Source organism: Pseudomonas sp. PvP027, from assembly GCF_017833005.1.
Classification (GTDB): Bacteria; Pseudomonadota; Gammaproteobacteria; order Pseudomonadales; family Pseudomonadaceae; genus Aquipseudomonas; species Aquipseudomonas congelans.
The window spans coordinates 2,713,227-2,770,897 of record NZ_JAFIBK010000001.1; the positions used below are offsets into that span (position 1 = coordinate 2,713,227).

Here is a 57,671-nt window from a genome sequence, read left to right on the forward strand (position 1 = left end):
TATCCGGCGCAGCCTGCATGGCAGGCAGTTGCAGGCAGAAATAGCCCAGTTGCACACACTGCGACTCGGGCACCCCGCCCCATCGCGCCACCGCGATACTGTCCCAGGCCCGCAAGCGGCCTTTCATGCGTGCGGCTTCGGCACGCTCCATGCCCATCTGCCGATAATGCTCGGCCTCGATCTCACCGGCGGTCAGCGTGATGATCCACGCCTCCTCGGCCTGGCTATAAAGCCCGAACGCGGCCAGCTCGGCATCATCGGCGTGCGGTGCGATGACCATGACACGCTGTTTTCGCGCATCCGGCTGGCGAAACAGCCAGAGCCGTGGCGTACCGGCAAGACGGCAGCAACGCCCGCGCAGTTTCAGCACACCTGCGGCCAGCGGCTCGGCAAGCCCGGTCAGGTTCAGATAACGCACACCGCAGACGCCGCGCTCGAATGCCTGCCGGTCGTTCATGCCCTGACCTTGCAGCTCGACCACCGGATCGAGAAAACGTCCGAGCCAGGTGCTTTTGACCGTCAGCGCCAGTATCAGCGTTTCGTCGCCGTTCAGTTGCACGGCGGGGTCGATCAGCAACGTGCCGCCGTCCAGGCGGACGCCCGGCACTTCGCTGTCGGCAGCAAAGTTGTACTGGTAGTCGTCAGACGGCGAATAGAACAGATGATCGGCGAACCAGGCCTCATGAGCGACCCATGCGCACACGGCCAGCACCGGGGCCAGCCACCAGGCCACCAGCACGCCAACAGCAATCAACAGGAGCAGCCCACCCAGCAACGCCAGCCGCTTGTTACGGCGATGGCGCTTGAGCAATTGCTGCTTGCGACTCAAATCTGGAACACCGGAACGGGGTTGCACCATCGGTCCTTGTACTCGCGGTCGGCACGACCGAAGGAAAAACGCAGTGATTTGCCCAGTGCGCGGGCGTTCTCCCAGGCGGACTGGGTATTGACGAAGCTCAGCACGCTGCCCGGACTGAAATCACGGGTTTCCGGATCAACACCGCCGTTGACGTACTCGATGCTGACCCACTGCGGCGCTTCGACGCGATACACCAGTTGAATGGCAATCGGCGCATCGTTGAGAAACACCACCGAACCGATCAGCAGATCGCGCAACAGCTCGATGACCTCGGCCTTGTGCCGGGCGCCGGTCGCTTCGAAGCCCCAGCGACGCTGAAACAGATCGCAGTACATACTCGCCAGTTCGGTGCTGCTGAACTCGCTGACAGGCCTTACCGTACCGCCGGCCTCCTCCAGCAAACGAAGCTCACGACGCTGGTTGTAACGAAACTTCTTGGACAGTTCTTCAGGCGTGCGCGCCATCGCCAGGGATTCGGTCTGTGGCTTGAAGGTACTGATGCGGCCTCCGTTGAGCGAGGACACATAGCGGGCACGATGCCGGACCGGCACCTCGATATCGTCGGCCACCGGCAGAATCAGCTCGGCATTACCCAGATCGAACAGCCCTTTCTTGCCGTGACGCTTGAGTTCGTCCTTGGACAGCGCCAGCGAGCGCCCCCAGGTGGCAATAGCGGCCTTCACTTCACCGCCCTGCTCCCAGGCCAGATAACGCACAGCGATGCCGGAAAAGGCAGACAGGCGCGCAACCACCAGCGGATGAGTGGCGACGCTGCCGCCAAACCGCTGCCAGGCCTGCTCGTAGGCAGCCGCATCGATCTGCACCCAGCCACGCTCGCGCCAGCCCTTGAATCGATTGAGCATCAGGCCCCCGCTGTCAGGCTGGAGACTTGTGGCAGACGCCAGAAGACATTACGTACCGCGTGATCGGAGAAGCGTTCGCGCAAGCGCAACAGCATGCGCTCGGCACAGTCCTGACGTTGTTCGGCATCCAGGCCAGCCATGTGCACCAGGCCATGTGCCAGGCTATGCACGTCACCGAGCGGGAACAGCAGGCCAACGTCTTCGACCACTTCCTTAGCGCCGCCGCATGAGGTTGCAACCAGCGGTACACCGGCGACCATCGCTTCCAGCAGGACCATGCCGAACGGTTCATGGTCCGAGCTCAAGGCGAACACATCGAAGGCCTTGAAGTAGCGCCGCGCGTCAGGCACTTGCCCGAGGAAAAGCACCTGCGGGCCGATGCCCAGCTCCAGCGCCAGCGCCTTGAGGTTTTCTTCCAGGCGGCCCTTGCCGAGAATCACCAGTTGGCTGTTCTCGGGAAGATCGGGCAGCGCTTCGGCAAAACCGCGCAACAGCGTGGCCTGATCCTTGTCGGGATGCAGACGTCCCACATTGGCGACGATCCAGGCCGACGCCGACAGGCCCAGCTCTGCGCGGGCGTCTTCAGCAGAAAACTGACTGCCCTGCAGTTGCTCGACATCGATCCGGTTGTACAGGGTCTGAATGCGCTCGGCCGGCCATTTGGGCAGGCTGCTGCGCATGTCGTCGCGAACCGCGTCGGAAACACCGAGCAGGCTCAGGCGCTTGCGAAACAGGTTGGCGAACAGCTTGCGACTGCGCCGGCGGTAATCGCCGAACGCATGGTGCACACCGATCACCGGCAACTTCGTCGCCAGCAGGGCGATGTACACCGGCTTGAAGCGGTGCGCGATGCAAAAGCTGAACGAGCGCGTCGCCGCGATCCTGCGCAGGTCACGGATGGCGCCCAGCTTCAGGCCACGAATGGCACTGGAGCTGTACTCCATGAACAGCACTTCGTCCGAACCGCAGTCGGCGACGACTTCCGGGTCGGCGGCGCCGGTCAGAAACACCGTCGTTACCCGGTAGCCCTTGCCGGCGAACAGGCTGGCGTATTGCCGTGCGCAGTCCAGAAACGGCCCGTCATAGCCGTGACAGAACTGCAGTACGTGACGTTCAACCGAGCGTGTCATAAGCCTCGACGCCCTCTTTTACCACCAGGATGTCTTCCATGATCAGGTACTCGAGGTCCGAGCCGAAGAACATGTTCAGCGCATCGGTCGGCGAGCAGATCATCGGTTCGCCACGGCGGTTCAGCGAGGTGTTCAGGGACACGCCATTGCCGGTCAGGTTTTCCAGCGCTTTCATCATGTCGTAATAGCGCGGGTTGTATTCGCGCTTGAGCACCTGCGCACGGGAGGTGCCGTCTTCATGGACGACTTCCGGAACGCGGGTTTTCCACTCTTCGGCCACTTCGAACGTGAAGGTCATGAACGGCGCCGGGTGATCGATCTTGATCATCTGCGGGGCGACAGTGTCGAGCATCGACGGGCAGAAAGGCCTCCAGCGCTCGCGGAACTTGATCTGATGGTTGATGCGGTCGGCCACGCCGGTCACGCTCGGGCAACCGATGATGGAGCGACCGCCCAGTGCGCGCGGACCGAACTCCATGCGCCCCTGGAACCAGGCAACGGGGTTGCCCTTGACCATGATCTCGGCAATCCGCTCCGGCGTGTTGTCGATCTGGCGCCAGACCGGCTTGCTCGGGTGACGGGCACAGGCTGCAATCACGTCTTCGTTGCTGTACGCAGGGCCGAGGTAGACGTGTTCCATCTTCTCGACCGGCACACCGCGGGCGTGCGATACATAGGCCGCAGCGCCCACCGCCGTACCGGCATCGCCGGACGCAGGCTGCACGAACAACTCTTTGACTTCAGGACGGGCGATGATGCGCTGGTTCAGTTTGACGTTCAGCGCACAGCCACCGGCGAAAGCGATCTTGCCGGTTTCCTTGAGGATGTCACCCAGGTAGTGATCCATCATCTGCAGCGCGAGCTTTTCGAACAGCGCCTGCATGCTTGCGGCGTAGTGAATGTAGGGCTCGTCGGCCACGTCGCCAACGCGTTTCGGGCCGAGCCATTCGATCAGCTTCGGCGAGAAGTAGAAGCCCTTGCCGTTCTCTTTATAGCGACGCAGGCCGATGACGTTGGCCAGCTCGGTATTGATGATCAGCTCGCCATTCTCGAAGGTCGCCAGACGCGAAAAGTCATACTTGCTGGCATCGCCGTACGGCGCCATGCCCATGACCTTGAATTCGCCGTCGAGCATCTCGAAACCGAGGAACTCGGTAATCGCGCCGTACAGGCCGCCCAACGAGTCCGGATCGAAGAATTCCTTGATCTTGTGGATCTTGCCGTTTTCGCCATAGCCGAAGAAGGTCGTGGCGTACTCACCCTTGCCGTCGATACCCATGATCGCGGTTTTCTCGGTGAAACCGGAGCAGTGGTAAGCGCTGGAAGCGTGGGCCAGGTGGTGCTCGACCGGCTCGATCTTGATCTTTTTCGGATCGAAGCCCAGTTGCTCGAGGCACCAGACGATCTTGTTGCGGTAGCGCTTGTAACGGCGATTGCCCATCAGCAGCGCATCAAGGGCGCGATCCGGCGCGTACCAGTAACGCTTGGCGTAATGCCAGCGGGCCTTGCCGAACAGGCTGATCGGGGCGAACGGAATCGCGACCACGTCGACGTCCGAAGGCTTGATGCCTGCCTGTTCCAGACAGAACTTCGCTGACTCGTAGGGCATGCGGTTCTTTGCGTGCTTGTCACGAACGAAGCGCTCTTCTTCGGCCGCTGCTATCAGCTTGCCGTCGATATAAAGCGCTGCGGAAGGATCATGGCTAAGGGCGCCGGACAGGCCAAGGATCGTCAATGCCACTAGTGTCTAGCCTCTTTAGTCTGCATGCAGGCGCAGGGCGCCCGAGAAAAGGTGTGCCCCCGCACAGCGGGCTGAGGGCAGCTAAAGGGCGGGATTATAGCGTAATGACCACGGATTGGCTCGACGCGCTGAAATGTCACTGAAGGCCGCCCGCCAGACGGTGTACGAAACGTCTTTTTCGTCACACCCCATATTTATCTATAACGTCGCGGCTGGTTGCGTCTGATTAATTGAGGCCTTTAGTCACAGCCCCCGAGGCCGTTGATCAAACCCTCAGCGCCTAACGCAATGGAAAGCCTGTCATGACGCAAACACCCCCTCTGAAATTCAACCTTTCAACCCTGACCCTTGTACCGGAGACGCCCGTCGATACCTGGCCTGGCGCGTCCGCGGCACTGAAAAGGCTCGATGAACTGCGCACCCTTCTGGCCAGGGAACTGGACGCGTTACCCCGACCTGGCGAAGCCTTGCTGAGCGCCCTCGAAGGCACCGACGTGTCCGAGCGAGAACTGGAAATCTTCAGCCTGTTGCAACAGATCGACGACTACTGGAGCGCCCCGGGCGAAACCGGTGAAAGCCGCCGGGATCGACTCGTAGCGGCGTTACAACGGGCCCTGCACGACGAAGCCCGCGTCAGGATTCACGAGCGCGATCTCGACAGTGGCTACCTGGCCTGTCTGCCCGAGTCACCCGATCAGGCACAAGACTCCGCGCTTGCCTGCTCTACGGTACGGGTGCAACTGCACGACGACGAACAGATTGAAATGGCCGGTGTGCTGGTGATTTCCGAGGGTCAGGGGCGCACGTTATTGATGCTGCCGGGGCTCGGAATCACCGGTTTTGCCACACAGGCCATCATGATCACAAGCCTTGCGCAGTGGCTCAACACACCCGGGCTGCGCGATGCGCTGCTCAGCAACGCGGAACGACAGCATCAGGACCGGCTCGCCGAGATACTGCAGGACGCCGACCTGTATCTGGAACCCTTCACGGCTGCCGACGTGCACTTGCAGCCCGTCACCACGGCACCGTTCATTCACGCGTTCGACCGGTTGCTGAACAAACAGCGCAACGACATCCGTTACGCCTGCGAACAGCCCGGCATGGCGGATCGGCTCAAGCGTCAGTCGCTGATCCAGCAAGCCATCGACATGCCTGGCCTGCTGGGCCCGGCCGCCATGCTCGAGCTGCGTGAACTGATCAATAGACAACGTCAGTATCAGCGGGACTTGCCCGAATGGATGAAGATCGCCAGCGCGGCTGACCTGCAGACCTATGCCCTGCACCTGCGACACTACGACGCGGCGCATGCAGCAATGCTCAGCGTACTGGGCAGCGCGGCGTCGCCGGAGCGGTTTGCCGACATGCAGTTGCGCACGCGCCTGGCCAATGACCTGGGCCACGATCTGGACCCTCGGGCCTTGATCATCGACACCCGGCGCACGCTGCCATCGACGAGCGAGACCTATCGCGTGACGCTGCCGCTGACCGAACTGGCACTCTATGGCCTGCATCCAGGTGACGAGACAGCGGGCTCGGACTTCCTCGAGCAGACGCTCATCACCCTCGATGGCCAGCCGCTGGATGCAGCCTATTCGGCCTTGAACCCGGCCTACCTTGCCCGTGTGATTGACGAACTCGATCTGCGCGCGGTGTTTGGCACGTTTCAGCGCGACGCCTACCAGCAGGAACACAACCAACAGATGCTGCGCGCACTGGCGCGAACCCGACTGACCACGCTCGGCTGGGCGGCGAAGATGCAGGGGCATATCCAGCCCGATGATTTTGCCATTGTCGCAGCGCTGACCAGCACGGCGGCAGGTGCGCCTGATCCCACGTTGCGTGTGCAGCAGATCAAACTGAATGACCGCAACGTGATGGCCAGATTGCTGGTGTTTCGCAAGCAGGACGCTCAAGGCCGGGCGCAGCGGCTGGTCATGGTCGCCGTCGAGGCGCCTGGGCAGCAGTATTTCAAGGCCTTCGACACCGAGACCCACCTGCTGCATGAGCTGATCGGCTGGACCGCATCGCCCGTAATGACGGCCTGGCTGCTCGATCAGGTAGAGGTCGCTGCCCGCCCGGAACTGGCCGCGCAACTGGCGGCCCTGCGCGAGAAACCGCAGCCCGCAAAGAACTTTCTGCAATTCATCGATCACCCCGACTGCGAGACGGCATTGCGCAGCTTTACCGACGAGCAGACCCGCGTCTTGCTCTCCGAGCAGGCGCGCCATACTCCGGACTGGTACCTGCGCGCCAGCCGCGCCCAACGCCGGGAACTAATGGCCCTTGAACACGCCATCGATGGCGCGCTGGGCAACTATAAGGCCCAACCGCACACCGGCGTTCAATCGTTCAAGGACTACCTGCACCAGCGTGCCAGCCAGCAGATAGGCAAACTGCTGGGCGTGCCTGCAGGTACGGTAGACCCCGATCTGATCGTGATCACCAGCGAACGCGAAACGCTGACCTACACCGACATGCTGCTCAAAGGCTACGACGACAGTATCGATCCCTTGCGGACTTCAGCAGCCACCGACGCCACGTTCAGCGGCCCGCCGGGTATCGACCTGAGCGCATTGTCACCTGCTGCCGTCGCTGGCTCGGTGCGCGGCCAGTGGCTGGCGGACGAGTACATTGCGCTGATCAGAAACACCCTGCTGAACAGCGAAAACGATGGCTACGCCTACCGTCGCCAGTGCAGCGTGATGATCACCCAACTGCAGATGAAGGCAGCTGCACTGCGCAGTCTTCTGAAAGGTCATGTCGAAGCCGCGCAGTATGTCTGGCTCAAGCAATCACTGGATAACGCGCACCTGAGCGATTTGGCTTCACGCGAGCAATATCCCCTTTACCCCCTGCAAGTACATGTGGACAAACCCCTGATCGCCTCGGGACTGACCGATGTCGATCAACTGGTTATCCCCAGTACGCTGTTGACTCACATCGAAACCGTTCAGGGCTGCCTGATCATTTTGCCGACACAGATCCGTCACGCCGCGCTGCTTTATACGCCGCAGGCACCTGACGGTATCGAATTCCGTCTATTCAGCGACTTAATAAACTCGCTGAACAGCGAAGGGATGATCGATTACTACAAGGATCGCTGCCGCATCAAGGCCCGCCGGACCCTGTCGTTCTTCTTGCGGGACATGCAGAGGGGCAACGCCAACAAGCCTCCGGTCATCCCCAGGGCATTCATTTCAGACTTTGCCGATACCTGTTTCAACCGGCCACTGGAGCGCCGGTTGCGTGATGTGGAAGAAACCACCACCGGCCGCCACGACATGCTGGCCAAGCTGATCTGGGTCAGTGTCGAAATCATTGCCACGGCCCTGACCCTGCCCTTCCCGCCGGCAAGCTTTGCGGTGGGCAGCCTGATTTCATTGCATGACAGCAGTCAGGCACTGGCCGCGCTGAGCGCGGGCGACCGGGAGCGCGCCACGAGCTACATGCTGTCGGCACTGCTCAACGGCCTCGGTGCAGGCAGCGATTTGCTGGTGGGTCTGAAAGGACTGGGCGTTTTGCATCAGCTTGAGAACAGTCAGCATTCGACCCCGGTGCTGCGCTCGCTCCAGCGCCAGCCTTCGCTGCCACGTTACGAGGATCTGTACCCGGTAGAGCTGCAAGAGCAGGTATTCCTGCTCGGCAAGCCCAATGTCCACGGGCATGCTGCGGTTTTCCAGGCGTCCCATGTCGCCTCGGCACCACCGCTGGCAACCGGTCAGTTCGCTGCACGAGAGACAGGTGGCGCCTGGCAGCCGCTTTTCCCGCTGCCACCGGCCGCGAAGCGCGTGCCATCGGGTTTGCGCATCGATCTGGCCGTCGACATTTCGCTGGATAACGTGCCACGCATCGCCGATGGTCACGCAAAAGGCGTGCAGGCGATCAATGGAAAACACTACATCCAGCTGTCAGACCGGGCCTTTGAAGTTCAGTACGACGCACACTTGCGTTACTGGCAGATCATCGACCCGGCCAATCCGTTCGCCTTCTTCGGCAAACAGCCGGTTCGCCTGAATGATCAGGACCAGTGGCTGCTCGTCGAACGGCAGCGCCTTCACGGCGGCGGGCTTGACGCTCCGGGCACTTATCGACCGCTGCCTGAGGAAGCCAGCGCCAGCTCGCTGAACACCTTGGGCGACTACGAGATGCCGGGCGACATGCGTGCGCATCTGGACATCGTCATCAACAAGGAAGTCTTCGATCCGACCGGCGCAGGCCTGGAAGTCTATTTCGAAACGTATTTCACCGAGGTGCGCCAGACCTTCACCGCGCGCCGGGAAAAACTCTATCAAGACGCCCTGGCCTTTTTTGCCGGTTTCACGCCGCCGCCCAGGCCGAGCCTGCCCGCCTATGGCCTGCCTGGCAGCGTCGACACACTCATCAAGCACATCTTCAGTCACAGTAACGGGCTGGTGTTCAGCGAGGCCCCGAAGTCAGTGGCCAGCAAACGTCTGCTACTGCTCAACATGCCCTTGCTCGCAGAGCAGCGTGTCGAGGTGCTGTACATCGAGCACCTGCTGACCGACAAACACCTTCGCAAGCTGGCCAGGTATCGCCAACTGGGCAAAAAGAGTCGCTCAGGCTCTCGTGAGCTCAAGTACTACCTGCAAGAGACCAATCGTGGCGCCCTGAATAACGCCAGCAGCGAATACGATTACTATCACCTGATCAAGACAGCCCACCGTTACGGTATCGAGGTTCGCCCGTTCAGTTCCTCGATCAGCTATCCGTTTATCGGCCATACGGTTCTGGCGGCTGCCGATGACCCGACCTCGGCCATGAAAATGAGCAATTTCTTCGGCCACAACGTTATGAATCACGACATCGAGCCGGCCTCCGCCAGGCGCTGGGTGGCACTGCTCGACCAGAAGCTTGCCACCACACACGATCAAGTGCCCGGCATCGCTGAAATGCAGGGCGCAGTCAGTGTGCATGTTCAGGACATCCCCGCCGGACGACCGACCCGCATCAGGCAAGGCGCGACTGGTGCGCCTGAAAACACGCCGACCCACTGCGACTTCACCATAGCGTTTGCCGATCCGGCGCTGCCCGCCGGGCCGCTGCCCCCTGCCACTGCTCTGGATAACCTGTTGATTCGCGAGCTGGGCGACCCGGCCGCGATTACCGAGGGAGAGCGCTGGGCGGGCGAGTACGGGTTTATCCTTGACGAAAACGATACCTGGCTGCGCGTGGAACCTGATGACTGGAGCGCTGACAGAGCAATGACGGCCATCCAGCAATCGCTGACCGATGCCACCTACGAAATGCCGCTGGACACCAGAACAACGCTGCATCGTCTGGCGCACTTCGAAAAGAAGGGACTCGATATGGAGTATTTTTTTGACGACATCGAACTCGATACCGTGCGCAATACATTCGACCTGCGGCGCAAGAATCTGCAACAGGACGCCGCCAGGATCAGTGCAACTCAACTGCCGCCTCGCCCGACGTTACCCGCCATCGAACCTCAGACAAGCACCGCCGGATTGCTTGAGACCCTGTATCGCCATACTGAAGGCCTGGTTATTGGCGAGTCACACTCTTCGATCGCCAGCAAAAAACTGATTATCGACAACCTGCCGTTGCTGTCGCAGCAGAACGTCAAAACGCTGTACATGGAGCACCTGTTGAGCGATCTGCATCAGGCAGACCTGGATCGTTTCCTCGAAACAGGGCAGATGAGCAAAACCCTGCTGCATGACCTGAAAACCCTGGACCGCGGGCATCACACCGATCCGGACGGGGTCTACACCTTCGAACGGCTGATCATCAGCGCGCGGCAGCAGGGTCTGGAGATTCGCGCCATCGATTGCGCAAGCAGTTACCACCTCAAAGGCCTCGCCGAGGAAGAGCCCCTTACCCGCCAGCAAATGATGAATTACTTTGCCTCGCGCACAATCCGCAGGCATCAGGACGTAATGGGGTCACACAAGTGGATAGCGCTGGTCGGCAACAGCCATTCCAATACCTACCAGGGCGTCGTGCCCGGTATTGCCGAACTGGAAGGCGGGATCGGCCTGCGGGTCGTCGATGTGGCTCCGGGGCATTCGAAGGGCATAACGCTGGATCCGGGGGAGCTCGTCTCGGGTCGCATAGCGACTAAAAAGGTCTACATCAAAGCTGATTATCGGGTGGAGATGGAAGTGCTGCGTGCACAGTCAGCCAAGCTGCCGAGCATCGAGAAACGCCTCTCCAGGCCGGGAATGTTTTTGTTACAGGAGGGTGAAGGCGACCTGCAAACCATCGTCCATCGCGCACGCGACACCTGGATTCACCACACACCGGTGCTGCGCAATGCCGAAGGCAAGCTGTACATCGAACGTCTGCGCTGGCCGAGTATCCACCTCAAGCCCTTCGACGACATTGATGCACTGGTGGCGGCACTCGAAGCGATGAACCTCAAACGCGCTACCTGAGGATGCGGACGCTCTGCGTCACACAGAGAACGCGGAGCGTCCAGAACCGCATGCCAACGCGGAGCATTGCCACGAGAGTCTGCACCTTCCGGTGAGCGCTCCGCGCTGGCAAGAGAGTCAGCTGGGCTCAGTCTGTCGCAAGCTTCGGCAAGCGCTGTTCCAGCAACTGGTGCAGCGCGCTCTGCGCGGGCCAGTTGCGCATGAAGCGGGCCCGGTCTCGGGCGTAGGCCGCCGCGAATGACGATTGGGAGCTGTGCTGCTGCATGGCGTCCAGGTCGATCATCGCCCAGCGATCCACATGCCAGAACAGGTTATGCCCCTTGAAATCACCGTGGCTGATGCGCGCCTGGATAAGCTGCGCGAAAAGCCGATCCAGCGCCAGCAGTTCGACCTCTGGCGCATCACCGCTTTCCACATACGCAGCGAAGCGTTCGATGATGTCCGGTCCGTCGATGAATTCGGTGACCAGCCAGGCCTTGCTGCGCAAACCGAGAAAGCGCTTTTCCTGCACTGCCAGCGGTTTGGGTGTCGCGATGCCGAGGAACATCAACCGGTTGCCTTCACGCCACGAATGCCAGGCCCTGCTGGGGCGCCAGAAACGCTTGAGCCAGTGGCTGAAGTTCTTGATGTTGTAGCGCTTGATGACCAGCGTACGACCGCTGACTTCGACACGACCGACACTCGCAGCGCCCCCGGTCTTGTACAGGTGGGCCTTGTCGAGCAAGGCATCCGCCTGACTCAGCACCGGCAGCATCGCAGGCTCTTCTTCACGACGGATGGCGCGGAATACCGAAGCGCTGTCCTCGACGCTGAACAGACTGCAGTCGCGCACGGTCTTGCTCATGAAATCCTTTAACCGCCAGCTGCGAACCTTGTCGATCTGCTTTTGCAGTGCCTCCATCGGCAAACCATGTTCGGCATTGCTCAACAGGTAATAAACCAGCAGCTCTTCAGTGAAAGGTTCGAAAGACCTGGGCAACTGGGCAAAGAACACGCCGAGGTTTTCCAGCACCTTTTGCCGGGACAACGGCGTACCAGCCTGCTCAGCGCGAATGCCGGCGCCATCGATCAGGTACAGCTGCCCGTTGTGGCGCAGCAGGTTGTCCAGGTGCAGGTCTTCCTGCCACAGGCCTTTTGCGTGCTGCCGGGCAATAGCCGATAGCGCCTCGCCGAGCACCGCTTGCTGCTCGTCTGCCAGCGGTGGCAGGTGCTGAACGGCGTTCCAGGCATCGCCCAGGCTTGAGGCCTGCTCCAGAAACTCGAACAACAGCCAGCCCCCCTCGCCGTCCTGCAGACCGTCGGCCAGCAGCAGCGGTGTGGTCAGACCTTGCTCGGCAAGCAGCTTTACTCCGGCCAGCTCACGCTGAAAGTGCCGGGCCGCCTTGTCGCCCACCAGCAGTTTTGCCAGCACCGGCCGGCCTCGCCAGACACCGGCGCCGACATAACGCTGCCCCGGCAACACACGCAGCAGGGTCAGCAATTGCAGTTCAGCCGATCCGGCAGCGTCGGCCAGCGTCAGGCTCATCGGCAACTCGGGGGTACGTCCGGCGGTCTTGAGTTCAGACAGGCGCATCAACGGGTCTCTTTATCATCGCGGTGTTGAAGGTCTCGTTTGTGAGCGCCGCGCTTGCCCAGACGCGCACTCCAGGCGTCGACCAGCAGGCTGTTCGGCGTGGCTTGCAGATAAGCCGCCAACAGCTCTCGCCGATCCGTCTCATTCCACATCGGCGCACGGCGCAGCAGCGGTTCGAGGTCGCGGGCAAGGTCACGCTTGCCAAAGATCACAGGGCGGGTTTTTTCCAGGTCGATCAGTTGCGCCTGATACGCCGTACCGGCGGCCTGAAGAAAAATATGCTTGGGATAGAAGCAGCCATGCACCTGTCCGGCGCCGTGCAGCGTGCGCGCCAGCTGGCCGCAGGCGTGCAGTATTGCCTGACGCTGAGCGGCCTCCATGTGGTCCCACTGCTGCAACAGTTCGTCGAGATCGGTCCAGCCGTCCAGCGCACGCGTCATCAGGATCGCCCGACGCTCGCCGTCGACCTTGCGCTCACCGTAGAACACCGCCTGCAGCGCCGGAATCCTCAGCTTGCGATAGCGACTGATGTTACGAAACTCGCGCGAGAACGACGGTTCGCCAAACGGGTGATGCAACGTATGAGTCAGGTAATTGCTCTGGCGCTTGAGGTAAAACCCCTGACCGTCCAGGTCTAGGCGGAACACACTGCTCCAGCCGCCGCGTCCGGTATTGGGTTCATCGACCGCATCGAGTCTGATGTTCCAAAGCGATTCAAAATCAGCCAGGTTGTGACGCGCCAGTAAAGGCTGGTCGGCGCTGGCAATAAAAACGCTCATTCACGGCCCTCGAAAAAGCTGACGATATGTCGAATACGTTTTTTGTCGGAGGCGTTCAAATGCGTTCGCTGGCGGTATTGCAGGTAGAAGCGCAAACGCTGGGTGGCCGACAAGTGGTACTTGGCGACCTTGTCCAGGCAGGCCAGATCCTTGGTGATCCGGTAGCGCAGCATGAAACTCCACCAGAATGCGCCATTGGGGCAGTCGATGAAAAACAGCTTGCCTTCGTTATCGACCAGCAGGTTGCGCCATTTCAAATCGTTATGCGTGAAATGGTTGTCGTGCATGATCCGGGTAAAGGTAGCCAACTGGCGGCTGAGCGCATCGACCCAGTGGCGGTCAGCCAGTCGCGGGTCCTTGCGTTGCGCCAGCGCCGACAAGTCTTCAGTGTTCGGCAAGCCACGCGTGATCAGTGCGCCACGATCATACGCCGCGCCATTGCGCTCGAGCCCCCAGGCCACGACCTCTGCGGTGGGGATGCCCCATTTGGCGAAGCGCTTGAGGTTCTGCCATTCGGACTTGACCCTCGGCTTGCCCATGTAGCGACGCAGGCCCTTGCCCGCACCCACGTAGCGTTTGACGTAGTAGTAAACCCCGCCGCGCTCGACGCGGATGACGTCGGACAGCGGGTCGCGGGTCAACTGCTGCCCTTGCAGGGCGAACACGGCATCCAGGCTACCGAATTCCTGCTCCAGGAAGGCGTACTCGGGCTCGAGCTTCCAGCCCGCCATCAGAGTGCGTCTCCGTAGCGCACTTTGCGCTGGTACAACTTGTCGGCTTTTTTATCCAGCCAGGTCAGCAACGCCGCTTCCTTGAGCAGGATTTCGCGCAACGGCTTCTGGAAATAGCCCTGCAGAAAACGCAATTTGTCGCGGCGGGTCAGGCCGATGTCCAGCGCCGAAAAATACAGCGCGGCCAGGTCCTTGTTGCGCCAGCGCGGCGTGATCGCACGACGGGTCTGGGCACGGTGCAGGTCAATGACCGACAGTTTGAAATCGTCAGCGGTCACCGGCTTGTCGGTGTGCAGCAGAAAATGGCAGATGTAGCAGTCGCGATGATTGACGCCTGCGCGGTGCATTATGCCGACCAGGCGGGCGACTTCGGCAATGAAGGCTCTTTTCAGACGCGGCTCGGGCGGCTCGTTGCGCCAGTTCAGGCTTACGTCTTCGAGACTGGTGGTCGGTGCCAGTTCTTCGGTGACGATGAACGAGTGCTGTGCGGCAGGGTTGCTGCCACGTTCACCATAGGCCACGGCGGTCATGGTCGGAACACCGACTTCGTGCAGACGCTCGATGGCGTCCCATTCCTTGCCCGCGCCCAGTACCGGTAGCTTGGCGGTCGCCAGGTTCTTGGCGATCTCGCCCCAGCCGATACCGCGGTGGATCTTGACGAAGTAACCGCGCCCGTCGACCTCGGTGCGCAGCGTGCGGCGCCCTTCCAGTTCGCGGTAGACCTCACCGCTCAGGCCTTCGACCTCGACGAACGCATCGCGCCCCGCCCACAGGCTCTTGAACGGCTCAGCAAGGAACAGCTTCATCAGTAGTGCTCCGCCAGAATCACATCCGCAGCGTGTTGCGGCATGCTGTAAAGGTCTGCCTTGTCGGCAAAGGTCAGGCCATTGCTCGACCAGGCGCTGCGTGCAGCATCGTCCTGAAGCATCTCCGACAGGTAGCGATTGAGCTGCGCCTGCTCGAACGGCTCATCCAGCACCCGCCCGCAATCGGCCTCGGCAATATAGTGAGCGTAACCACAGACCGCGCTGACCAGTACCGGCAAACCCGCGACGAGCGCTTCGAGCAGCACGGTTCCGGTGTTTTCGTTGTAAGCCGGATGAATCAGCAGGTCGGCACCCAGCAGAAAACGCGGAATATCGCTGCGCCCTTTCATGAAGGTCACCTGATCACCCAGGCCGAGCGACGCGCTCTGCAATTGGAATACTTTGGGGTCGTCCTGACCGATTACAAACAGTCGCGTGCGCTTCTTCAGCTCGGCAGGCAGAGCCGCGAGCGCCTTCAGGCTGCGATCCACGCCCTTGGTCTTGAAACCGGAGCCGATCTGCACCAATAACAGATCATCGTCGGCAAGGCCGAATTCCTTGCGAAAGCCTGCACGGATCTCAGGCGCATCCGGCGGCGCGCGGCGATCCTGGGAAATCCCCGGCGGCAGCAAATGAAAGCGCGACGGCGGGGTGTCGTAATGCTTGATGAACAGCGGCTGCTGCACCTCGGAAATCATCAACACCTGGGTTTTCGAGTCCCTGGCGAACACCGCGCGCTCGTAGTCGGCAAAGTGGCGATAACGGCCCCACTTGCGATACAGCGGGCTGCGCAGGTTCTGCGCCTTGTCCTCGAAGCAGCCGTCGGCGGCGTAATACACATCCAGACCGGGCATCTTGTTGAAGCCGATCAGGCGGTCCACCGGACGTTTGGCCAGGTCCGCCTCCATCCATGCGCTGAGCTTTTCGTTGCGCCGATGATTGAAGAACGCCTTGACCGGCGCCACCAGCACCTCGAAACCGGGCGGCACATCGCCTTCCCAGATCAGGGTGTACACGCGGATCTGATGGCCGCGCTGCTGGCACTCCAGCGCGATACGCATGAAGTCGCGCTGCAAGCCGCCGAACGGGAAGTATTTGTACAGTACAAAAGCCAGTTGCATCAGCCAGGTTCCTTTGCCAGCAACAGCGCGCCCAATTGGCTCGCTACTCGCTCGGGATTCAAGCGAGTGAAGCACATCGGCCACTCGCGTTTAAGGTCGAACCGGCGCTGATCGTCGGCGGTCGGTTGGTAAGTACATTTCTTTTGCAGGCACGGCGTACAGCCCGGGTAGTCGCTAGCCAAGTGCACCTGCGATTTGCCATAAGCTCCGGTCAGGCCCGGATTGGTCGGGCCGAACAGGGAAATGGTCGGCACATCCAGTGCGGCGGCCAGGTGCCCGATGCCGGTGTCGACCGCGACACATGCCTGTGCGCTGGCCAGCACCCGCGCTACCCCTGCCAGATTCAGCTTTGGCAGCACGTGCGCATTGCTCAGACCGTCGGCAATACGCTCGGCGCGAGCCTTCTCTGCCGGATTGCCCCACGGCAACTGCACCTGCAGACCGCGCGCAGCCATCAATTCGGCGAGTTGTCGCCAGTACAGCTCGGGCCAGTGTTTGGTGTCCCAGGTCGTGCCATGCAGGAACAGCACGAACGGGGCCTGCAAACTGTCATTCAGAGCCGCCAGCGGCTTGAGACCGTAATCGCCCATGCCGGACGGCTGTGGATAACCCAGCGCCTGAGCGAACAACTGACGCAGCCGCTCGACCGCATGCTGCCCGCGCGCCACTGGAAAAGCACGATCATAAAAGCGACTGGCGACCGGCTCGCGTGCCGAATCGCGGTCCAGACCGGCCACCGGCGCATCGACATAGCGTGTCAGCCAGGCACTTTTGAACAGGCCCTGCGCATCGATCACCAGATCATAGCGCTGTTCGCGCACCTGCTGTTTGAAGCGCTGCCACTCGCCGGATTTGAAGGTCTGCCAGAGGTGTTTGCGCCAGCGGCGAATCGCCACCGGGATCACTCTGTCGACCGCAGGATGCCAGGCGGGAATTTCCGCGAAGCCTTCCTCGACCACCCAGTCGAAGCGAATGCCGGGCAGCGCACGCGCCGCATCGGTCAGCGCGGGCAAGGCATGAATCACATCACCCAGTGAAGAGGTCTTGATCAGCAGTACCCGCAAAATCAGGCAACCTCCACCGGCGTGCTACTCAGGCGGCTCAGCGCCTGAGTCACGGCGTCCGGCTCAAGCAGACGCATGCAGTTGTAATGGCCGAAGCGGCAGGTGCGCTCGAAGCACGGGCTGCACTCGAGGCCGAGTCGCACCACCTCGACTTCATCGGCCAGCGGCGGTGTGAAGCCCGGTGAGGTCGACCCGTAGACCGCCACCAGCGGACGGTTCAGCGCCGCGGCCACATGCATCAGGCCGGAGTCGTTGGACACGACGGCATCGGCGCACGACAGCAGGTCAATGGCTTCGGCCAGCGAGGTCTCGCCACTGAGGTTGACGGACTCCTCACGCAGGCCGGGAATCAGCTCCTGACGAATGCTCTCACCGACCGGGTGATCCTTTTTCGAGCCAAACAGCCAGACTTGCCAGCCTTCGCGAATGCTCGCGTCAGCAACCTGTGCGTAATGCTCGGCGGGCCAGCGTTTGGACTCGCCGAACTCCGCGCCGGGGCACAGCGCCAATACCGGACGATCCAGAGTCAGGCCGAATTTGCTCAGTGCCGCATCGCGCGTGGTCGGGTCGATGCGCAGGCTTGGCCGCGGGTAAGGACGCGGCAACTCGACGCCCTTGTCGAAGGCCAGGGCCATGAAACGCTCGATCATCAGCGGATAGCGCTGCTTGTCGAGGGTTCGCACGTCATTGAGCAGGCCGTAGCGAAACTCGCCGCGCCAGCCGGTACGTTTCGGGATACCTGCGAAAAACGGCACCAGCGCGGATTTCAGCGAGTTGGGCAGCAGGATAGCCTGATCGTATTGGCCAGCCAGGGACTTGCCGATCCGGCGACGGGTCGCCAGTTCCAGGGCTCCGTGCCCCAGCGGAAAACTGAGCGCAGCACGAACCTCCGGCATGCGCTCCAGTATCGGACGGCTCCATTCAGGGGCCAGCACGTCGATTTCGCACTCGGGATGACGCTGTTTCAGACACTGGAACAGCGTTTGTGCCATCACCATGTCACCGACCCAGCTAGGCCCAACGATCAGAATTTTCATGTTCTATCCAAAAACGACCAGAAACGATCAGGGAGGCCGATCAGACTGCGTGACGTTCCCACACAACCTGTCGCCTCCCTGTCATAGCTTTATAGAGTGTTGCAGCGGAATGTGGCGTTGCCGTGAGGCTCAGCTCAACCCCATCTGCGTCCAGATCCGCATCACTTCACGCCGCTGGGCATGAAACTGATCGCCGCTGACCACGCCTGCCTGCTTCTGCAAGGCCTGGCGATGTGCCGCCGAGCGATACGCCTTGTAGGCCTCGCGCAACAGGCCGGCATCCGTATCCGGCAGCAGTCCGGCCTCTTCAAGCCCTTCGAGAATCCGGATGTTGTCGGTGTATTGCAGCAGCGCGGGATGCTCTCTGGACCACGCCAAGGCGGCGTATTGCACCATAAATTCGATATCGACGATACCTCCGGCGTCCTGCTTGAGGTCGAATGGCACCGCCGCCTCGAAGGCATTGGCCGCCCTGCCGGCCGCTGTCACGCGGGTGCCGAGGTTGTCACGCATCTTGGCGCGCATATCGCTGACTTCGGCGCGCAGCTTGTCCAGATCGCGTTCGCGCCCCAACACATCGGCACGGACTTTCTCGAATTGCTCGCCGACATCCCGGCTGCCGGTCATGACCCGCGCCCGGACCAGCGCCTGATGCTCCCAGGTCCAGGCCTCATTGGCCTGATAACGGGCGAAAGCGCCCAGAGAGCTGACCAGCAGACCAGAGGCCCCCGAAGGCCGCAGGCGCATGTCGACGTCATACAGCTGACCGGAGTTGGTTTGGGTGGTCAGCAAATGGATCACCCGCTGCCCCAGCCGAGTGAAGAACTGCGCCGTATCGATCGGCTTGGCACCGTCGGTCTCTGCTTCCAGATCGCCATCATGAATGAACACCAGATCCAGATCGGAGCCGTGCCCCAGCTCGATGCCGCCGACCTTGCCGTAGCCGACGATCACGAAGCCCGGATCGCACAACGTGCCGTCCGGGCGTAAAGGCGTGCCGTGACGGGCCACGCTGTAGCGCCAGGCCAGCGCGAGCACCTGATCGAGAATCGCCTCGGCCAGCCAGGTCAGGTAATCACTGACTTTCATCAATGGCAGGCTGCCGGATATCTCGGACGCCGCGACCCGCAGGCTGTGCGCCAGTTTGAAATGCCGCAGGGCTTCCATCTGTTGTTCAAGGTCGTCCTCGGGGATACGGATCAGCCGCTCGCGCAACTCGGCCGCCAGTTCCGGGGCCAGCGGCGGATTGAACAGGCGCCCCTCGTTGAGCAACTCATCGAGCAGCAACGGAAAGCGCGCGATCTGTTCGGCAATCCACGGGCTGGCGGCGCACAGGGTCAGCAGTTGTCGCAGCGCGTCGGGGTTTTCCGTGAGCAGCACCAGGTACGCCGAGCGCCGCGCGACGGCCTCAACCAAGGGCAGCACGCGTTCCAGTACCAGGTCGGGCTTCTCATGTTCCACCGCCTGAGCCAGCAGACGAGGGATGAACGCGTCCAGCCGTTCACGGCTCAGACGCTGCATCGAACGCAGGTTGGGGCTGCTGCGCAGGTTGGCCAGATTTTTCAACGCCTTCTCGGCGTCGACGAAGCCGGCCTGCGACAGTTGGCGACCCGCGGCTTCTTCGTCCTGGGACTCTTCCCACAACGGCAGCCACTCGCCCCCCACCACCACTTCGTCATCTTCATCTTGCTCGTCGTCCGGGTCGGCGTCGGGGTCAGCAATGACCTGGCGAAAGTGCCAGGCCACACGGCCACGCCAGTACATCAGCCGCTCGTGAAAGGCCGCCCAGTCAGCGAAGCCCATGATCAGGGCAACACGCGCCTGATCCTGTTCGTTGTCCGGGAGCATCTGCGTCTGACGGTCGGCAATCGCCTGAATGGCGTGCTCGGTGTAACGCAGAAATTCGTAGCCCTCGCGCAACTCTTCGGTCACGGCCGAGGGCAGATAGCCCTGCCCCTCAAGGGTTTTCAGCACTTTGAACAACGGCCGCTGCTGCAGACTCAGGTCGCGGCCGCCGTGAATCAGTTGAAAGGCCTGGGCTATGAACTCCACCTCGCGAATGCCGCCAGCACCCAGCTTGATGTTCTCCGCCATGCCCTTGCGCTTCACTTCCTGCTGAATGAGCTGCTTCATGGTGCGCAGCGCTTCGATGGCCGAGAAATCCAGATAGCGGCGGTAGACGAACGGACGCAGCATCGCCAGCAGTTCGGCACCGGCAGCCTGATCGCCACCGACCACACGCGCCTTGATCATCGCGTAACGTTCCCAGTCCCGGCCTTGGTCCTGGTAATACTGCTCCAGCGCGTTGAAGCTGAGCACCAGTGCCCCGGAAGAGCCGTAGGGGCGCAGGCGCATGTCGACCCGAAACACGAAACCGTCGACGGTCACCGGGTCGAGCGCCTTGATCAGCCGCTGGCCCAGGCGAATGAAAAACTCCTGATTGTCCAGCGCACGCTTGGTGCCGACAGTCTCGCCGCCCTCCGGGTAACCGAAGATCAGGTCAATGTCCGAAGACAGGTTCAGTTCGACCGCGCCGAGCTTGCCCATGCCCAGAATGACCATATGCTGGGGCTGCCCGGAATGACGTCCGGTCGGGGTGCCGAACTGCTGGCAATGCCGGGGGTATAACCATTGGTAAGCCAGATCGATCGACGCATCGGCCATGTCCGACAGGTCACGGCAGGTTTCGATCAGGTTTGCCTGACGGGTCAGGTCACGCCAGATAATCCGTACTTGCTGGCGTGCGCGCTGTCGACGTAGATTACGCCCCAGTTCATCCTCGCTGGCGGCGCTCGACAGCGCATCGGCAAGCTGACCGCGCAATTGGCCGGCAGAGAAACTACGCTCCAGCTCGCCCGAGTCGGCCAGTTGCAGGAGCATCTGCGGATCACGGCAGACTTGTTCGGTTACAAAATCACTGGCGGCGCAGACCCGGTCGAATGCTGCCTTTCGAGCCTCGGGCCAGGCTTTGAAAGAAGCCAGCGCGTCCTCGGACAAGGCAGTCAGCGCGGCCTGAAACATCTGCCGGGCGCGGGTGATCGATGGCAGCAGAATGGCCGGAAATTCGGCCAGTAAAGGTAGGCTCATGGTCTATCCTTGATCGGCGTGCAGACGCCCGTCCGTCGTTACGGCGAGACGCGTCTGCCAGCACCGCTTGTCGAACAAAGGTTATAAATTGCTGGAAAAATCAAATTAGAAGCATAAAAATCCGCTTTTTCCCTGCAAGATATTCAATAGCGATCAACAGTAACGTTTTAAGCTACACGACAACAGGAGCGATTGAGACGCTTCTCTGTAGTTTTACTACTGGGTCCGATACTCGGAGGGCTGAAATCGTCGTCGATTTGTAGTAAAACTACACGCCGCCGGATCCCACCCTCCGGTAATCCAAGAATTTATGTCGTCTGCCCACAAGGCCAGTCGCAAACTCAGGCAACCGATTCTGGAAGCCTTTCCGCCCTGGAGCAAGCCATGCAAGACCTCGATCCCGTCGAAACCCAGGAATGGCTGGACGCCCTGGAATCGGTTCTCGACAAAGAAGGCGAAGACCGCGCTCACTACCTGATGACCCGTCTGGGCGAGCTGGCCACCCGTAGTGGCTCGCAGCTGCCGTACGCCATCACCACGCCATATCGCAACACCATTCCTGTCACCCACGAAGCACGCATGCCTGGCGACCTGTTCATGGAACGCCGCATTCGCTCGCTGGTGCGCTGGAACGCATTGGCCATGGTTGTCAAAACCAACATCGGCGACCCGGATCTGGGCGGCCACATCTCCAGCTTCGCCTCCAGCGCCACGCTGTACGACATCGGCTTCAACTATTTCTTCCAGGCCCCGACCGACGAACACGGCGGCGACCTGATCTACTTCCAGGGTCACGCATCGCCAGGCGTATATGCCCGTGCATTCATGGAAGGCCGCATCACCGAAGAGCAAATGACCAACTTCCGTCAGGAAGTCGACGGCAATGGCCTGTCGTCTTACCCACACCCGTGGCTGATGAAAGATTTCTGGCAGTTCCCGACGGTATCGATGGGCCTTGGCCCGATCCAGGCGATCTACCAGGCGCGCTTCATGAAGTACCTGGAGCACCGCGGTTACATCCCGGAAGGCAAGCAGAAAGTCTGGTGCTTCCTGGGTGACGGCGAGACCGACGAGCCGGAATCCCTGGGCGCCATCGCCCTGGCCGGTCGCGAGAAGCTCGACAACCTGATCTTCGTCGTCAACTGCAACCTGCAGCGCCTCGACGGCCCGGTTCGCGGCAACGCCAAGATCATCCAGGAACTCGAAGGCGTGTTCCGTGGTGCCCAATGGAACGTCACCAAAGTCATCTGGGGCCGTTTCTGGGACCCACTGCTGGCCAAGGACGTCGACGGTATCCTGCAACGTCGCATGGACGAAGTCATCGACGGCGAATACCAGAACTACAAGGCCAAGGACGGCGCGTTCGTCCGCGAGCACTTCTTCAACTCGCCTGAACTCAAGGCGATGGTTGCCGATCTGTCCGACGACGAGATCTGGAAACTCAACCGTGGCGGCCACGACCCGTACAAGGTCTATGCGGCCTACCACGAAGCCGTCAACCACAAGGGTCAACCGACCGTTGTTCTGGCCAAGACCATCAAGGGTTATGGCACCGGCGCCGGCGAAGCGAAAAACACTGCGCACAACACCAAGAAGGTCGATGTCGACAGCCTGCGTCACTTCCGTGACCGTTTCGACATCCCGGTCAAGGACTCCGAACTCGAAGCCCTGCCGTTCTACAAGCCGGAAGAAGGCAGCGCCGAAGCCCGTTACCTGAGCGAGCGTCGTGCTGCGCTGGGTGGCTTCGTACCGCAGCGTCGCGCGCAGAGCTTCAGCCTGCCGACCCCGCCACTCGAGACCCTCAAGGCCATCCTGGATGGCTCGGGCGATCGTGAAATTTCCACCACCATGGCTTTCGTGCGCATCCTGACGCAACTGGTCAAGGACAAGGAAATCGGTCAGCGCATCGTGCCGATCATCCCGGACGAAGCGCGTACCTTCGGTATGGAAGGCATGTTCCGCCAACTGGGCATCTACTCGTCGGTCGGCCAGCTCTACGAGCCAGTCGATAAAGAACAAGTGATGTTCTATCGCGAAGACAAGAAAGGCCAGATCCTCGAAGAAGGCATCAACGAAGCGGGCGCCATGTCCTCCTTCATCGCTGCCGGTACTTCGTATTCCAGCCACAACCAGCCGATGATTCCGTTCTACATCTTCTACTCGATGTTCGGTTTCCAGCGTATCGGCGACCTGGCCTGGGCCGCTGGCGACAGCCGCACCCGTGGCTTCCTGATTGGCGGCACCGCCGGCCGTACCACACTGAACGGTGAAGGCCTGCAGCACGAAGACGGTCACAGCCACATCCTGGCATCGACCATCCCGAACTGCCGCACCTTCGACCCGACTTACGGTTACGAACTGGCAGTGATCATCCAGGACGGCATGCGCCGGATGTTCGAAGAGCAGCAGGACGTTTTCTACTACCTGACCGTGATGAACGAGTCCTACGCCCAGCCAGCCATGCCGGCCGGTGTGGAAGAAGGCATCGTCAAGGGCATGTACCTGCTCGAAGAAGACACCAAGGAAGCGGCGCACCACGTCCAGTTGCTGGGCTCGGGCACCATCCTGCGTGAAGTTCGCGAAGCGGCGAAGATTCTCCGTGACGAGTTCAACATCGGTGCCGACGTCTGGAGCGTCACCAGCTTCAACGAGCTGCGTCGCGACGGTCTGGCTGCAGAGCGCAACAACCGCCTGCACCCTGGCCAGAAGCCGCAGCTGAGCTATGTCGAGGAATGCCTGAACGGTCGCAAGGGTCCGGTCATCGCATCCACGGATTACATGAAGCTGTTCGCTGATCAGATTCGTCAGTGGGTTCCAACCAAGGAATACAAAGTCCTGGGCACCGACGGTTTCGGCCGTAGCGACAGCCGCAAGAAGCTGCGTCACTTCTTTGAAGTCGATCGTCACTTCGTGGTGCTGGCAGCCCTGGAAGCCTTGGCTGATCGTGGCGATATCGAACCTAAAGTCGTGGCTGAAGCCATCGCCAAGTTCGGCATCGATCCTGAAAAACGCAATCCACTGGACTGCTAAGAGTCTGCTTCAAGAGCGCTGATCAGAGCGTAAACAGCCGAGGATGCGGAATTTACTTGCCGTAAATGAGCATCCAAGGCTGTTTCGTTGTAACTGAACCAGCGTATTCGTGAGTGAACAGGTTCTCCTAAGGAGAGACATAGTGAGTGAGTTAATTCGTGTACCCGACATCGGCAACGGTGAAGGCGAAGTCATTGAATTGATGGTCAAGGTCGGTGATCGCATCGAAGCCGACCAGAGCGTTCTGACGCTTGAGTCGGACAAGGCGAGCATGGAAATCCCTGCTCCCAAGGCTGGCGTCATCAAGGCCATGAAGGTCAAGCTGGGCGACCGCCTGAAAGAAGGCGACGAGCTGTTCGAACTGGAAGTGGAAGGCGAAGCGGCTGCGGCCCCGGCACCTGCTGCCGAACCTGCCCCTGCCGCTGCCGAAAAGCCGGCCGAAGCGGCACCTGCACCCGCGGCTGCCGCCGAGCCTGCCCCGGCAGCCAGCGCCAGCGTTCAGGACATCCACGTGCCGGACATCGGTTCGTCGGGCAAGGCCAAGATCATCGAACTGATGGTCAAGGTCGGTGACAGCATCCAGGCCGATCAGTCGCTGATCACCCTGGAATCCGACAAGGCCAGTATGGAGATTCCTTCTCCGGCAGCAGGCGTTGTCGAGAGCATCGAAGTCAAGCTGGACCAGGAAGTCGGTACCGGCGACCTGATCCTGAAACTGAAAGTCGAAGGCGCCGCGCCCGCCGCTGCTCCGGCGCCTGCCGCCAGCGCACCTGCTGCTGCCCCGGCCAAGGCCGAGGCCGCAGCTCCTGCAGCCCCTGCGCCCAAGGCAGAGGCTGCACCTGCTCCAGCGGCTCCGGCAAAAGACGGTGCCAAGGTTCATGCAGGCCCGGCCGTTCGTCAGCTGGCCCGCGAATTCGGCGTCGAGCTGAGCGCGGTCAGCGCCACCGGTCCGCACGGCCGTGTGCTGAAAGAAGACGTTCAGGTTTACGTCAAAACCATGATGCAGAAGGCCAAGGAAGCTCCAGCTGGCGGCGCAAGCGGTGGCTCGGGCATCCCGCCGATTCCGGAAGTCGATTTCAGCCGTTTCGGCGAGATCGAAGAAGTACCGATGACGCGCCTGATGCAACTCGGCGCTTCCGGCCTGCACCGCAGCTGGCTGAACATTCCGCACGTCACGCAATTCGACCAGGCCGACATTACCGACCTGGAAGCTTTCCGTGTCGCGCAGAAAGGCGCTGCCGAGAAGGCTGGCGTCAAGCTGACAGTTCTGCCGCTGCTGCTCAAATCCTGCGCCCACCTGCTCAAGGAGCTGCCGGACTTCAACGCTTCGCTGGCGCCTAGCGGCAAGGCCGTGATCCGCAAGAAGTACGTGCACATCGGCTTTGCCGTGGACACCCCGGACGGCCTGCTGGTCCCGGTCATCCGCGACGTCGATCAGAAGAGCCTGTTGCAACTGGCTGCCGAAGCCGCCGCACTGGCGGAAAAGGCGCGCAACAAGAAACTGACTGCAAACGACATGCAGGGCGCGTGCTTTACCATCTCCAGCCTCGGCCACATTGGCGGCACCGGCTTCACGCCGATCGTCAACGCGCCGGAAGTGGCGATCCTCGGTGTTTCCAAGGCGACCATCCAGCCAGTCTGGGACGGTAAAGCCTTCCAGCCGAAACTGATGCTGCCGCTGTCGCTGTCCTACGATCACCGCGTGATCAACGGCGCAGCTGCTGCCCGCTTCACCAAGCGCTTGAGCGAATTGCTGGCGGACATCCGCACAATCCTGCTGTAAGCCCTGCAGGCCCGTCCCCGGACGGGCCTTGCTGTACACCTTTGCGAGCTGCCACGCTCGAACCTCAACCCCGCCCTCCAGCGGGGATTTTTTTGCCCTGGATATCGCGCCCATGCTCCGCGCTCATTGCTGGATCCTGTGGGAGTGACCGGGGCGGCGATCCGCATTGCTCACGAAGACCATGGTCCAGACGCCCCATCTTCTGGAGCTGTAAGGGCCCCTTCGCGAGCAGGCTCGCTCCCACGACCTTTATCGTCGGTGCCAGGTCTGACTGGCGGGTGATACACTACGCGACATTTTTGTTTTGCAGGTCCACCGTCGTGACTAACACCGCTTTCAATTCCCTGCCTCTGTCCGCTGCCATGCTGGCTAACCTGGAGTCGCTTGGTTATGCCGAAATGACACCGATTCAAGCGCAGAGCCTGCCGGTGATCCTCAAGGGCATGGACCTGATCGCGCAAGCCAAGACCGGCAGCGGCAAGACCGCTGCGTTCGGCATCGGCCTGCTCAACCCGATCAACCCGCGTTTCTTCGGTTGCCAGGCACTGGTCATGTGCCCGACCCGCGAACTGGCGGATCAGGTCGCCAAGGAAATCCGCCGTCTGGCGCGCTCCGAGGACAACATCAAGGTCCTGACCCTGTGTGGCGGCGTGTCCTTTGGCCCGCAGATCGGCTCGCTGGAGCATGGCGCGCACATCATCGTCGGCACGCCGGGTCGCATACAGCAGCATTTGCGCAAGGGCTCGCTGGTCCTGGACGGCCTGAACACGCTGATTCTCGATGAAGCCGACCGCATGCTGGACATGGGTTTCTACGACGCCATCGCCGACATCATCGAGCAGACCCCGCAGCGCCGTCAGACCCTGCTGTTCTCCGCGACCTACCCGGTTGGCATCAAGCAGTTGTCGTCGAAGTTCATGCGTGACCCGCAGACAGTCAAGGTCGAGGCACTGCACGCCGACAGCCAGATCGAGCAGATTTTCTACGAGATCTCCCCGGAGCAGCGCCTGGAAGCAGTGGTCAAGGTACTCGGCCATTTCCGTCCTACGTCCTGCGTGGCGTTCTGCTTCACCAAGCAGCAGGTTCAGGAGGTGGTCGATCACCTCACCGCCAAGGGCATGTCTGCGGTCGGTCTGCATGGCGATCTGGAACAGCGTGACCGTGATCAGGTGCTGGCGATGTTCGCCAACCGCAGCACCTCGGTACTGGTCGCCACCGACGTGGCCGCGCGCGGTCTGGATATCGACGCGCTGGACATGGTGATCAACGTCGAGCTGGCGCGTGATTCGGAAATCCACATCCACCGCGTCGGCCGTACCGGTCGTGCAGGTGAGAAGGGTATTGCCGTGAGCCTCGTGGCGCCGTCGGAAAGCCAGCGCGCCCGTGCCATCGAAGAGTTGCAGAAAGCGCCGCTGAACTGGCAGCAATACGACAGACTGAGCATCAAGGAAGGCGGCAAGCTGCTGCCTGCCATGACCACCCTGTGCATCGGTTCGGGCCGCAAGGACAAGCTGCGTCCGGGCGACATTCTCGGCGCACTGACCGGTGAGGCAGGCATTGCTGGCACTCAGGTCGGCAAGATCGCAATTTTCGACTTCCAGGCCTACGTTGCCGTCGAGCGCAGCATGGCCAAACAGGCTCTGGAGCGTTTGAACAACGGCAAGATCAAGGGCAAGTCGCTGCGCGTGCGGATTTTGTAAAGTTTATCGTTGACCCTGATAGTCCCTACACTCCGCGCCAAGCGTCATATACAGGCACCGAAGGGCCCGAAAACGCGGTTTTCAGGCTTGTGCCCACAGTGCGCGGGAGCGAACTTGGTCGCTCCCGCGCACTGTGGCCAGAATCAAGAACAGGCTTGTGTATGGCTTAGCGCGGAGCATGGGAACGATCGTGACCTGAAGATCGAGGAACCACGCTGTGCCCGTTACTGACGTTGTAATCATTGGCGCCGGTGCCGCCGGCCTGATGTGTGCGTTCACCGCTGCCGCTCGCGGGCGCAAGGTGATGTTGATTGATCACGCCAACAAGCCCGGCAAGAAGATCCTGATGTCCGGTGGCGGGCGGTGCAACTTCACCAACATGTACACCGAGCCGGCCAACTTCCTGTCGCAGAACCCGCACTTCTGCAAATCGGCCCTGGCCCGCTACACCCAATGGGATTTCATCGCGATGGTCGCCAAACATGGCGTGCCTTATCACGAGAAGAAGCTCGGCCAGCTTTTTTGCGACAACAAGTCCAGCGACATTCTGGAAATGCTTCTGGAAGAGTGCCGACAAGCCGGTGTCAGCCTGCACATGGACACCGCTGTGCAGCAGATCGAAAAGACCGACGCCGGCTACAGCCTGCAGACCACACTGGGCACCCTGAACTGCCAGTCGCTGGTGATTGCCACGGGCGGGCTGTCGATTCCGACCCTGGGCGCGACCGGCTTTGGCTATCAGGTCGGCAAGCAGTTCGGCCACACGCTGCTGCCGACCCGCGCCGGGCTGGTGCCGTTCACCATCACCGATCAGCTCAAGGAGCTGTGCACCGAGCTGTCAGGCACCTCGGTGGATTGCCTGGTGAGCTGCAACGACACCAGCTTCCGCGAGAACATCCTGTTCACCCATCGCGGCCTCAGTGGCCCGGCGATCCTGCAGGTTTCCTCGTTCTGGCAGCCCGGTGACACGGTGGAAATCAACTTGCTGCCCGATCATGACGTACCCGCCTGGCTCAACCAACAGCAGGCAGAGCGCCCCAACAGTGAACTGAAAACCCTGCTGGGCGAGGTTTTCACCAAGAAGATGGCCAACCTGATCGCCGAACACTGGTTCGTTTCAAAACCGATGAAGCAGTACACCCACGCCGAACTGGCCGAGATCGCCGAAAAGCTGGCGAGCTGGCAGGTGGTCCCGGCGGGCACCGAGGGCTATCGCACTGCCGAAGTGACGCTGGGCGGCATTGATACCCGTGAAGTGTCGTCCAAGACCATGGAATCGCTGAAATCCCCCGGTCTTTATTTCGTGGGTGAAGTACTGGACGTGAGCGGCCATCTGGGCGGCTTCAACTTTCAGTGGGCGTGGGCGTCGGCCTATGCTGCCGCACAATACGTGTGACGTAGTCGCTGATACGCAACATCAAGACACGGCAAACCGGTATAAATTTTGCGAGGCGGATGTACAGCCAGTCATTTGGTCTGTACATATCCTCCTGCACGATCGATCAATTGTGAACAAGGCCGTCAGCTGACCCATGGCATCGAAATCTCTCCGTCATACATTCCGTCGATTGTGGGCGCTGGATAAATTCAGCTATAGCGTTCGAGTCTTTATCGCACTGACCGGCAGCATGGCGCTGTGCTGGTATCAGAACGAAATGGCGTTACTGATCCCGCTGTTTCTGGGGATTATCGCCTGCGCCCTGGCCGAGACCGATGACAGCTGGCAAGGCCGACTCAATGCCCTGGCCGTGACCCTGGTGTGTTTCAGCATCGCCGCCCTGGCTGTCGAATTGCTCTTCCCCTACCCCATTCTGTTTGTCTGTTCACTGGCGCTGGCCAGCTTCTGCCTGACCATGCTGGGCGCGCTGGGTGAACGCTATGGCGCGATTGCCTACGGCACGTTGATCCTTTCGGTCTACACCATGATCGGCGTCGATCAGCGTGGCGGTGAAGTACTGGACTTCTGGCATGAACCGATGCTGCTGGTGGCGGGCGCTGCCTGGTACGGCCTGCTGTCGGTGCTGTGGCAGATGCTGTTTTCCAACCAGCCGGTGCAACAGGCGCTGGCGCGGCTGTTTCGTGAGCTGGGCCAGTACCTGAAACTCAAGTCGACCCTGTTCGAACCGATTCGCACACTCAACGTGGAGGCTCGTCGTCTGGAACTGGCGCAGCAGAACGGCAAAGTGGTCGCCGCGCTGAACTCCACCAAGGAAATCATCCTGCACCGCGTCGGCAGCGGTCGCCCCGGATCCAAAGTCAGCCGCTACCTGAAGCTGTACTTCATCGCTCAGGACATCCACGAGCGCGCCAGCTCGTCGCATTACCCCTACAACTCACTGGCCGATGCGTTTTTCCACAGCGACGTACTGTTCCGCTGTCAGCGCCTGCTGCGTCAACAGGGGGTTGCCTGTCAGGCGCTGTCGGAATCCATCCAGCTGCGTCAGCCGTTCGTGTATGACCCAAGCTTCGCCGAAGCCATGGAAGATTTGCACGCGTCCCTCGAGCATCTGCGCATCCAGAGCAACCCTGCGTGGCGTGGCCTGCTGCGTTCGCTACGCGCGCTGGCCGCCAACCTCGGTACCCTGGACCGTCTGATCAGCGATGCCAGCAACCCGGACGCCGTGGCCGACGCCACCGACAGCAGCCTGCTGGACCGCTCGCCGCGCAACCTCAAGGATGTCTGGACACGCCTGCGCCTGCAGATGACCCCGACCTCGCTGCTGTTTCGTCACGCCCTGCGCCTGCCGCTGGCGTTGACCATCGGCTACGCAACGGTGCACCTGATTCACCCGTCACAGGGCTACTGGATCATCCTGACCACGGTGTTCGTCTGCCAGCCCAGCTACGGCGCCACCCGGCTCAAGCTCGGCCAGCGGATCATCGGCACCGCGATTGGCCTGACGGTCGGCTGGGTGCTGTTCGATCTGGTTACCAGCCCGATTCTGCAATCGATGTGCGCGGTGCTGGCCGGTGTAGTGTTCTTCGTCAATCGGACCACGCGCTACACCCTGTCGACCGCCGCCATCACAGTGATGGTGCTGTTCTGTTTCAACCAGGTGGGCGACGGTTACGGCCTGTTCCTGCCCCGGCTGTTCGATACGTTGCTGGGCAGCCTTATCGCCGGTCTCGCAGTATTCCTGTTTCTGCCCGACTGGCAGGGGCGGCGCCTGAACAAGGTGCTGGCCAATACCCTGACCTGCAACAGCATCTACCTGCGGCAGATCATGCAACAGTACGCCAAGGGCAAGAGTGACGACCTCGCCTACCGACTGGCGCGGCGCAACGCCCACAACGCCGACGCCGCACTGTCGACCACGCTGGCGAACATGCTTATGGAGCCCGGCCACTTCCGCAAGGAGGCCGACGTCGGCTTCCGCTTTCTGGTGCTGTCACACACGCTGCTCAGCTACCTCTCAGGCCTCGGCGCGCACCGTGATACGCAGTTGCCGAGTGATGTCCGCGAACACCTGATCGATAACGTCGGTGCCACACTGGCCGCCAGCATCGACGAAATCGCCGCAGGGCTTGCCGAGAAGAAACCGGTTGCGGTACAGAGCGATGCCGAGGAAGGGCTGGCCGCGCAACTTGAGCAACTGCCCGAAGACATGGATGAAAGTCAGCGGCTGGTGCAAGCCCAACTGGCACTGATCTGCCGCCAACTGGCACCGCTGCGCACCCTCGCCGCGCACTTGATCAAAGCTCCGGAGGCGCCTGCAACCCATGCAGTCTGAGCAATTCATCGTAGGTACCGTCCGCTTTCATGGCGGCAATTTCGCGATCGAAGTCAGCGACGATCTTTTCGTGGTGGGGATTTTTCAGGCTGACCAGAATATGCAGGCTGTTCTCGCTCAACGAACCCGGTAGAAACTCGACCCGGTCACGAACCTCGTCCGGTTCCATCGCCAGGTTGTAGCGGGCTACATATTCGTCTTCCAGGGTCAGGTCGACACGCTCGGCGGCAAGCATGCGTATGGCAGTGGAGAAGTTTTGCACAGGGACTTTCTGCAACAGGGTGTCGCTGTCAAATGCAGGCGAATAAGCGTAACCGCGCACCACCGCGATCATGTACTTGTGCAACTGCTCATGGGTCAGCGTGCCAATGGTCGACTCCCTGCGTTTGATGAGGCGCACCCGATTGAGCAGGTATTCCGCAGAAAACTGGCCAATTTTCGTACGATCCTCGCTGAACCAGGCATTGATCAGCACATCATGACGCCCTTGGCTCAAGCCCAGCATCGCGCGTGCCCAAGGCACTTGCTCATACAGCGTGGTGTACCCGGCACGGCGCAGCGCGGTATTGACGATATCGGTTGCCAGCCCGCCGTTGAGCAGCAGCGCGTCGGTAAAGGGTGGCCAGGGGTCGGCGACCAGACGCAGCTTCTCCGCCGCATTGGCGTGCGCCATCAGCAGAACGACCAGCAACCCCACCGCTCGAAGCAACTGCGACATGCTCAGGTTCCTGAAAGGGGCGGCGTGCCCGATTTAATCCTATCGGCAGTAAAGCGCTCGTCCGTGAGAGCGCCTGCCGTTTTTAATTGAAGACCTGAAGCAGGCAGTAGACAAGCCGGGCAGGCAACATGCTCACCCAACGCAACATTCACATCGTTGACGGCGTTTATTGGGAATGTCGCCGGATACGTTTAGACTTCGCTTCTGGTTTCCCTGCGAGTCTGCGACATGTCTATCAAATGGATCTGCAAACATCACACCGAGCTGAGCATCGAGCAACTCTATGCCGTGCTGCAACTGCGTGCCGAGGTGTTTGTGGTCGAGCAGCAATGCGTGTATCTGGACGTCGACGGACAGGACCTGACGGGCGACACCTGCCACCTGATGGCCTGGCAGGAAGACAAGCTGGTCGCCTACCTGCGTCTGCTTGACCCCATTCAGCAAGGCGGCGACGTGACCATCGGCCGGGTGGTGACAGCGCCTTCGATTCGCAGCAGGGGCATCGGCCATGAACTGATGGAACAGGCTCTGGAAAACGCCGAACGCAAATGGCCCGACCAACCCATCTATCTATCGGCACAGGCGCACCTGCAGGGCTATTACAGCCGCTACGGCTTCAATCCAGTGGGCGAGGTCTACCTGGAAGACGACATCCCGCATATCGGCATGCGTCGCGATCTGGACTGAACCCCGCTCAGGGATACTTCAGCACGGCCTTGATGCGCGGCAGATTGTCGGCAATCCAATTCTTGTCAACGGCGCCCCAGTCACGGATCCGGTAGCTGCCGGCGTGATTGCGGCCGCCTTCGAGCTGCTCGAAGTCACACACAATGTCCAGATCGGCCAGCGCACTGATCGTGTCCTGAGCGGTACGACGAGGCATGCCGGTTGCCGCCATCAGCTCAGGGACACTGCTGGCGATCTGTGAATCGATCAGATACGCCACGTACAGGCGGCGATAGAAACTGCTTTTGGTCTTGCTGACCTGCATCGTCGAATCCTTTTTCAGTGCCTGGCTCAGCATGGCGCTCATGCGGCCTGCAGATCGCGGTACGTCAGGTACACGCGCAAATCGAATTCCAGCTGGTGATAACCGGGCAACATGTGCTCGCACAACTGGTAGAACGCCTTGTTGTGGTCTGACTCACGAAAGTGCGCCAGCTCGTGCACGACGATCATTTTCAGAAACTCAGGCGGCGCTTCCTTGAACAGCGCGGCCACACGAATCTCGTTACTGGCCTTGAGCTTGCCGCCCTGTACTCTGGATATCTTGGTGTGCAGACCCAGCGCGCGATGCGTCAGGTCGAGACGATTATCGAAAAGAACCTTCTTGATGGCTGGCGCGTTGCGCAGGTGATCCTGCTTGAGCGCCAGCGCATAGGCGTACAGGGCCTTGTCGCTCTGGATCTGATGCCGCGCGGGGTAGCGCTGCTGCAGATAATCCGCCAGGCGACCCTCGGCAATCAGTTGCTGCACCTGATCCTGCAGCGCCTGCGGATAGGCCTGCAGGTATTTGAGCGGAGCATGGCGGGATGCAGTCATGGGGCCTTTGCATGAGATCGAAAGACGTCATTCTACAACAATCTGTTCTGCCTCAAGCCCGCCACGTCAAAGTGTCCGGGAAAGCGCAACGCATCTTCCGGCACCATCGGATGAGCGATCAAGAACCCCTGAATGACCTGACAGCCGTTGTCGGCCAGCCATTGATATTGCTCGGCCGTCTCGACGCCTTCGGCAATCACCAGCATATCGAGGTTGCGGCTCAGGTCGATAATACTGCTGGCCATCGCCGCCTCGCGCTTTGATCCGACGATGTTGGCCACGAAACGCCTGTCCAGCTTCAAGGTGTCGAGTTGAAGATTGCGCAGGTGCGACAGCGAGCATTCGCCCGTGCCAAAGTCATCGAGCGCAATGCGCACGCCGACGTCATGCAACAACTTCAGCTGTTTATGGCTGTGCGAAAGGTTGTTCACCAGCGCGGTTTCGGTGATTTCCACCTCGATCTGCCCCGGCTTCAGTTCGAAGCGATCCATCGCGCGTTTCAATTCCGAGGCCAGATTGGGCAGACAGAATTGTGTGGGACTGACGCAGACACTCAGCACCGTGTCGGGCGCAAAGATCCGGCTCCACGCCTGACGCTGCTCGGCGCCCTGATCAAAGATCCAGCTGCCGAGCCGGTTGATCAGCCTGGTCTCCTCCAGCAGCGGAATGAACAGCGCCGGCGGGACCTCTCCGACTGCAGGATGCTGCCAGCGCAGCAAGGCCTCAAACCCACGCAAGCGACCATCCGCCACATGGATCTGAGGCTGGTACACCACCGAAAAATCCTTGCCGTCGATGGCCGTGCGTACGCTTTCCTCAAGCATCAGTCGCGAGCGGGCGCGCCCGTTCATGTTCTGATCATAGAACCGGTATTGCTGCCGCCCCGCACGCTTGGCCTCGTACATGGCGATATCTGCCGCGCGCAGCAAACCGTCCAGATTCGAGCCGCAGTCCGGAAAAGTCGCAATGCCGACACTGGCACCCAGGGTGATATCGACACCGTCGACCTGGCGTCTGCCGGACACCCGCTCGATGAGCTTTTCGGCGATCTTGGCCGCCTGCTCAGGGTAATCCAGCCCGTCGATCACCACCGTGAACTCGTCGCCGCCGATGCGCGCCAGCACATCATAGGGGCGCATGCTGTCCTTGAACTGCTCGGCGACCCAGAGCAATACCTGATCACCCGCTTCATGGCCCAGCGCGTCGTTGATCTGCTTGAAACCATCCAGGTCCATGAACAGCACGACCAGATACTTATCAGCCCGCTCGTTGCGCAACAGCATGCTTTCAACCGCCTGATAAAGCCCCCGGCGATTGAGCAGACCTGTCAAGGCATCGGTAACGGCCTGTTTTTCAAGTTGCTGATAAAGATCACGGACCACCGACATATCGAGAACCGTCAACACCATCGCTTTCTGTTCAGCAGGCAGCGCCGCGCAGGACAGCGCAACCGGCAGCTGCGTGCCTTGCGCGGTACGCAGAATGGCGTCATGCGCCCGATAGGTATCGGCCTTGCGATAGTGCTGGTAGAAACCCGAATCCAGCCAGCTGCCCACCTTCGGTTCGATGATGTAGTCCAGCACCTGGGTGCCGCGAAGGTGATCGACGGTGGTGCTCAGTAACTGACAGATGGCCGGGTTGGCGAAGCTGATGGTACCTGTTTCATCAACGACCAGAATGCCTTCGGCGACATTTGCCAACACCGACGCGTTGAACGCACGAGCCGATTCCAGCTCCAGCGAAAGCTGTTGCAGCGCGCGGCGATTGCGCTGTTGCTCAAGCAGGGTCTGTACCTTGGGCTTGAGCACATTCGGGTCGAAGGGCTTGAACAGATAATCCGTCGCACCATTCGCATAGCCCTTCTGTACCGCGTCCTGGGTCTGCTCATTGGCGGTGAGAAAGATAATCGGCGTAAGGCGGGTGCGCTGACTGCCGCGCATCAGTCGCGCGACCTCGAAACCGTCCATGCCCGGCATTTGCACATCCAGCAAAACCAGGTCGACTTCCTGCTCGAGAAGTACCGTCAATGCTTCGATTCCGGAACTTGCCGTCACGATGTGCCAGTCCGTTCTTTGCAGAACAGCGCACATCGTCACCAGATTTTCCGGGTAATCGTCTACAACAAGTAAAACTGAAGAGCCATCATCTGGCTGGGTTGGCACGCGTTCCATGCTGCTTCTCTGTGTGGGCATGACGCCTGAGACTCAGGACGACCGTCATACTTTGGAATAACTCTAGCCTCGTCTTGCCAAAAGCAGAAGCAAGGCGCCTCTTCCCTACTGTCAAAGTTCGATCTAGCCGACTAACGGTCATTCTCTACACCCCTTGCAGGCTCTGCCCTGCAGAAGAAGTGACAGCACTTTGACGCCATCCGTTCGACATTTTTTTATTAACAAATTGTCCTACAAGCCGTATAAAAGTCGGCTGAAGTCTCGCGCCAGAGGCTTTTTCTATGAGCGATACAAAGACATTTACGGACGGAGACATAATGGTAGATCTTGGATCGTGGAATCTCAGCATCCCGGTGGGGTCACCCCCCAAGACCATCGAAACCGCTCAGTTAGTAAAAGGCTATGACGGTAAATATTTCAAATCAAAAACCGACTCCATTGTGTTCTGGTCGCCCGTTACCGGCAGTAAAACCGAGAACGCAAAATATTCCCGTAGCGAACTTCGCGAAACGTGGGCCGATGGTTCGCTGCACAATTGGGTATATCCGGATGCCGACAACTATCTGAATGCCAAACTGGAAGTCGACCAGGTGCCCTCCACAGGCAAGGTTGTCATCGGACAAATACACGCCTACGAGAGCACAGAGCCGCTTCTGAAAGTCGAGTTTCAATACAAGGAAGACACCAAGACCGGCGATATCGTTGCAAAAGTCCGCAACCGCTATGACGATGACGAAAGCAAGGTTTACACCATCGCAGAAGGGGTGAAGCTGAATGAGACATTCAATTACGTCATTCACCTGAGCAAGGGCGGAAAACTGTCCGTCAGCGCCAAGGATAAGGACTGGAGCACGCGCATCAGCGAGACCTGGCGGGACAAGCCCCTGTACTTCAAGGCGGGGGTGTATACCCAGGACAATACTGGCTACACCTCGGAAGGCGGCAAGGCGACGTTCTACAACCTGGACATCGATCACAACCAGAGCTGATTGACACGCTGCTCCCTGCCCATACACAAAACGGCCCGCACTTCACCAGGAAGAACGGGCCGTTTGTGTTTCAGTCAGACCTCTCAGCGGTTGGCTTTGAAATCCTGCTCGGCTGCCAGGAAACGCGTCTGCATGGACGCAGAAGCAGGCTTGCCGATCAGGCTGAATACCACGATGGCGATGCTGGCAAGGATGAAGCCCGGGATGATTTCATACAGTCCCATCGTACTGAACTGTTTCCAGAGCACCACGGTCGCCGCCCCGACAATCACCCCGGCCAGAGCGCCGTTGCGGGTCATGCCCTTCCACAGCACCGAAATCAGCACTACAGGGCCAAAGGCTGCACCGAAACCGGCCCAGGCGTAACTCACCAGGCCCAGCACGCGGTTTTCAGGATTGGCCGCCAGCAGAATGGCGATGATCGCGATCAGCAATACCATTGCTCGACCGACCCAGACCAGTTCGACCTGCGAAGCGCCTTTGCGCAGGTAAGCCTTGTAGAAGTCCTCGGTCAACGCACTGGAGCACACCAGCAACTGGCAGCTCAGCGTACTCATGACCGCAGCCAGAATGGCCGACAGCAACACGCCTGCAACCCAGGGATTGAACAGCAGCTTGGCCAGCTCGATGAATACCCGTTCCGGGTTTTCAGTCACCGGCCCGGCAACCTCCGGGTGCGCCGAGAAATAGGCGATGCCGAAGAAACCCACCGCCACGGTGCCGCCCAGGCAAAGGATCATCCAGGCCATGGAAATGCGTCGGGCGCTGGCAATCGACTTGACCGAATCGGCTGCCATGAAGCGCGCCAGGATATGTGGCTGACCGAAATAACCCAGGCCCCAGCCAAGCAGGGAAATGATGCCGATGAAAGTCGTGTTCTTGAACATGTCGAAGCTGGTCGGATCTTTCGCTTCAATCGCCAGGAAGGTGGTATCGACGCCGCCTGTTGCCAGTAGAACGATGATCGGCGTAAGGATCAGCGCGAAGATCATCAGCGTGGCCTGCACGGTGTCTGTCCAGCTCACCGCCAGGAAACCACCGACGAAGGTGTAGGCAATGGTCGCCGCAGCACCGGCCCACAGGGCAGTTTCGTAGGACATGCCGAAGGTGCTTTCAAACAGACGCGCCCCCGCAACGATGCCCGACGCGCAATAGATGGTGAAGAACACCAGAATCACGATGGCCGAGATGATGCGCAGCAGGCCACTGTTGTCTTCGAAACGGCTGCTGAAGTAATCCGGCAGGGTCAGTGCGTCGCCGTTGTGCTCTGTCTGCACACGCAGACGGCCGGCCACGAACAGCCAGTTCAGGTAGGCGCCGATGATAAGACCGATGGCGATCCAGCTCTCCGACAGGCCGGACATATAGATGGCACCGGGCAAACCCATCAACAGCCAGCCGCTCATGTCAGAGGCACCTGCTGAAAGAGCGGTGACCACGCTGCCGAGGCTGCGTCCGCCAAGAATGTAGTCCGAAAGGTTATTGGTAGAGCGATAGGCCATCAGGCCGATCAATACCATTGCCGCTATATAGATCACGAACGTGATCAAGGTAGGGTTGCTGACACTCATGAGTTCTGCCTTGGCATTATTTTTATGTTGGCACCCGATGCCAAAGGGAATAGCGACCGATATCCGGCCCATCCCTGCTTTTGCACCCGACACCGCGTTGACTGATCGCTCCGCAAGGATCGGCAATCAATGACTGGCGGTTGCACCGCGGGAACGAATCCTATTAAACAAAGCAAACAAGGTGCAACCCATTTCATCGCGCAAGTTGCACCTGTTACAAAAAACCCGGCGCACGTGCATTTACGCGCCATTTTAGGGCGCTTTCAGTTCAATTTACAAAAAAACGCGCACCAGCATTGAGCGCAGCGCCATTTTATCAACCACTCGCCGGGAACCTCATGAAATATTCTCCAAATCGGGTTGCACCCGGTTGCACCCTACCCCGTCGCGACGCTAATCTGCGCCAAAGCCGATGCCACCTCCGCGTGGCTATAAAGAGGACAACACATGGCCACCACCACTCTGGGCGTCAAACTTGACGACCCGACCCGCGAGCGTTTGAAAGCCGCAGCCCACTCCATCGACCGCACCCCGCACTGGTTGATCAAGCAGGCGATTTTCAATTACCTGGAAAAGCTCGAGAGTGGTGCAACCCTGTTGGAGCTCAACGGCGTTGCCGGCAAGGACAACGAAGACCGCGGCGAGCTGGTGGAAGATGCAGGACTGCAATGCTTTCTGGATTTTGCCGAGAGCATTCAACCGCAGTCCGTATTACGTGCAGCCATCACTTCGGCCTACCGTCGCCCCGAGCAGGAAGTGGTGCCGATGCTGTTGGAGCAGGCCCGCCTGAGCGCACCTGTTGCCGAAGCCACCAACAAGATGGCCGCGTCGATTGCGGAGAAACTGCGTAACCAGAAAAGTGCTGGCGGTCGCGCGGGCATCGTTCAAGGCCTGTTGCAGGAGTTTTCACTGTCCTCTCAGGAGGGCGTCGCGCTGATGTGCCTGGCCGAAGCACTGCTGCGTATTCCGGACAAGGGCACCCGCGATGCCCTGATTCGCGACAAGATCAGCAACGGCAACTGGCAGCCGCACCTGGGCAACAGCCCGTCGCTGTTCGTCAACGCCGCCACCTGGGGTTTGCTACTTACCGGCAGGCTGGTTGCCACTCACAATGAGGCGGGCCTTACGTCCTCGCTGAGCCGCATCATCGGTAAAAGCGGCGAACCGATGATCCGCAAGGGCGTCGACATGGCCATGCGCCTGATGGGCGAGCAGTTCGTCACTGGCGAAACCATCGGCGAAGCTCTGGCCAATGCCAGTCGCTTCGAAGCCAAGGGCTTCCGTTACTCCTACGATATGCTGGGTGAAGCGGCACTCACCGAACATGATGCGCAGAAGTACCTGGCGTCTTACGAGCAGGCTATTCACTCCATCGGCAAGGCCTCCCACGGTCGCGGCATCTACGAAGGTCCGGGGATTTCCATCAAGCTCTCGGCACTGCACCCACGCTACAGCCGCGCCCAGTATGAGCGGGTGATGGATGAACTGTACCCGCGCCTGCTGTCGCTGACCCTGCTCGCCAAGCAATACGACATCGGCCTGAACATCGACGCCGAAGAAGCCGATCGCCTGGAGCTGTCGCTGGATCTGCTCGAACGCTTGTGTTTCGAACCGCAGCTCACCGGCTGGAACGGCATCGGTTTCGTGATCCAGGCTTATCAGAAGCGCTGCCCTTATGTAATCGATTACGTGATCGACCTGGCGCGCCGCAGCCGTCATCGTCTGATGATCCGTCTGGTCAAGGGCGCGTACTGGGACAGTGAGATCAAGCGCGCCCAGGTCGAAGGCCTGGAAGGCTATCCGGTGTACACACGCAAGGTGTACACCGACGTGTCGTACATCGCCTGCGCCCGCAAGTTGCTGGCAGCACCGGAAGTCATCTATCCACAATTCGCCACGCACAATGCCCACACCCTGGCGGCGATCTACCAGATCGCCGGGCAGAACTATTACCCCGGCCAGTACGAGTTCCAGTGCCTGCATGGCATGGGTGAGCCGTTGTATGAGCAGGTCGTGGGCAAAGTCGCCGACGGCAAACTGAATCGTCCTTGCCGCGTGTACGCCCCGGTCGGCACTCATGAAACGCTGCTGGCCTATCTGGTGCGGCGCCTGCTGGAAAACGGCGCCAACACCTCGTTCGTCAACCGGATTGCCGACCATTCGATCTCCATTCAGGAACTGGTGGCCGATCCGGTCAGCCAGATCGAACGCATGGCGACACAGGAAGGCGGTTTCGGCCTGCCGCACCCGCGCATTCCGCTGCCGCGTGATCTGTACGGAACCGAACGCGCCAACTCCAGCGGCATCGACATGGCCAACGAGCATCGTCTGGCTTCGCTGTCTTCAGCCCTGCTGGCGACCGCGCACAACGACTGGAAAGCTGCCCCGATGCTGGGCTGCCCCTCGAGTGTAGGCACGCTGAGTGCTGCCTTGAATCCATCGGACCTGCGTGACGTGGTCGGTCATGTGCAGGAAGCCTCTCTGCAAGACGTCGATAACGCCATCCAGCGCGCCTTGAGCGCCGGTCCGATCTGGCAGGCCACTCCGCCTGTCGAACGCGCGGCGATTCTGGAGCGTGCCGCTGACTTGATGGAGGCTGAAATCCAGCCATTGATGGGCCTGCTGGTCCGTGAAGCGGGCAAAACCTTCGCCAACGCCATCGCCGAAGTGCGCGAGGCCGTGGACTTCCTGCGCTACTACGCCGTGCAGGCGCGCAACGACTTCACCAACGACGGTCACCGTCCGTTGGGCCCGGTGGTCTGCATCAGCCCGTGGAACTTCCCGCTGGCGATTTTCAGTGGTCAGGTGGCAGCTGCATTGGCGGCAGGCAACCCGGTGCTGGCCAAACCTGCCGAGCAGACACCACTGATCGCCGCACAGGCCGTGCGCCTGCTGCTTGAAGCGGGCATCCCGGAAGGCGTGGTGCAATTGCTGCCCGGACGCGGCGAAACCGTAGGTGCCGGACTAGTCGGCGACGAACGTGTCAAAGGCGTCATGTTTACCGGCTCGACCGAGGTCGCCCGCCTGCTGCAACGCAATGTAGCGGGTCGCCTGGACTCACAGGGTCGCCCCATTCCGCTGATCGCCGAAACCGGTGGCCAGAACGCGATGATTGTCGACTCGTCGGCACTGACCGAACAGGTGGTGATCGACGTAGTGTCTTCGGCATTCGACAGCGCCGGTCAACGTTGCTCGGCACTGCGCGTGCTGTGCCTGCAGGAAGACTCTGCCGACCGCGTCATCGAAATGCTCAAGGGCGCGATGGCCGAGAGCCGCCTCGGCAATCCGGAACGCCTGTCCGTGGACATCGGCCCGGTGATCGACGCAGAGGCCAAGGCGGGCATCGAAAACCACATCCAGGCCATGCGCGACAAGGGCCGCACGGTCTATCAGGTGGCCATCGCCGACAGCGCCGAACTCAAGCGTGGCACTTATGTGATGCCAACCTTGATCGAACTGGAAAGCTTCGATGAGCTGCAACGCGAAATCTTCGGTCCGGTACTGCACGTGGTGCGTTACAAGCGCAAGGAGCTTGGCCTGCTGATCGACCAGATCAATGCGTCCGGTTATGGCCTGACTCTGGGCGTGCATACCCGCATCGACGAGACGATCGCCAAGGTCATCGACAACGTCCATGCCGGCAACGTCTACGTCAACCGCAACATCGTCGGCGCAGTGGTGGGCGTACAGCCATTCGGCGGCGAAGGCCTGTCCGGCACCGGCCCCAAAGCCGGTGGCCCGCTTTACCTGTATCGCCTGCTGTCGACGCGCCCGCAGGATGCCATCGAGAAATCGTTCGTCCGCAGCGACGCGCTGTCTGCACCGGATACGCGCCTGCGTGAAGTGCTGGGCAAGCCGCTGCAGTCACTGAAGGCCTGGGCTGCCAGCCACCAGCAAACTGATCTGGACACCCTGTGCAGCCAATACGCCGAGCAATCGCAAAGCGGCATCACCCGCCAGTTGGCGGGCCCGACGGGCGAGCGCAACAGCTACGCGATCCTGCCGCGTGAACATGTACTTTGCCTGGCTGACGACGAGAACGATCTGCTGATTCAACTGGCGGCGGTCCTGGCGGTGGGCGGCTCTGCGGTGTGGCCGGAAACCGACATCAGCAAACCGCTCCGGGCCCGTCTGCCAAATGACGTGCAGGCACGTATCAAACTGATACCTGACTGGACCAAGAACGAAGTCGCCATCGACGCCGTCCTGCACCACGGCGACTCCGATCAGCTACGCGCCATCTGCCAGCAGATCGCACAACGCAGCGGTGCCATCGTCGGCGTCAACGGCCTGTCCCACGGCGAAACCAACGTGCCACTGGAACGTCTGGTGATCGAGCGGGCTTTGAGCGTCAATACTGCAGCGGCGGGTGGTAATGCGAGCCTGATGACGATCGGCTGATGCCATGCGGTAACAGCTGACGCAGAGCGTCACGAAAGGCATTCCCACGCTGGAGCGTGCGGAACGGGAGGTGTCGAAGGACACCGACCGTCCCCATGCTCTGACATGACTATCGTGCCAATGCTCCGCGTTGGCACGCAGTTCTGACCACTCTCGATACCCCCTGCACACGCTTGACCATCACCCGAATCAATCTTGCTACCCTCCCCCCTCAACCCGACCTAGACTTGAGCCATTCCAAGAACAGGTACGCCATCATGTCCGAGTCGCTGCTCAGTTCCCGAAATCTGGCTTTCGAGCTGTATGAAGTGCTGGACGCCGAAGGTCTGACACGTCGCGAGCGCTTTGCCGAGCATTCGCGGGAAACCTTTGATGCGGCGCTGGGGACGGCGCGCGCCATTGCGGAAAAACACTTCGCACCGCACAACCGCAAGGCAGACGAAAACGAACCGCGCTATGAAAATGGCGAAGCGATCCTGATACCAGAGGTCAAGCCCGCGATAGACGCGTTTCTCGAGGCAGGCTTTCTCAATGCATCACGCGATTTCGACGCAGGCGGCATGCAGTTGCCCACGCTGCTGTCGCAAGCCTGTTTTGCCCACTTTCAGGCTGCCAATGTCGGCACCACGTCGTATCCGTTTCTGACGATGGGCGCCGCCAACCTGATCGAGAGTTTTGCCGACGACGAGCAGAAGCAGCGTTTTCTGCAACCCATGCTCGAAGGACGCTTCTTCGGCACCATGGCGCTGACCGAGCCGCACGCCGGCTCGTCGCTGTCAGATATCCGTACGCGCGCCGAGCCGGCAGGCGACGGCACTTATCGACTGCGTGGCAACAAGATATTCATTTCCTGCGGCGATCACTCGCTGTCGGAAAACATCGTGCACATGGTCCTGGCAAAACTGCCGGATGCGCCAGGCGGGGTCAAAGGCATCTCGCTGTTCATCGTGCCCAAGTTTCTGGTCAACGATGACGGCAGCCTCGGCACGCGCAACGATGTGCTGCTGGCTGGCCTGTTTCACAAGATGGGCTGGAAAGGCACTACTTCCACTGCGCTGAATTTCGGCGATAACGGTGAGTGTGTCGGCTATCTGGTGGGCAAACCTCACCATGGCTTGAATTACATGTTCCAGATGATGAACGAAGCGCGTATCGGCGTCGGGCTTGGTGCGGCGATGCTGGGTTATTCCGGCTACCTTTATTCACTGGAGTACGCCCGCGAGCGGCCGCAAGGACGCTTGCCGGACAGCAAAAGCCCGGACAGCAAACCGGTATCCATCATTGAACATGCTGATGTGCGGCGCATGCTGCTGACCCAGAAAGCTTACGTGGAAGGCGCGTTTGACCTGTGCCTGTACGCCTCGCGACTGTTCGATGACACGCAGACCGGCGAAACCGAAGACGATCGCAAGCACGCACACGAACTGCTGGACCTGCTGACCCCGGTGGTCAAGTCCTGGCCGTCGGAGTTCTGCCTGAAGGCCAACGAACTGGCGATCCAGGTCCTGGGCGGCCACGGTTACACGCGCGAATACCCGGTCGAGCAGTATTACCGGGATAACCGCCTCAATCCGATTCATGAAGGCACTCACGGCATCCAGTCACTGGATCTGCTGGGCCGCAAGCTGGCCCAGAATGGCGGCACCGGTCTCAAGCAACTGCTGCGCCTGATCTCGGCGACCTGCGAACGCGCCCAGGCCCATCCATCACTCGACGAATTGCGTCAGCCCCTGCAGCAACTGGTCGCACGCGTGCAGGCGGTCACCCTCGGGCTGCTGACCGATCTGGCCCAGGGCAGAATCACCAGCACGCTGGCCAACTCGGCGCTGTACCTCAAGGCATTCGGCCACGCGGCAGTCGGTTGGCGATGGCTCGAACAGGCGATCCGCGCAGAAGAAGGTTTGAGCCGCGGCAATCAGGCCGACAACGACTTTTACCGCGGCAAGCTGCAGGCAGCCCGATACTTCCTGACGTGGGAAGTACCGGGCTGCCATCATGAACTGGCGATTCTGGAGAGCCGCGATGAAACCTGCCTGTCGATGCGCGGTGAGTGGTTTTAAGCAGACAGGACGCAGGTTCGGCATACGGTCAATCAGTGAAAGCCGAACAGGTCAGCCAATGGCTCCTGCGGGAAAAACAGGTCGACCAGTGGCTTGGCATCATTACCCAGTTTGAGTGCGTACTGCTCTCGGCTGAAGGGCTCGCCCGTGCGCATGTCGTAAAGCGCCCGTCCCGGATGAGGGCGATCGACCTCCTGCATCTGGATTTTCATGATGCGGTAAAACTCGCCGCTCACCTCTTCGATGCTATCGATCTGAAAGTAGCAGCCGGGCAAAAAGATCGATTCGGCCTCCTCGGGGGAGGCTGAAAACGGCGCAACCGGGGTGGCCCTCAGGTATCGCCCCTTGGGCAAAACGAAGACCACCGACGTGTCATCGAAGGTTACCGGCCCCTGCATGGCGTTAATCGGCGCGCCGGCCCGACTGCTGGCGAAGGCGCTGACCACATAGGGGTTTTCGCTGAACGAGGTGACATCGGTATTGACCAGCACATCACCGACCTTGATCTGCCCGCTGCGGAACACGGCCCCCGAAGTCCCTCGATCACCGCTGCCGCCTCGGTACAACTCGACATCATTGTTGTACCCCACCACATGAATGTCCTCGGCCAGTCGTTCGATGAGTCGCACCTGATTGGCCCTTTCGCTCTCGCCCGTGCGCAGGAACCGATTGAATTCAGCGTCATCCTGGGTATAGAGCATGATATTTCTGCCGTAATAGTCGTCCTCACCAAGCTTGAAGACCCGATGTTTGCCATGCCAAGGGTCTTTGTACACCTCGTCGCCGTCAGGTGATGAGTCCGACACAGGGACATTTTCAGGGTCTGGCTGCCAAATGCTCATGACGTCTTTCTGGCGGGCCAAGGCCGCTTCGGCATAGTGCTGCTCACTGAACAGATCCGTTTGCAGATACCTGTCCCAAAAGGCCGAGTGCACTGTCAAATAAGGCTTGCCCGTCGCGGCGGATGCACTGCTGGACGGCACCGGCACATCCATCGGGGCACCGCCCTGCAGACCCGGCGAGTCAAGTAACGCCCACTCCCCGCTGACACTCAGGCGCACCGGCTTGCTGCCCACGAATGCAAACGGGTTGTCCGGGTTGACGATAAACCAGCATTGCTGCGGCTCATTGAACATCACGCGATAGGGCAATTGCGCAAGCTTGATCCAGGTTTCGCCATTGCCCAGCGTGTAGATGCCGCGAAACCTGCCCTCCGCGGCTGAAGGCGTAAAGCTGTCGAGCAGCAGGTTGCCTTCCATATTGTCCAGCGCATGGGCCGGCGCGCTGCTGCCTTCCAGTACCTCGCTGGAGATCGGCAGCCCTTCGATTGCGGCCACCGACACAGGCTGGGGGGCGGCACGCAGGGACATCAACAGCGGCAGGTTGAAGAGCAGATAAATAATGTTGTTGATCGCGCCCAACACACCCGCCTTGCGCTGCACCGCAGTCTTGCCATTGACCGCCTGATCGATGTTCAAACCGGTATTGGCGACGCTTGCGCCGACCAGCGTCAAGGCGATCGGCCAACCCAACGGCGCAAGCCCGCCAAACACTTGCAGGAACGCGCCCAGGTAGCCGATCCACATCTGCTTGCGCATATCCGCATTGGAGGTCAACAGTTCACGCGCCTCGGCGGTCATTCCCTGACGGGCGAAGTCTCGCAGACACACGAAGGGATCACCGGCAATAGGTGCCTGCGCCAGGTTGACGAGTCGAACGTCGGCACGCCAATCGTGCGCGAGCAACTGGCTCACCGCGCGAAAGAATCGCTCACCGTCCTTTGTCCGTGACGCCTCACCATGCAGAAACTGGCGCGTTATCGCCTTGTCTGCGTGCTCGCCCATAAACCGGGCCTTGAGCCAGCGGTACACCTCGCGCTCGCTATAGAACACCATGAACGGCTGTTCGGCATCGGGCCAGTAGATTATCTCGCGGCCAGTGGCAGTGACGATACGCAGCATGTCATGAGCCTTGATGCCATCGATATCCAGCGTGTGTACCGTGACACCGGGAGTTGCAGGAGGCGTGCCCTGCAACGTCTTCAGTGTAGGGGGCTGCAAGGGGTCGGTGGTGACGACGCACGTAACATGCTTGAAATCGACGGCTGAAAGCTGGCCCTTGCGCAGACAGTGACTGGCTGCAACCAGATAGTGTGCCTTGGCCAGGGTGCAGAAGTTCTCGCTGTGCAGGCTCCAGAATCGCTCCATACGGCGGGTGTACAGCGTGCTGAAATCAAGCGTCCACATGTCTTTGAGCACGTCCTGAGGCAGCATGGGCACCTCATTGCGCTCGTCGAAAACCCCATGATCCGGGCCATCGGTATAGAAGCCGCCGTACAGGGAAAGCTCATCGCTGGCTTCCTGATCGTGGGCGCTGAAGTGCCGCATGAGCAGCTCGATCAAGGTCATCGACTGCACCGGCGTTCCGGAATGCTGCCAGCCGGTAAACGTGCGCGGACTGCTGCTGGCACTGCTGAAACGATGCCAATACACCCGCTCCGGAGCGAACACGCGCTGTGTGTGCTGAAGAATGATCCTGCTGGCGGCGGTGTGTGCCAGGTCGTAAAGATCGGGATAATCGAGAACGAACTGCTGCGCACGTTCGCGCAGCAGTTTCTGGTCAGATTCAGGTGTTTGCAGAGAACTCGGTGGCATGACGTCTTCCTGTATGAGAGAAGTCATGCACGTAATCATTCATCGGAGCGTTCATGGCGCTAACTATCTATACCGCCACGAACTTGTGAATACAGGTGGCGGCTCAGCCAACGAGCCACTGCAAATACTGCAAACACTGAATGCCTTACCAACCATTCTCGGAGCCCGGGGAAATCTTCGCCCTGCTCTTGAATGGAAAATAAAAGTCCACGGCCTCGTTAAGGTGATCGATGTACAACACGGACAAGACCTCGTCGACCGGCAAATAGGAACGCTCCAGCAGATCGAAATAATCTGGCCGCAGCATTCTCAAGACGTCTGACATGAGCTTGGGACCGGTCAGGTCCGAAATGCGCGTCATGTATGGCGTCATTCGCTCCTTGGAAGCGCTTCGCGAGGCTTCGCTGCTGTGGTCGATAAAGGGTCTGCGTGTACTGAAAAACGCCTTGTTGGTCTGTTTTTCATTCTGGAAACGCGTGTTTATTTCCTTCAGGATCCTCTTCAGGACCGGATTATCCGGATGGCTGGCGAAATGGCTGTTACCCGGCCCGGTGTAGCTCAATTGCTGCGCATCCAGACGCCTTCCCAGCAATACATCATTGGGCCCTGCTTTCAATGGCGTGCCTGCGAAAGGGACATTGATGGTGTCATCGCAATCCAGATAAATGCCGCCGTATTCGTTGATCAGCCGATAGCGCAGAATGTCCGACGCCGCCGCATAATTACGATTATCCGAGTGCATGAAATAGTTGAAGGCTTCGCCGTTTTCACCACTCAGGAACGTGGGAAAGAACGCTTCTTCCTTGAGCCTGGAAATCTGCATCTGTGGATGGGCACTGAAGTAATCCAGCAACTGCTGATGCGCCGTCGGGTGGTTGATATCGATATGCAGCTCGAAGCGCAAGTCCGGGCTGGTGCGCATGTTGTCCAGCATCTTTTCCAGCAGGTTATCGCCCGGCATGCGTTCGCCCAGCCATATGTGGTGAACCACACGGCTGATGGGCTCGGCATCTGCAGGCAACCTGGGCACGCGAGGAAAAGAATAGATTTCGAAGCGCCGACTCTGTGGCAGGTTGGCCTCTACTTTCCTGAATGCATCTTCCGCCCCGCCGTTCCAGACTCCGTTGCGGTCCAGCCAGACAAGGCCATTTGAAGACGGGTCAGTTCGCCAGCACGGAATGTCCGCATCGTAATAGACGTTCTTCCTGCCCCCTCCGATCTGAATGAAGTACTTCTCTACGACCGTCCCTTTTGCCTCGCTCAGTACTTCCTCGACCATGATCTGATCCAGTGGCAACTCGATCTGCACCTTGGGGCCCCAGCGCTGCACCTCGATGGCTGGCTCTTCAGGCATGACCGCCACGACGGCGCTTTCTGCCTCGCTGACAGGCGGCAATCGCGAGCCGTCAAAGCTCTCCCCGCCGCGCAAACCGAGCTTGAGGTCCAGATCCCAATAGCCGGTGTCGATAGTCTTCACGTAAGGCCCCCAGACACGCGGATCAGAATCAGAGCGAATCCGGTACTGCTTTTCCTGTGGCACCCACTCGACCCGAAACGCCTGGTCATGCAGTTCGATGTAACTTTTGCCTTGCAGCGGATAAATGCCCGCCACTTCTCCCGACGCCAGTCCCGGCAGATCCTGAGTCACTTCGAGCGCGCGCAGCAGGCGGCGCATTTTGGCATCGAGCGAACGCAAGGCCGGCGGCTCTTCCCTGAACACAGGAATCGGCTCGACCTCTACAGCAGGGTCGATCGAGGGGGTTGGGACGGAGACTTCATAACCGTCTCCCGTCTTGTCAATCAGCCCGGTTTCGGCGCCAGCCTCGACCGCAGCGCCCTCCTCGGCAAGAATCGGCAACGCGTTCAATACCCCGAATGCAATCCGCCCAAGCCCCGCCTGACGCTCGTCCAGCGTACGGCCATTGACTGCCGCGTCGACGCCCAGCCCGACCAGTGCAAGGGACAGCCCCGCGATGACCGGAATCAGTTCGGGAAAGACGATGGCAACACCGCCCAGAACAGACACACACTCGCTCAAGCCACTGCTGGCTTCCTCTTTCCAGTAGTCGCCATGGCTACGTATTTTTTGCAGCGCGTCAGCTTCAGATTTCGCCTTGACCCGATCCTTGAAGTGCGAGAACGGCCAGGGCTGCAGCGGCTCGCCGAACCGCACCAGTTTGCGCGGGTTCCACGCACCGGTCGCGGCGTCCAGCAGTTTCGGGTAGACAGCGAAGCCTCTGAGGGCGGTGGCAACACCACTGTAGAAAAAGCCATCGACGTCATCCGTGGCATTGAAATGCCCCTCTAAGGACCGGCGTTTGCCCGGATCCTTGCACATCAGCGCGACCCAGTCCTTGAGTGCGTCGGCGCTGGCGAATGCGTGAATCGGTGACGAATTGCCAGGGATGTAGAGCAGCACGGTCGGCGAATCGGCACTGCGTATGACCATGATGTCGGCGGCGCTGTAGCCATGCACCTGCAACTCGGAAATCGTCACGCGAGTGGAAATCGGCGCGGCGACAAAAGCGTCGAAACTCAGCTGTTTCCAACCCTGATCGGCAGGCAGCCCGAGCGCCTCCAGCACCATGTCCTTGTGCTCGGCCTTGAGCGTGTTTTCCTCGGCTTGCAGCCAGGCCGCCCTGAACAGACCGGCCTTGAGCATCAGGTTGTAGTCTTCTGCGTGCGCCTGCCAGAACTGTTTCAGGTAGGCGAGATAGCCGGCTTGCAGGTTGTGGTCCCAGATGTACTGCTTGAACGCCTCGGCAGTCAGGCTGAGTTGCGTCGTCGAATCGTAGTGCTGCGGATCGGTTTTCCGGTACACCGCCTCATAAGCGACGCAGTCATAGGACGGCAATTTTTCATCCACAACCTGACAGTCGAGACCGTCCTGATGATGTGGCTGCAAATGCCCGAGGTGATCAAACCAGTCGCCATTGCCCTTTTGCTGCCAGTTACGCAGCAGAGCCTCGGTCAGCGTCATCGAATGAGCGACATTGGCGCGGTGAGGAGCGGGATGGAGCTTCGGGTCTTCGATATACAGAGTGGCGATCAGGGTGTCGTCCGGATCGATCTCGACGCCCCATCTTGACTGGCATTGCTGTGCGATATCCCGCGCAGCAAGAGCGGCAGGTGACTGCAGGCTGATCGGGTTGAGCCGGAAGTAATCGCTGACCGAATAGTCTTCGTCTACCCGCGCCCAGAACTCTGCGTCAGAGTCATCATCGCCAGCCCTGTCGTCATCGCCAAAGTCGTACTGTGCTGCAAATTCATCGTCCATGATGAAAAACCTTCTTGGTGGTTGGAGCCCCGACAGTAGGGAGCAAGGAGGCCTGGTCTGCGGTATATAACTCTGTGTCAGCCGCTGGATTGCAACCAATCGTGAGCCCGGGAGCGCCGGTCTGGGTCAATCACTCGAAATTGCTCTTTGACAGCCAAGCAATTCAACAGGTTAAATCCCTTGGCACGCGGACTGCATGGTCAGCTTTCGCCCTTCCTGCTTCAATTCAGTTTTCTACGGAGTACCGCCCTTGGACGCCACCACCATCAACAGCCTGTTCCTGATCGGCGCGTTGCTGGTAGCCGCAAGCATCCTGGTCAGTTCTCTTTCGTCACGCCTCGGCATTCCGATCCTGGTCATCATCCTTGCAGTGGGCATGGTGGCAGGCGTCGATGGCGGCGGGATTATCTTTGACAACTATGCGACCGCCTACCTGGTGGGCAACCTTGCACTGGCGGTGATCCTGCTCGACGGCGGGCTGCGAACGCGGGTAGCCAGTTTCCGGGTTGCGCTGTGGCCGGCCTTGTCGCTGGCGACGGTAGGCGTGCTGATCACCACCGTACTGACCGGGATGATGGCTGCGTGGCTATTCAATCTCAGCGTCATCCAGGGCCTGCTGATCGGCGCGATCGTCGGCTCCACGGACGCCGCGGCGGTGTTCTCCCTGTTGGGCGGCAAAGGTTTGAACGAGCGCGTTACCGCCAGCCTCGAGATCGAGTCGGGTAGCAACGATCCCATGGCGGTGTTCCTGACCGTCACCCTGATCGGCATGCTCGCCAGCGGGCAGACCGGGCTGCACTGGGGACTGCTGGGGCACCTGATCCAGGAATTCGGTATCGGTAGCTTCATCGGCCTGGGCGGCGGCTGGATTCTGCTGCAACTGGTCAATCGCATCAATCTGGCGGCCGGCCTCTACCCGATTCTGGTGATTGCTGGCGGTCTGGCGATCTTCGCCCTGACCAACGCCATCCACGGCAGCGGTTTTCTCGCGGTCTACCTGTGCGGCCTGGTGCTCGGCAACCGGCCGATTCGCAGCCGCCATGGCATCCTGCATATGCTCGACGGCATGGCCTGGCTCGCGCAGATCGGCATGTTTCTGGTGCTGGGCCTGCTGGTCACACCGCACGATCTGCTGCCGATTGCGATACCCGCACTGGGTCTGGCGCTGTGGATGATTCTGGTGGCACGCCCGCTGTCGGTGATGGTCGGCCTGCTGCCGTTCAAGGCCTTCCATGACCGCGAAAAAGCCTTTATCGCCTGGGTCGGCCTGCGTGGCGCGGTGCCGATCATCCTCGCGGTGTTCCCGCTGATGGCCGGCCTGCCCAATGCGCAGCTGTATTTCAACCTGGCGTTCTTTATCGTGCTGGTTTCGCTGTTGCTGCAAGGCACCAGCCTGCCGTGGATGGCCAAACTGCTGAAGGTGACGGTTCCGCCTGATCCCGCGCCGATTTCCCGGGCCGCGCTGGAGGTACACGTCACCAGCGAGTGGGAGTTGTTCGTCTACCGACTGGGCGCCGAAAAATGGTGCATCGGCGCGGCGCTGCGTGAACTGAAGATGCCGGAAGGCACGCGTATCGCAGCATTGTTCCGCGGCCAGCAACTGCTCCACCCGTCCGGCAGTACGACCCTGGAAGTGGGTGATCTGCTGTGCGTGATCGGCCACGAACACGACCTCCCGGCGCTGGGAAAATTGTTCAGCCAGGCGCCGCAGCGCGGGCTGGACCTGCGTTTCTTCGGCGACTTCGTGCTCGAAGGCGACGCAAGGCTGGGTGAAGTGGCGGCCCTGTATGGCCTGAAACTCGACGGCATCGACCCTGGAATGCCGCTCAGCCAGTTCATCGTGCAGAAGAACCGTGGCGAGCCGGTGGTCGGCGACCAGGTTGAATGGAATGGAACTATTTGGACAGTTGCCGTCATGGACGGGAACAAGATCCAGAAAGTGGGCGTCAAATTCCCCGAAGGAACCCGCCCGGGCCCCGGACTGTTCCTTTAAACTGCCAACCCACACGTACCATCATGCGACCGGTGTCTATGTTTTCCCTGCGTTCCTTTTGTGCTGCCGCACTGTTTGCGCTCTGCCTGTCTTCCTTCCCGGCGCTCGCCGCCGATCCGCCCAGCAGCGACGCTGTTCAGCAAAGCCTCGACAAGATTGCCGACCGCAAGCTGCCTGACGCCGAGCAAAAGGCGCTGCAACAGGTCCTCGAACAGACACTGGCTTTTCTGGCCAGCAAGAAGGACAGCGAACAGAAGCTCGAAGCGCTCAAACAGCAGCTCGCCCAGGCGCCCAAACAGACATCGGAAAACCAGCGTGAACTGGCTCGCCTGAAAGAAAGCAAAGTGGTGCCCGTGGCCCAGCGCTATGGCGGTCTCGACGTGCCGCAGCTGGAGCAACTGCTCAGTCAGCGCAGCACCCAGCAAAGTGATCTGCAGAGCGAACTCAACGACGCCAACAGCCTGGCCATTACCGCGCAGACCCGGCCGGAACGTGCGCAGACCGAAATCAGCGCCAACCAGACGCGCATCCAGCAGATCAACGTCATCCTCAAGAATGGCAAGGACAACGGCAAGACCCTGAGCGCCGACCAGCGCAACCTGCTCAATGCAGAGCTGGCCTCGATCAACGCCCTCAACCTGCTGCGCCGCCAGGAACTGGCCGGCAACAGCCAGTTGCAGGACCTGGGCAACAGCCAGCATGACTTGCTGACCGAGAAGGTCGCGCGCCAGGAGCAGGAAATTCAGGACCTGCAGACCCTGATCAACGACAAGCGTCGCGCCCAGTCGCAAAAAACGGTCGCCGACCTGTCCCTGGAAGCGCAGAAGTCCGGCGGCAGCAGCCTGCTGGCGACCGAAAGCGCCGCCAACCTCAAGCTGTCTGACTACCTGTTGCGCGGCACCGATCGCCTCAACGAGCTGACCCAGCAGAACCTCAAGACCAAGCAGCAACTGGATAACCTGACCCAGACCGATCAAGCCCTCAGCGAGCAGATCAACGTGCTGAGCGGCAGCCTGCTGCTGTCCAAGATCCTCTACAAGCAAAAGCAGGCGTTGCCGCACCTGGAGCTGGACAAGGGGCTGGCCGACGAAATCGCCAACATCCGCCTGTATCAGTTCGACATCAACCAGCAACGCGAACAGATGAGCACGCCGACCGCATACGTCGAAAAGCTGCTCGCCACCCAGCCACCTGAAAACGTCACCCCGCAATTGCGCCGGACGCTGCTGGACCTGGCCATCACCCGCAGTGACTTGCTGGAGCGCCTCAATCGCGAGCTGAGCGCGTTGCTCAACGAGTCCATCACCCTGCAACTGAACCAGAAGCAGCTGACCAGTACTGCTCAGGGGCTGCGCTCCACACTCGACGAGCAGATGTTCTGGATCCCCAGCAACAAGCCGCTGGACGTGGAATGGTTTCAGAATATCTGGCCGCGTCTGCAAAAGCAGGTCGCCACCCTGCCGTGGACGTCCAGCCTCAGCGAACTGTCAGACGGCCTGACTCAGCGGCCGTTGCTGTTCCTGCCCTTGCTGCTGTTGATCGGCATACTGACCTGGAGACGCAAGGCGCTGTACCAGAAGCTCAATCGCCTGCACGCCGACATCGGTCACTTCAAACGTGACAGCCAATGGAAGACACCGCTGGCGCTGCTGATCAACGTGCTGCTGGCCATGCCCGTCGCACTGGGTCTGGCCCTGTGCGGCTACGCGCTGCAGATCGACGCCCGAGGGCAAAACGCCAACCTGGGCGAGGCATTGCTGCAGATCGCCCTCGCCTGGCTGGTGTTCTACACCGCCTATCGGGTCCTGGCCCCGCAAGGCGTCGCGCAACTGCACTTCCGCTGGGAGACGGCACAGGTCGAGTTCCTGCGTGGCTGGGTGCGGCGCCTGGGGCTGGTAGTCCTGGCCCTGGTGGCGGTAGTGGCCGTCGCTGAACACCAGCCTGCCGCACTGGCCGACGACGTGCTGGGGATCGGCGTGGTGCTGACCTGCTACGCACTGATGACCTGGCTGCTCGCTCGTCTACTGATCTCAAGCCCCACGCATCACAATGCCTCACTGTTCCGCAAAACCGTCGGCGTGGTGTTCACGGCATTGCCCGTCGCGCTCTTCCTCGCGGTCTGCTTTGGCTATTACTACACCGCGCTCAAGCTCAGCGACCGTCTGATCGACACCCTGTACCTGATGATGATCTGGCTGATGGTCGAGGCAACCTTCGTCCGCGGCCTGAGCGTCGCCGCCCGGCGCCTGGCCTATCAGCGCGCGCTGGCCAAACGTCAGGCAGCCAGAGAAAACGGCGACAGCGACATTCCGGTCGAAGAACCCAAGCTGGACATCGAACAGGTCAACCAGCAGTCGCTGCGCCTGATCCGTCTGGCCCTGCTGGCCGGATTCGTCGGCGCTCTGTACCTGGTGTGGGCCGAGCTGATCACGGTGTTCGCCTACCTGGACAACATCATCCTTTACGAATACACCAGCGGCACCGGTGCCAACATGAGCATGGTGCCGATCAGCCTGAGCGACTTCCTCGGTGCGGGGGTGATCATCGTCATTACCTTCGTGCTCGCGGGCAACCTGCCCGGCCTGCTGGAAGTGCTGGTGCTGTCACGCATGAACCTCGCGCAAGGCAGTGCCTATGCGACGACCACACTGCTGTCGTACACCATCGCCGGTGTCGGCTTCGTCACCACGCTGTCGACGCTGGGCGTGAGCTGGGACAAATTGCAGTGGCTGGTCGCGGCGCTGTCGGTGGGTCTGGGCTTCGGCATGCAGGAAATCTTCGCCAACTTCATTTCCGGCATCATGATCCTCTTCGAACGTCCGGTGCGGATCGGCGACACCATCACCATCGGCGCCCTGTCGGGGACGGTCAGCAAGATCCGCATCCGTGCCACGACCATCACCGACTTCGACCGCAAGGACATCATCGTCCCGAACAAGACCTTCATCACCGGCCAGCTCATCAACTGGTCGCTGACCGATACCGTTACCCGCGTAACCCTCAAGCTGGGCGTGGATTACGGCTCGGACCTGGACCTGGTGCGCTCCCTGCTGCTGCAAGCTGCCCGGGAAAACCCTCGGGTGCTCAAGGAGCCAGAGCCGATCGTCTACTTCCTGAACTTCGGCGAAAGCACCCTCGACCACGAACTGCGCATGCACGTACGCGATCTGGGCGACCGCAACCCGGTGCTCGACGAGATCAACCGCTTCATCAATCGCGAGTTCAAGAAGCAGCACATCAACATCTCGTTCCGCCAGATGGAGATCTACCTCAAGAACACCCAGGGTCTGGAATACAAACTGGTGCCTGCAGAGCCCGGTGACAAGGGCAATGCGCCGACCGGAAAAACCACCCTGCAGCCAGTGAACACCACCGTGACCCCGGCGACCAAGGATGCGCCCGAGCCGCCTGAGTTGCGGCTGGATTGAGAAGACTGACGGCGTACGTCGACCGGGCTGTCACCCGGTCGACGCACACTAGCGAATAACTCAGGCCTCAACCCGCCCAATCACCACCTTCGCTTCCAGATACCCACCAGGCTCCTGGCTGATCTGCACGGTTCCGGCACACGGTGCCAGTATCGATGTTTCCATCTTCATCGCCTCCATGATCGCGATCACCTGACCCTTCTCTACCGTCGCACCGTCTTCAACCGCCCAGGCATGCAGATTGCCCGCTACCGGGGTCAGGACTGCGTGCGGGTCCGGGGCATCGGTGACTGGCTGGCTGGCGTCAGCCGGTGCGGCAGCGTTCAGGCTCATGCCAGCCAGCAGCGCAGCAGGCAGGCCCAGTTCGTGGCGTTTGCCGTCGATTTCAACGAAGGTACGCAGCACGCCGGGGTCGACCGGTTCTGCGTTGCGCGGAGCGATGGTGACGTGCTCGGCGAAGTCGGTTTCGATCCAGCGGGTGTGGACGGCGAAGGTATTGGCCGCAGTGAAGTCGTCATGGGCCATGACCGCCCGATGGAACGGCAGCACGGTGGCCACGCCTTCCACCTTGAACTCGGCCAGCGCACGGCGGGCGCGGCTGATGGCCTGTTCGCGGGTTGCGCCGGTGACGATCAGCTTGGCGATCATCGAGTCGAAGTTCGGTGAGACCCGTGAGCCTTCCGTCACGCCGGTGTCCAGGCGCACGCCCGGGCCGGATGGCGGCTGGAAGACAGTGATAGACCCCGGCGTCGGCAGAAAGCCGTTGCCCGCGTCTTCGGCGTTGATGCGGAATTCAAAGCTGTGGCCGCGCGGCACAGGCGTGCCGTCGAACGACAGCGGCAGGCCGTCGGCGACGCGAAGTTGTTCGATGACCAGGTCCACGCCGCTGGTTTCTTCCGTCACCGGGTGTTCGACCTGCAAGCGCGTGTTGACCTCCAGAAACGACAAGGTGCCATCGCCGCTGAGCAGGAACTCCACCGTACCGGCACCGACATAACCCGCTTCGGCGCAGACCGCGCGGGCCGACTCATGAATGCGCTGGCGCAACTCGTCCGTCAGATAAGGGGCCGGCGCTTCCTCGATCAGCTTCTGGTTGCGACGCTGCAACGAGCAGTCACGGGTGCCGACCACAACCACCCGGCCATGACGGTCGGCAATGATCTGGGCCTCAATGTGCCGCGGGCGATCCAGGAAGCGCTCGACGAAGCACTCGCCACGACCGAACGCAGTCACCGCTTCACGCACCGCAGACTCGTACAGCTCGCTGACTTCATCGAGCTTCCAGGCGACTTTCAAGCCGCGACCACCGCCGCCAAACGCGGCCTTGATGGCAATCGGCAAGCCATGTTGCTCGGCAAACGCGACCACTTCAGAGGCATCGCTCACCGGGTCTTCCGTACCGGCCACCAGCGG

32 protein-coding genes (2 of these 32 cut by a window edge) are annotated in these 57,671 nt (G+C 60.6%); 12 read left to right on the top strand and 20 right to left on the bottom strand.

All coding sequences use genetic code 11. The features are described 5' to 3' along the window. The 4 genes in view from JOE33_RS11430 to JOE33_RS11445 are tightly spaced (each overlapping or abutting the next) and all read right to left on the bottom strand, a layout consistent with a single transcriptional unit that may run on beyond the window. Positions 1-829, bottom strand: partial view of a PIG-L family deacetylase gene (locus JOE33_RS11430; protein ID WP_187625042.1) — the 5' portion only. 581 nt of this gene lie to the left of the window's left edge; 829 of the gene's 1,410 nt are visible here — the first part of the coding sequence; it begins with the start codon at positions 827-829; its stop codon lies beyond the left edge, outside the window. Then, positions 826-1,722, bottom strand: a complete 897-nt coding sequence (locus JOE33_RS11435) for an antimicrobial resistance protein Mig-14 (protein WP_187625041.1) — start codon at positions 1,720-1,722, stop codon at positions 826-828. Before JOE33_RS11435 ends, JOE33_RS11430 begins: the two co-directional genes overlap by 4 nt. Then, positions 1,722-2,852: a glycosyltransferase gene (locus JOE33_RS11440; protein ID WP_032615453.1), complete on the bottom strand. Its 1,131-nt coding sequence runs from the start codon at positions 2,850-2,852 to the stop codon at positions 1,722-1,724. Before JOE33_RS11440 ends, JOE33_RS11435 begins: the two co-directional genes overlap by 1 nt. Further along, positions 2,836-4,593 carry a carbamoyltransferase gene (locus JOE33_RS11445; RefSeq protein ID WP_032615454.1) on the bottom strand — a complete coding sequence of 586 codons (1,758 nt, stop codon included), beginning with the start codon at positions 4,591-4,593 and terminating at the stop codon, positions 2,836-2,838. Before JOE33_RS11445 ends, JOE33_RS11440 begins: the two co-directional genes overlap by 17 nt. Before the next feature lie 302 nt (positions 4,594-4,895). On the opposite strand from JOE33_RS11445, the gene JOE33_RS11450 reads away from it, so the two are divergent. After that, positions 4,896-11,012 (top strand): membrane-targeted effector domain-containing toxin, encoded by a 6,117-nt coding sequence (locus JOE33_RS11450; protein WP_187625040.1) that lies wholly within the window; start codon positions 4,896-4,898, stop codon positions 11,010-11,012. A gap of 127 nt (positions 11,013-11,139) precedes the next feature. Here the strand turns inward: JOE33_RS11450 and JOE33_RS11455 are convergent, their stop codons facing one another. The 8 genes from JOE33_RS11455 to glnE all read right to left on the bottom strand — a co-directional run bounded on the left by JOE33_RS11455 (position 11,140) and on the right by glnE (position 21,210). Beyond that, complete coding sequence (locus JOE33_RS11455) at positions 11,140-12,585, bottom strand: lipopolysaccharide kinase InaA family protein (RefSeq protein ID WP_187625039.1); 1,446 nt, start codon at positions 12,583-12,585, stop codon at positions 11,140-11,142. Further along, complete coding sequence (locus tag JOE33_RS11460; RefSeq protein ID WP_187625038.1) at positions 12,585-13,364, bottom strand: lipopolysaccharide kinase InaA family protein; 780 nt, start codon at positions 13,362-13,364, stop codon at positions 12,585-12,587. The genes JOE33_RS11455 and JOE33_RS11460 overlap by 1 nt, the downstream gene beginning before the upstream one ends. Next, positions 13,361-14,095, bottom strand: coding sequence for a lipopolysaccharide kinase InaA family protein (locus JOE33_RS11465; RefSeq protein ID WP_187625037.1), 735 nt, complete (start codon positions 14,093-14,095; stop codon positions 13,361-13,363). Before JOE33_RS11465 ends, JOE33_RS11460 begins: the two co-directional genes overlap by 4 nt. Continuing rightward, entirely contained in the window at positions 14,095-14,901 is an 807-nt protein-coding gene (rfaP, locus tag JOE33_RS11470; protein ID WP_187625036.1) for a lipopolysaccharide core heptose(I) kinase RfaP, read from the bottom strand. Before rfaP ends, JOE33_RS11465 begins: the two co-directional genes overlap by 1 nt. Further along, positions 14,901-16,022 (bottom strand): glycosyltransferase family 4 protein, encoded by a 1,122-nt coding sequence (locus JOE33_RS11475; protein WP_187625035.1) that lies wholly within the window; start codon positions 16,020-16,022, stop codon positions 14,901-14,903. Before JOE33_RS11475 ends, rfaP begins: the two co-directional genes overlap by 1 nt. Further along, positions 16,022-17,086 carry a lipopolysaccharide heptosyltransferase I gene (waaC, locus tag JOE33_RS11480; protein ID WP_187625034.1) on the bottom strand — a complete coding sequence of 355 codons (1,065 nt, stop codon included), beginning with the start codon at positions 17,084-17,086 and terminating at the stop codon, positions 16,022-16,024. The genes JOE33_RS11475 and waaC overlap by 1 nt, the downstream gene beginning before the upstream one ends. Positions 17,087-17,088: 2 nt before the next feature. After that, positions 17,089-18,123: a lipopolysaccharide heptosyltransferase II gene (gene waaF / locus JOE33_RS11485; RefSeq protein ID WP_187625033.1), complete on the bottom strand. Its 1,035-nt coding sequence runs from the start codon at positions 18,121-18,123 to the stop codon at positions 17,089-17,091. Between the two features lie 129 nt (positions 18,124-18,252). Continuing rightward, positions 18,253-21,210: a bifunctional [glutamate--ammonia ligase]-adenylyl-L-tyrosine phosphorylase/[glutamate--ammonia-ligase] adenylyltransferase gene (gene glnE, locus JOE33_RS11490; protein WP_096130733.1), complete on the bottom strand. Its 2,958-nt coding sequence runs from the start codon at positions 21,208-21,210 to the stop codon at positions 18,253-18,255. Between the two features lie 384 nt (positions 21,211-21,594). Here glnE and aceE point away from each other — a divergent pair, with 384 nt between their 5' ends. From aceE to yccS, 5 genes are all read left to right on the top strand, one after another. Further along, positions 21,595-24,240 carry a pyruvate dehydrogenase (acetyl-transferring), homodimeric type gene (gene aceE, locus JOE33_RS11495; RefSeq protein WP_003422379.1) on the top strand — a complete coding sequence of 882 codons (2,646 nt, stop codon included), beginning with the start codon at positions 21,595-21,597 and terminating at the stop codon, positions 24,238-24,240. A 142-nt stretch (positions 24,241-24,382) separates the two neighbouring features. Continuing rightward, positions 24,383-26,023 (top strand): dihydrolipoyllysine-residue acetyltransferase, encoded by a 1,641-nt coding sequence (gene aceF, locus JOE33_RS11500; RefSeq protein ID WP_187625032.1) that lies wholly within the window; start codon positions 24,383-24,385, stop codon positions 26,021-26,023. A 320-nt stretch (positions 26,024-26,343) separates the two neighbouring features. Further along, complete coding sequence (gene dbpA, locus JOE33_RS11505) at positions 26,344-27,723, top strand: ATP-dependent RNA helicase DbpA (protein ID WP_010440122.1); 1,380 nt, start codon at positions 26,344-26,346, stop codon at positions 27,721-27,723. Between the two features lie 217 nt (positions 27,724-27,940). After that, a complete protein-coding gene (locus JOE33_RS11510) occupies positions 27,941-29,119 on the top strand; it encodes an NAD(P)/FAD-dependent oxidoreductase (RefSeq protein ID WP_187625031.1) in 1,179 nt (392 codons plus the stop codon). Between the two features lie 136 nt (positions 29,120-29,255). Further along, entirely contained in the window at positions 29,256-31,454 is a 2,199-nt protein-coding gene (gene yccS / locus JOE33_RS11515; RefSeq protein WP_010440116.1) for a YccS family putative transporter, read from the top strand. Here the strand turns inward: yccS and JOE33_RS11520 are convergent. After that, the gene (locus JOE33_RS11520; protein WP_010440113.1) at positions 31,417-32,172 is read right to left on the bottom strand and encodes a transporter substrate-binding domain-containing protein; all 756 of its coding nucleotides are present in this window, start codon (positions 32,170-32,172) and stop codon (positions 31,417-31,419) included. The two genes, yccS and JOE33_RS11520, sit on opposite strands and share 38 nt — an antisense overlap. A 228-nt stretch (positions 32,173-32,400) precedes the next feature. Here JOE33_RS11520 and JOE33_RS11525 point away from each other — a divergent pair, with 228 nt between their 5' ends. Next, positions 32,401-32,859, top strand: coding sequence for a GNAT family N-acetyltransferase (locus tag JOE33_RS11525; protein ID WP_003305636.1), 459 nt, complete (start codon positions 32,401-32,403; stop codon positions 32,857-32,859). 7 nt (positions 32,860-32,866) lie between these two features. Here JOE33_RS11525 and JOE33_RS11530 read toward each other — a convergent pair whose 3' ends face one another. From JOE33_RS11530 to JOE33_RS11540, 3 genes are read right to left on the bottom strand one after another with little or no spacing between them, the layout of a single operon-like run. Next, positions 32,867-33,163 (bottom strand): winged helix-turn-helix domain-containing protein, encoded by a 297-nt coding sequence (locus JOE33_RS11530; RefSeq protein WP_122529490.1) that lies wholly within the window; start codon positions 33,161-33,163, stop codon positions 32,867-32,869. 38 nt (positions 33,164-33,201) lie between these two features. After that, entirely contained in the window at positions 33,202-33,714 is a 513-nt protein-coding gene (locus tag JOE33_RS11535; RefSeq protein ID WP_032615474.1) for a M48 family metallopeptidase, read from the bottom strand. 32 nt (positions 33,715-33,746) lie between these two features. Beyond that, the gene (locus JOE33_RS11540) at positions 33,747-35,885 is read right to left on the bottom strand and encodes an EAL domain-containing protein (protein WP_163023342.1); all 2,139 of its coding nucleotides are present in this window, start codon (positions 35,883-35,885) and stop codon (positions 33,747-33,749) included. Between the two features lie 317 nt (positions 35,886-36,202). On the opposite strand from JOE33_RS11540, the gene JOE33_RS11545 reads away from it, so the two are divergent. Next, positions 36,203-36,874, top strand: coding sequence for a polysaccharide lyase family 7 protein (locus JOE33_RS11545; RefSeq protein ID WP_010440102.1), 672 nt, complete (start codon positions 36,203-36,205; stop codon positions 36,872-36,874). 83 nt (positions 36,875-36,957) lie between these two features. Here the strand turns inward: JOE33_RS11545 and putP are convergent, their stop codons facing one another. Further along, a complete protein-coding gene (gene putP, locus JOE33_RS11550) occupies positions 36,958-38,445 on the bottom strand; it encodes a sodium/proline symporter PutP (protein WP_010440098.1) in 1,488 nt (495 codons plus the stop codon). Between the two features lie 447 nt (positions 38,446-38,892). Between putP and putA the strand changes: the two genes are divergently transcribed. Both putA and JOE33_RS11560 read left to right on the top strand, forming a co-directional pair. Beyond that, positions 38,893-42,846 carry a trifunctional transcriptional regulator/proline dehydrogenase/L-glutamate gamma-semialdehyde dehydrogenase gene (putA, locus tag JOE33_RS11555; protein ID WP_187625030.1) on the top strand — a complete coding sequence of 1,318 codons (3,954 nt, stop codon included), beginning with the start codon at positions 38,893-38,895 and terminating at the stop codon, positions 42,844-42,846. A gap of 257 nt (positions 42,847-43,103) precedes the next feature. Further along, positions 43,104-44,906 carry an acyl-CoA dehydrogenase gene (locus JOE33_RS11560; protein ID WP_187625029.1) on the top strand — a complete coding sequence of 601 codons (1,803 nt, stop codon included), beginning with the start codon at positions 43,104-43,106 and terminating at the stop codon, positions 44,904-44,906. 32 nt (positions 44,907-44,938) lie between these two features. Here the strand turns inward: JOE33_RS11560 and JOE33_RS11565 are convergent, their stop codons facing one another. Both JOE33_RS11565 and JOE33_RS11570 read right to left on the bottom strand, forming a co-directional pair. Then, on the bottom strand, positions 44,939-47,560 hold the full coding sequence (locus tag JOE33_RS11565) for a DUF6543 domain-containing protein (protein ID WP_187625097.1): 2,622 nt from the start codon (positions 47,558-47,560) through the stop codon (positions 44,939-44,941). Between the two features lie 145 nt (positions 47,561-47,705). Beyond that, complete coding sequence (locus tag JOE33_RS11570; RefSeq protein WP_187625028.1) at positions 47,706-50,837, bottom strand: DUF6543 domain-containing protein; 3,132 nt, start codon at positions 50,835-50,837, stop codon at positions 47,706-47,708. Positions 50,838-51,087: 250 nt separating this feature from the next. Between JOE33_RS11570 and JOE33_RS11575 the strand changes: the two genes are divergently transcribed. Both JOE33_RS11575 and mscK read left to right on the top strand, forming a co-directional pair. Next, on the top strand, positions 51,088-52,830 hold the full coding sequence (locus JOE33_RS11575; protein WP_003414375.1) for a potassium/proton antiporter: 1,743 nt from the start codon (positions 51,088-51,090) through the stop codon (positions 52,828-52,830). 38 nt (positions 52,831-52,868) lie between these two features. After that, complete coding sequence (mscK, locus tag JOE33_RS11580) at positions 52,869-56,258, top strand: mechanosensitive channel MscK (RefSeq protein ID WP_187625096.1); 3,390 nt, start codon at positions 52,869-52,871, stop codon at positions 56,256-56,258. Positions 56,259-56,318: 60 nt separating this feature from the next. Here mscK and JOE33_RS11585 read toward each other — a convergent pair whose 3' ends face one another. After that, positions 56,319-57,671, bottom strand: partial view of a biotin carboxylase N-terminal domain-containing protein gene (locus JOE33_RS11585; RefSeq protein ID WP_187625027.1) — the 3' portion only. 381 nt of this gene lie beyond the right edge of the window; only the last 1,353 of its 1,734 coding nucleotides appear in the window; its start codon lies beyond the right edge, outside the window; its stop codon occupies positions 56,319-56,321.

Bases quoted from the DNA above. Each gene is read 5' to 3' on its own strand.
- aceE (WP_003422379.1), top strand. From the start codon at position 21,595: ATGCAAGACCTCGATCCCGTCGAAACCCAGGAATGGCTGGACGCCCTG.
- putP (WP_010440098.1), bottom strand. From the start codon at position 38,445: ATGAGTGTCAGCAACCCTACCTTGATCACGTTCGTGATCTATATAGCG.
- JOE33_RS11475 (WP_187625035.1), bottom strand. From the start codon at position 16,022: ATGCAACTGGCTTTTGTACTGTACAAATACTTCCCGTTCGGCGGCTTG.
- JOE33_RS11465 (WP_187625037.1), bottom strand. From the start codon at position 14,095: ATGGCGGGCTGGAAGCTCGAGCCCGAGTACGCCTTCCTGGAGCAGGAA.
- yccS (WP_010440116.1), top strand. From the start codon at position 29,256: ATGGCATCGAAATCTCTCCGTCATACATTCCGTCGATTGTGGGCGCTG.
- JOE33_RS11440 (WP_032615453.1), bottom strand. From the start codon at position 2,852: ATGACACGCTCGGTTGAACGTCACGTACTGCAGTTCTGTCACGGCTAT.
- JOE33_RS11450 (WP_187625040.1), top strand. From the start codon at position 4,896: ATGACGCAAACACCCCCTCTGAAATTCAACCTTTCAACCCTGACCCTT.
- JOE33_RS11460 (WP_187625038.1), bottom strand. From the start codon at position 13,364: ATGAGCGTTTTTATTGCCAGCGCCGACCAGCCTTTACTGGCGCGTCAC.
- JOE33_RS11455 (WP_187625039.1), bottom strand. From the start codon at position 12,585: ATGCGCCTGTCTGAACTCAAGACCGCCGGACGTACCCCCGAGTTGCCG.
- glnE (WP_096130733.1), bottom strand. From the start codon at position 21,210: ATGAGCCTACCTTTACTGGCCGAATTTCCGGCCATTCTGCTGCCATCG.
- waaF (WP_187625033.1), bottom strand. From the start codon at position 18,123: ATGAAAATTCTGATCGTTGGGCCTAGCTGGGTCGGTGACATGGTGATG.
- putA (WP_187625030.1), top strand. From the start codon at position 38,893: ATGGCCACCACCACTCTGGGCGTCAAACTTGACGACCCGACCCGCGAG.
- JOE33_RS11545 (WP_010440102.1), top strand. From the start codon at position 36,203: ATGGTAGATCTTGGATCGTGGAATCTCAGCATCCCGGTGGGGTCACCC.
- rfaP (WP_187625036.1), bottom strand. From the start codon at position 14,901: ATGAAGCTGTTCCTTGCTGAGCCGTTCAAGAGCCTGTGGGCGGGGCGC.
- JOE33_RS11435 (WP_187625041.1), bottom strand. From the start codon at position 1,722: ATGCTCAATCGATTCAAGGGCTGGCGCGAGCGTGGCTGGGTGCAGATC.
- JOE33_RS11565 (WP_187625097.1), bottom strand. From the start codon at position 47,560: ATGCCACCGAGTTCTCTGCAAACACCTGAATCTGACCAGAAACTGCTG.
- JOE33_RS11540 (WP_163023342.1), bottom strand. From the start codon at position 35,885: ATGGAACGCGTGCCAACCCAGCCAGATGATGGCTCTTCAGTTTTACTT.
- JOE33_RS11560 (WP_187625029.1), top strand. From the start codon at position 43,104: ATGTCCGAGTCGCTGCTCAGTTCCCGAAATCTGGCTTTCGAGCTGTAT.
- JOE33_RS11520 (WP_010440113.1), bottom strand. From the start codon at position 32,172: ATGTCGCAGTTGCTTCGAGCGGTGGGGTTGCTGGTCGTTCTGCTGATG.
- JOE33_RS11525 (WP_003305636.1), top strand. From the start codon at position 32,401: ATGTCTATCAAATGGATCTGCAAACATCACACCGAGCTGAGCATCGAG.
- mscK (WP_187625096.1), top strand. From the start codon at position 52,869: ATGTTTTCCCTGCGTTCCTTTTGTGCTGCCGCACTGTTTGCGCTCTGC.
- JOE33_RS11570 (WP_187625028.1), bottom strand. From the start codon at position 50,837: ATGGACGATGAATTTGCAGCACAGTACGACTTTGGCGATGACGACAGG.
- JOE33_RS11530 (WP_122529490.1), bottom strand. From the start codon at position 33,163: ATGCAGGTCAGCAAGACCAAAAGCAGTTTCTATCGCCGCCTGTACGTG.
- JOE33_RS11535 (WP_032615474.1), bottom strand. From the start codon at position 33,714: ATGACTGCATCCCGCCATGCTCCGCTCAAATACCTGCAGGCCTATCCG.